General features: G+C 59.0%; 50 protein-coding genes (2 of these 50 cut by a window edge). 21 read left to right on the top strand and 29 right to left on the bottom strand.

Annotated features, from left to right (window positions below; all coding sequences use genetic code 11):
• The 3 genes in view from UR504_RS16330 to UR504_RS16320 are tightly spaced (each overlapping or abutting the next) and all read left to right on the top strand, a layout consistent with a single transcriptional unit that may run on beyond the window.
• Window positions 1–1,541: the 3' portion of a fimbria/pilus outer membrane usher protein gene (locus tag UR504_RS16330; RefSeq protein ID WP_320739905.1), read on the top strand. 985 nt of this gene lie to the left of the window's left edge; 1,541 of the gene's 2,526 nt are visible here — the last part of the coding sequence; its start codon lies beyond the left edge, outside the window; its stop codon occupies window positions 1,539–1,541.
• Window positions 1,532–2,050 (top strand): fimbrial protein, encoded by a 519-nt coding sequence (locus tag UR504_RS16325; protein ID WP_111964279.1) that lies wholly within the window; start codon window positions 1,532–1,534, stop codon window positions 2,048–2,050. Before UR504_RS16330 ends, UR504_RS16325 begins: the two co-directional genes overlap by 10 nt.
• Entirely contained in the window at window positions 2,050–3,060 is a 1,011-nt protein-coding gene (locus UR504_RS16320) for a fimbrial protein (protein ID WP_320739946.1), read from the top strand. The genes UR504_RS16325 and UR504_RS16320 overlap by 1 nt, the downstream gene beginning before the upstream one ends.
• 3 nt (window positions 3,061–3,063) lie before the next feature.
• Here UR504_RS16320 and UR504_RS16315 read toward each other — a convergent pair whose 3' ends face one another.
• The gene (locus UR504_RS16315; protein ID WP_109845916.1) at window positions 3,064–3,588 is read right to left on the bottom strand and encodes a lipocalin family protein; all 525 of its coding nucleotides are present in this window, start codon (window positions 3,586–3,588) and stop codon (window positions 3,064–3,066) included.
• A 117-nt stretch (window positions 3,589–3,705) separates the two neighbouring features.
• Between UR504_RS16315 and UR504_RS16310 the strand changes: the two genes are divergently transcribed.
• From UR504_RS16310 to UR504_RS16295, 4 genes are all read left to right on the top strand, one after another.
• The gene (locus tag UR504_RS16310; RefSeq protein ID WP_111964278.1) at window positions 3,706–4,431 is read left to right on the top strand and encodes a MerR family transcriptional regulator; all 726 of its coding nucleotides are present in this window, start codon (window positions 3,706–3,708) and stop codon (window positions 4,429–4,431) included.
• A 99-nt stretch (window positions 4,432–4,530) separates the two neighbouring features.
• Complete coding sequence (gene uraH / locus UR504_RS16305; protein ID WP_045907932.1) at window positions 4,531–4,944, top strand: hydroxyisourate hydrolase; 414 nt, start codon at window positions 4,531–4,533, stop codon at window positions 4,942–4,944.
• 102 nt (window positions 4,945–5,046) lie between these two features.
• Window positions 5,047–6,006: a YbgA family protein gene (locus UR504_RS16300; RefSeq protein ID WP_111964276.1), complete on the top strand. Its 960-nt coding sequence runs from the start codon at window positions 5,047–5,049 to the stop codon at window positions 6,004–6,006.
• A gap of 145 nt (window positions 6,007–6,151) precedes the next feature.
• Window positions 6,152–7,240 (top strand): AAA family ATPase, encoded by a 1,089-nt coding sequence (locus UR504_RS16295; RefSeq protein WP_302237162.1) that lies wholly within the window; start codon window positions 6,152–6,154, stop codon window positions 7,238–7,240.
• Window positions 7,241–7,280: 40 nt separating this feature from the next.
• On the opposite strand, the gene UR504_RS16290 is transcribed toward UR504_RS16295, so the two are convergent.
• The 7 genes from UR504_RS16290 to UR504_RS16260 form a co-directional block, all read right to left on the bottom strand.
• Complete coding sequence (locus tag UR504_RS16290) at window positions 7,281–7,511, bottom strand: hypothetical protein (RefSeq protein ID WP_047651828.1); 231 nt, start codon at window positions 7,509–7,511, stop codon at window positions 7,281–7,283.
• Complete coding sequence (locus UR504_RS16285) at window positions 7,508–19,669, bottom strand: hemagglutinin repeat-containing protein (RefSeq protein ID WP_320739903.1); 12,162 nt, start codon at window positions 19,667–19,669, stop codon at window positions 7,508–7,510. Before UR504_RS16285 ends, UR504_RS16290 begins: the two co-directional genes overlap by 4 nt.
• A 14-nt stretch (window positions 19,670–19,683) precedes the next feature.
• Window positions 19,684–21,381 (bottom strand): ShlB/FhaC/HecB family hemolysin secretion/activation protein, encoded by a 1,698-nt coding sequence (locus UR504_RS16280; protein ID WP_320739902.1) that lies wholly within the window; start codon window positions 21,379–21,381, stop codon window positions 19,684–19,686.
• 183 nt (window positions 21,382–21,564) lie between these two features.
• Entirely contained in the window at window positions 21,565–22,518 is a 954-nt protein-coding gene (locus UR504_RS16275; protein ID WP_320739901.1) for a GlxA family transcriptional regulator, read from the bottom strand.
• A 26-nt stretch (window positions 22,519–22,544) separates the two neighbouring features.
• Complete coding sequence (locus tag UR504_RS16270) at window positions 22,545–23,324, bottom strand: MBL fold metallo-hydrolase (protein WP_248175555.1); 780 nt, start codon at window positions 23,322–23,324, stop codon at window positions 22,545–22,547.
• A gap of 122 nt (window positions 23,325–23,446) precedes the next feature.
• Window positions 23,447–24,247 carry a lipoprotein NlpA gene (nlpA, locus tag UR504_RS16265; RefSeq protein ID WP_320739898.1) on the bottom strand — a complete coding sequence of 267 codons (801 nt, stop codon included), beginning with the start codon at window positions 24,245–24,247 and terminating at the stop codon, window positions 23,447–23,449.
• A 146-nt stretch (window positions 24,248–24,393) separates the two neighbouring features.
• Window positions 24,394–24,813: a GNAT family N-acetyltransferase gene (locus UR504_RS16260; RefSeq protein WP_127729050.1), complete on the bottom strand. Its 420-nt coding sequence runs from the start codon at window positions 24,811–24,813 to the stop codon at window positions 24,394–24,396.
• Between the two features lie 141 nt (window positions 24,814–24,954).
• On the opposite strand from UR504_RS16260, the gene UR504_RS16255 reads away from it, so the two are divergent.
• Window positions 24,955–25,251 carry a YicS family protein gene (locus UR504_RS16255; RefSeq protein ID WP_127729048.1) on the top strand — a complete coding sequence of 99 codons (297 nt, stop codon included), beginning with the start codon at window positions 24,955–24,957 and terminating at the stop codon, window positions 25,249–25,251.
• A 48-nt stretch (window positions 25,252–25,299) separates the two neighbouring features.
• Here the strand turns inward: UR504_RS16255 and UR504_RS16250 are convergent, their stop codons facing one another.
• Window positions 25,300–26,250: a LacI family DNA-binding transcriptional regulator gene (locus UR504_RS16250; protein ID WP_115876739.1), complete on the bottom strand. Its 951-nt coding sequence runs from the start codon at window positions 26,248–26,250 to the stop codon at window positions 25,300–25,302.
• A gap of 293 nt (window positions 26,251–26,543) precedes the next feature.
• Between UR504_RS16250 and UR504_RS16245 the strand changes: the two genes are divergently transcribed.
• From UR504_RS16245 to UR504_RS16220, 6 genes are all read left to right on the top strand, one after another.
• Window positions 26,544–26,858, top strand: a complete 315-nt coding sequence (locus UR504_RS16245) for a PTS sugar transporter subunit IIB (RefSeq protein ID WP_032644367.1) — start codon at window positions 26,544–26,546, stop codon at window positions 26,856–26,858.
• Window positions 26,859–26,869: 11 nt separating this feature from the next.
• Entirely contained in the window at window positions 26,870–28,195 is a 1,326-nt protein-coding gene (locus tag UR504_RS16240) for a PTS sugar transporter subunit IIC (RefSeq protein ID WP_023309840.1), read from the top strand.
• A 17-nt stretch (window positions 28,196–28,212) separates the two neighbouring features.
• Entirely contained in the window at window positions 28,213–29,592 is a 1,380-nt protein-coding gene (locus UR504_RS16235; protein WP_320739895.1) for a glycoside hydrolase family 1 protein, read from the top strand.
• Between the two features lie 2 nt (window positions 29,593–29,594).
• The gene (locus tag UR504_RS16230; protein ID WP_029741865.1) at window positions 29,595–29,897 is read left to right on the top strand and encodes a PTS lactose/cellobiose transporter subunit IIA; all 303 of its coding nucleotides are present in this window, start codon (window positions 29,595–29,597) and stop codon (window positions 29,895–29,897) included.
• Window positions 29,898–30,035: 138 nt separating this feature from the next.
• Window positions 30,036–31,415, top strand: coding sequence for a carbohydrate porin (locus UR504_RS16225; RefSeq protein WP_320739893.1), 1,380 nt, complete (start codon window positions 30,036–30,038; stop codon window positions 31,413–31,415).
• A 134-nt stretch (window positions 31,416–31,549) separates the two neighbouring features.
• Entirely contained in the window at window positions 31,550–32,455 is a 906-nt protein-coding gene (locus UR504_RS16220; protein WP_127729044.1) for a DMT family transporter, read from the top strand.
• Between the two features lies 1 nt (window position 32,456).
• Here the strand turns inward: UR504_RS16220 and UR504_RS16215 are convergent, their stop codons facing one another.
• From UR504_RS16215 to ivbL, 11 genes are all read right to left on the bottom strand, one after another.
• Complete coding sequence (locus UR504_RS16215; protein ID WP_041911701.1) at window positions 32,457–32,723, bottom strand: Txe/YoeB family addiction module toxin; 267 nt, start codon at window positions 32,721–32,723, stop codon at window positions 32,457–32,459.
• Window positions 32,698–32,970 (bottom strand): type II toxin-antitoxin system Phd/YefM family antitoxin, encoded by a 273-nt coding sequence (locus UR504_RS16210; protein WP_041911702.1) that lies wholly within the window; start codon window positions 32,968–32,970, stop codon window positions 32,698–32,700. The genes UR504_RS16215 and UR504_RS16210 overlap by 26 nt, the downstream gene beginning before the upstream one ends.
• 56 nt (window positions 32,971–33,026) lie before the next feature.
• Window positions 33,027–34,217, bottom strand: a complete 1,191-nt coding sequence (gene nepI, locus UR504_RS16205; RefSeq protein ID WP_302237119.1) for a purine ribonucleoside efflux pump NepI — start codon at window positions 34,215–34,217, stop codon at window positions 33,027–33,029.
• A gap of 102 nt (window positions 34,218–34,319) precedes the next feature.
• Window positions 34,320–34,772, bottom strand: a complete 453-nt coding sequence (locus UR504_RS16200) for a DUF1198 domain-containing protein (RefSeq protein ID WP_115876746.1) — start codon at window positions 34,770–34,772, stop codon at window positions 34,320–34,322.
• Between the two features lie 175 nt (window positions 34,773–34,947).
• Window positions 34,948–36,339 carry a hexose-6-phosphate:phosphate antiporter gene (uhpT, locus tag UR504_RS16195; protein WP_045895418.1) on the bottom strand — a complete coding sequence of 464 codons (1,392 nt, stop codon included), beginning with the start codon at window positions 36,337–36,339 and terminating at the stop codon, window positions 34,948–34,950.
• A gap of 140 nt (window positions 36,340–36,479) precedes the next feature.
• Entirely contained in the window at window positions 36,480–37,799 is a 1,320-nt protein-coding gene (locus UR504_RS16190; RefSeq protein WP_111964259.1) for an MFS transporter, read from the bottom strand.
• The gene (gene uhpB, locus UR504_RS16185) at window positions 37,792–39,297 is read right to left on the bottom strand and encodes a signal transduction histidine-protein kinase/phosphatase UhpB (RefSeq protein WP_302237110.1); all 1,506 of its coding nucleotides are present in this window, start codon (window positions 39,295–39,297) and stop codon (window positions 37,792–37,794) included. Before uhpB ends, UR504_RS16190 begins: the two co-directional genes overlap by 8 nt.
• Window positions 39,294–39,887 (bottom strand): transcriptional regulator UhpA, encoded by a 594-nt coding sequence (uhpA, locus tag UR504_RS16180; RefSeq protein WP_274241465.1) that lies wholly within the window; start codon window positions 39,885–39,887, stop codon window positions 39,294–39,296. Before uhpA ends, uhpB begins: the two co-directional genes overlap by 4 nt.
• 77 nt (window positions 39,888–39,964) lie before the next feature.
• Entirely contained in the window at window positions 39,965–40,252 is a 288-nt protein-coding gene (ilvN, locus tag UR504_RS16175) for an acetolactate synthase small subunit (RefSeq protein ID WP_008500144.1), read from the bottom strand.
• A 3-nt stretch (window positions 40,253–40,255) separates the two neighbouring features.
• The gene (gene ilvB, locus UR504_RS16170; RefSeq protein ID WP_115876750.1) at window positions 40,256–41,944 is read right to left on the bottom strand and encodes an acetolactate synthase large subunit; all 1,689 of its coding nucleotides are present in this window, start codon (window positions 41,942–41,944) and stop codon (window positions 40,256–40,258) included.
• Window positions 41,945–42,050: 106 nt separating this feature from the next.
• Window positions 42,051–42,149 (bottom strand): ilvB operon leader peptide IvbL, encoded by a 99-nt coding sequence (gene ivbL / locus UR504_RS16165; protein ID WP_057979964.1) that lies wholly within the window; start codon window positions 42,147–42,149, stop codon window positions 42,051–42,053.
• Between the two features lie 523 nt (window positions 42,150–42,672).
• Between ivbL and tisB the strand changes: the two genes are divergently transcribed.
• The 4 genes from tisB (at window position 42,673) to emrD (ending at window position 45,529) form a co-directional block, all read left to right on the top strand.
• Window positions 42,673–42,762, top strand: coding sequence for a type I toxin-antitoxin system toxin TisB (gene tisB, locus UR504_RS21580; RefSeq protein ID WP_008500146.1), 90 nt, complete (start codon window positions 42,673–42,675; stop codon window positions 42,760–42,762).
• Window positions 42,763–42,826: 64 nt separating this feature from the next.
• A complete protein-coding gene (locus UR504_RS16160) occupies window positions 42,827–43,273 on the top strand; it encodes a GNAT family N-acetyltransferase (RefSeq protein WP_021242692.1) in 447 nt (148 codons plus the stop codon).
• Between the two features lie 62 nt (window positions 43,274–43,335).
• Complete coding sequence (locus tag UR504_RS16155; protein WP_115876754.1) at window positions 43,336–44,169, top strand: EamA family transporter; 834 nt, start codon at window positions 43,336–43,338, stop codon at window positions 44,167–44,169.
• A 175-nt stretch (window positions 44,170–44,344) separates the two neighbouring features.
• Window positions 44,345–45,529, top strand: a complete 1,185-nt coding sequence (gene emrD / locus UR504_RS16150) for a multidrug efflux MFS transporter EmrD (RefSeq protein ID WP_115876790.1) — start codon at window positions 44,345–44,347, stop codon at window positions 45,527–45,529.
• On the opposite strand, the gene UR504_RS16145 is transcribed toward emrD, so the two are convergent.
• Together UR504_RS16145 and dsdC are read right to left on the bottom strand one after the other, a co-directional pair.
• Entirely contained in the window at window positions 45,432–46,520 is a 1,089-nt protein-coding gene (locus UR504_RS16145) for a cellulase family glycosylhydrolase (RefSeq protein ID WP_115876755.1), read from the bottom strand. The two genes, emrD and UR504_RS16145, sit on opposite strands and share 98 nt — an antisense overlap.
• An 84-nt stretch (window positions 46,521–46,604) precedes the next feature.
• Window positions 46,605–47,531, bottom strand: a complete 927-nt coding sequence (gene dsdC, locus UR504_RS16140; RefSeq protein ID WP_302237090.1) for a DNA-binding transcriptional regulator DsdC — start codon at window positions 47,529–47,531, stop codon at window positions 46,605–46,607.
• 204 nt (window positions 47,532–47,735) lie between these two features.
• On the opposite strand from dsdC, the gene dsdX reads away from it, so the two are divergent.
• Window positions 47,736–49,073 carry a D-serine transporter DsdX gene (gene dsdX / locus UR504_RS16135; protein WP_115876757.1) on the top strand — a complete coding sequence of 446 codons (1,338 nt, stop codon included), beginning with the start codon at window positions 47,736–47,738 and terminating at the stop codon, window positions 49,071–49,073.
• 17 nt (window positions 49,074–49,090) lie between these two features.
• Window positions 49,091–50,377, top strand: a complete 1,287-nt coding sequence (gene dsdA, locus UR504_RS16130) for a D-serine ammonia-lyase (protein WP_115876758.1) — start codon at window positions 49,091–49,093, stop codon at window positions 50,375–50,377.
• Window positions 50,378–50,412: 35 nt separating this feature from the next.
• On the opposite strand, the gene UR504_RS16125 is transcribed toward dsdA, so the two are convergent.
• From UR504_RS16125 to UR504_RS16110, 4 genes are all read right to left on the bottom strand, one after another.
• Entirely contained in the window at window positions 50,413–50,760 is a 348-nt protein-coding gene (locus tag UR504_RS16125) for a DUF202 domain-containing protein (RefSeq protein ID WP_302237085.1), read from the bottom strand.
• The gene (locus UR504_RS16120) at window positions 50,750–51,097 is read right to left on the bottom strand and encodes a YidH family protein (protein ID WP_302237083.1); all 348 of its coding nucleotides are present in this window, start codon (window positions 51,095–51,097) and stop codon (window positions 50,750–50,752) included. Before UR504_RS16120 ends, UR504_RS16125 begins: the two co-directional genes overlap by 11 nt.
• A gap of 92 nt (window positions 51,098–51,189) precedes the next feature.
• Window positions 51,190–52,512 carry a 6-phospho-alpha-glucosidase gene (locus UR504_RS16115; RefSeq protein WP_271369067.1) on the bottom strand — a complete coding sequence of 441 codons (1,323 nt, stop codon included), beginning with the start codon at window positions 52,510–52,512 and terminating at the stop codon, window positions 51,190–51,192.
• Window positions 52,509–54,101, bottom strand: coding sequence for an alpha-glucoside-specific PTS transporter subunit IIBC (locus UR504_RS16110; protein WP_302237080.1), 1,593 nt, complete (start codon window positions 54,099–54,101; stop codon window positions 52,509–52,511). The genes UR504_RS16115 and UR504_RS16110 overlap by 4 nt, the downstream gene beginning before the upstream one ends.
• A 221-nt stretch (window positions 54,102–54,322) precedes the next feature.
• Here UR504_RS16110 and UR504_RS16105 point away from each other — a divergent pair, with 221 nt between their 5' ends.
• Entirely contained in the window at window positions 54,323–55,069 is a 747-nt protein-coding gene (locus tag UR504_RS16105; protein WP_111964249.1) for a GntR family transcriptional regulator, read from the top strand.
• Here UR504_RS16105 and UR504_RS16100 read toward each other — a convergent pair.
• The 3 genes from UR504_RS16100 to ibpA form a co-directional block, all read right to left on the bottom strand.
• Complete coding sequence (locus UR504_RS16100) at window positions 55,037–56,698, bottom strand: putative transporter (protein ID WP_302237075.1); 1,662 nt, start codon at window positions 56,696–56,698, stop codon at window positions 55,037–55,039. The genes UR504_RS16105 and UR504_RS16100 overlap by 33 nt on opposite strands.
• A gap of 164 nt (window positions 56,699–56,862) precedes the next feature.
• Entirely contained in the window at window positions 56,863–57,291 is a 429-nt protein-coding gene (ibpB, locus tag UR504_RS16095; RefSeq protein ID WP_302237071.1) for a small heat shock chaperone IbpB, read from the bottom strand.
• Between the two features lie 136 nt (window positions 57,292–57,427).
• Window positions 57,428–57,671, bottom strand: the 3' portion of a protein-coding gene (gene ibpA, locus UR504_RS16090) for a small heat shock chaperone IbpA (protein ID WP_008500162.1). 167 nt of this gene lie beyond the right edge of the window; the window shows 244 of its 411 coding nt (coding positions 168–411); the start codon falls outside the window, past its right edge; it ends in the stop codon at window positions 57,428–57,430.

The raw sequence follows: 57,671 nt of genomic DNA, 5'->3' as shown, positions 1-57,671 counted from the left end.
CGCAATACACGCTTCCCTTTGCCAGCGTGCCGAACCTGGTGCGTAACGGACAGGTGAAATATGCCCTGGGCGCCGGGAAATACCGTCCGACGGGCAATCAGGACGCGCCCTCTTTCGCGCAGGGCGAGCTGTTCTACGGCTGGCGATACGGCCTGACGTTTTACGGTGGGGCGCAGTTTGCCGATCGCTATAACGGCCTGGCCCTCGGGTTTGGGCAAAACCTCGGCCGCTTTGGCGCCTACTCCATCGACCTGATCCACGCCCGCAGCCAGCTGGCGGACGATCGGCACTATACCGGTGATTCGGTGCGCCTGCGCTACAGCAAGCTGCTGAACGACATTGGCACGCGGGTTAACTTCTTCTCGCTGCGCTACTCCACGAAAGGGTTTTATACCCTCAGCGACACCACGTACAAAGGCATGTCGGGCGGATCGCCAAAGCAGACGGTGGAAGACGATGGCACCGTCACCACCCAATACGACACCGTGTACAACCTGCGCATGTCGCGTAAGGCAAAAAACCAGCTGCTGCTGTCGCAGCCGATGGGAGAATACGGCTCGCTGTCACTGTCGTGGGATCAGCAGACCTACTGGAACACATCAAATACCACGCAAAGCCTGCAGTTTGCGTGGAACGCCACGTTTCGCAACGTGTCGCTTGGCGTCAGCGTTCAGCGAAGCTCGAGCCTTTACGACGACAAGAAAGATAACATCCTGTCGATGTCGATGTCGGTCCCGCTGGGCAACCCGACGCTGTCGACCCGTGCGCGCTTTACCACATCCCATGCGGACTCCACCGGTACAACCGCCAGCACGGGCGTGAGCGGCTACCTGCCGGGCGAGGAGAATCTGTTCTATAGCGTCAACCAGCGCTACAGCGCGCAGCAGCACTACGGCGGCGATGCCACCCTGCAGTACGAAGGCGCGTGGGGAGACTACAACCTGGGCTACAGCTACGCCAGCGACTCCCGCAACCTCAGCTACGGCATCAGCGGCGGCGCGGTAGTGCATGAAGATGGCCTGACGCTGAGCCAGCCGCTCGGGAACACCAACATTCTGGTGAAAGCCCCGGGAGCCAGCAACGTCGCCGTGCTTAACCATAAGGGCATCAAAACGGACGGCCGTGGCTACGCGGTGATCCCGTACGCCACGCCGTACCGCGTTAACCAGGTCGCGCTGGACGTGACGACCGCTGGCAACGACGTGGAGCTGGAAAACGCCATCGCCAACAAAACGCCTACCGATGGCGCCCTGGTTCGCGCCACCTTCGCTACGCACCAGGGGGCAAAAGCGATGTTTATCGTGCGTCACGGCAACGACGTACTCCCCTTCGGCACGCTGGTCTCGCTCGATGATGACAAAACCAGCGGCATCGTCGGCGATGGCGGCAGCCTGTATCTCTCCGGTTTGTCAGAGAAGGGCACGCTGAACGCCGTGTGGGGTCGCGGCAACCGCCAGCGCTGCGCCGTTACCTATGCCTTAAACAAGCAGAACTATAGCGCCCGCACCGGTCTTTATTCTCAGGAGGTGGTATGTCAGTAACGCTTCGGATCGGCTGCATTGCGCTGCTGCTGGTTTTCACGCTCCCCGTTCGCGGCTACGACGTGCTGGTCTCCGTCACCGGCAATTTGATCGGCAACACCTGCGTGGTGGCGCAGGACTCCGGGGAGCAGAACGTGCCGCTGGGCACTATTGGTATTAAACAGTTCAGCCGTGCCGGGGCCGTCAGCAATATCAAAACGCCCTTCACGCTCAGGCTTGAAGCGTGCGGGCCAACCTTTGCTGGCGTAAAAATTCGCTTCAGCGGAACGCCGGATGATGCCAACCCGCAGCTGCTGAAAATTGCCGACGGTGGCGCTACCGGCGTGGCGGTGCAAATCCTCGATAAAGAGAGCGTACTCATTCCCCTGAATACAAAGACCACCGCATACGGAACCGCGGGGGATGACAGCGTACAGATGACCTTCTACGCGCAGCTGGTTGCCACCGCTACGCCGGTGAGCGCCGGTGATGTGTCAGCCCTCGCCACCTGGACAACGGAGTATCTATGATGCGTTTAGCGTTTCTTCTCAGCGGATTACTTTTCTGCGCCAGCGTACAGGCGCTGGACTGGAAATCGGATATTACGCTCTCCCCTCAGCCGATGACCTACAGCGGGCCAGCGGACTCCGTGGTGCCGGGCAGCATTATCGGCTCAACCTGGAGCGCCACCGCCAGCGTGCAGCAGGTGTTCTGGTGCGGGCTTATTTTTACCTGCAACAAAGGCACGCTGCAGCCCAGCAGCAGCGCCATCTCAAGCGGTGCGACGGTCACCGTCGACGGCGCGAATTACACCATTTTTGAGACCGGCGTACCGGGCGTGGGATATATCATCGGGCTGAAGGATTTTAAGAGTACACAATATATTCCCCTGCAGACCGGTATCACGCAAAGCTACCCGGCAGAGGGCACCAGTGGGTTTGCCCAGGATCTGGGATGGTCAGCAAAGGTCACCTTTATTAAAACCGGTGCCGCCCTTAAATCCGGCGTCTATCAGATCCCGACCATCAACGCCGCGGTGCTCACCGCCTATAACAACGAGACAAAAACGGCGCAGGTGATTATCAGCCCGACCACCATCACGGTGACCGCCAGCGGGTGTACGGTCGGCAGCAAAAACGCCAGCGTGGCGCTGGGCACCATTGATATTCGCACCCTGCCCACGGTAGGAAGCACGTCGCCATCAGGGACGTTTACCGTCGGCCTGACCTGCGACGCGAACGTGGCGGTTCACGCGGTGATGACCGATCAGACCACGCCGTCGAACACCTCGTCGGTGGTGACGCTGACCGGAGACTCCACGGCGTCCGGCGTTGGGGTGCAGTTTTTCTACAACGGCAGCGGGCCGCTGATGATGGGGCCGGACAGCTCGGCCGCGGGTGCGACCGGCCAGTTCTTTATCCAGAGTACCACGGCGGCACAAACGCTCACGTTACCGTTCCAGGCGCGGTACATCCGAACCGGTGAACTGGTCCCCGGCTCGGCCAACGCGCTGGCCAGCATTACGTTTTCCTACCAGTAGGGGCTACTGCTTCACCCACACCAGCTGGTCAACCCGGAAGCCCAGACTGCGCGCGGTGTTCAGGTAATCCTGCTTCACCGCATCCGGGATGGTTGGCGTGCGCGACAGGATCCACAGGTAATCGCGGTTCGGGCCGCTCACCAGCGCGTACTGGTACTTATCGTCCAGCCTGATGACGTTATAGCCACCGTAGAACGGGCCGAAGAACGACACCTTCAGCGCGGCCGTGGTCGGCTCGCCGGTGAAGTACGCTTTGCCTTCGCTCTCATTCCACTTGTTCTTCACCGGATCGTAGCCCCGATTAAGCACGCTGATGCCGCCGTCGCTGCGCTCGCCGTAGGTCGCCGTCACCTGCTCCAGCCCGCGCTCAAAGCGGTTTTCCAGACGGGCGACTTCGTACCATTTGCCGAGATAGCGGCTGGCTTCGAAGTTGGTAATAGGCTGCACGCCTTTCGGCGGCGTGGGGGATTTACAGGCGACCAGCGTCAAAGCAATCGCAACACCGGTCACAACGGGCCATAGCTTCATGAGAATTCCTTTCATTTGCGCGGTTGGATGTTAAGTGTAGTGCACCGTTTCGGCGCTTCATCCCGTTCGGGAAAATTCGTAGTATATTGAGAGTATTCCTCCACTCTGGACACGGACATGGCTTACTCCATCGGCGAATTCGCCAGACTCAGCGGCATCACCGCCACCACCCTGCGGGCGTGGCAGCGTCGCTATGGTTTACTCAAGCCACAGCGCACGGAAGGCGGCCACCGCCAGTACAGCGATGAGGACGTCCAGCAGGCGCTCAAAATCCTCGACTGGGTCAAAAAAGGCGTCCCGATCGGCCAGGTCAAACCGCTGCTGGAACGCCCGACGCCGGGACGGACCAACAACTGGCAAACCCTCCAGCAGAACATGCTGCAACGCCTGCAGGACGGCAAAGTCGAGTCCCTGCGCCAGATGATTTACGACGCCGGACGCGAGTACCCAAGGCCAGAGCTGGTCGCGAACGTGCTGCGCCCGCTGCGCAGCCAGGTCTCGGCCAACGTCGCCGCCGCCATGACCCTGCGCGCGATCCTCGACGGCATCATCATGGCCTACACCTCGTTTTGCCTCGAAGGCGATAAAAAAGCGCCGGGCGATAATATTCTGCTCAGCGGCTGGCACCTGAACGACCCGTGCGAGATCTGGCTCGAAGCCCTAACGCGCACCGGCCAGGGCCACCGCATCGACATCCTGCCGGTTCCGCCTGACGCGCTGGCACCGGAAATTTTCCCGGAGCGGAAATGGCTGCTGGTCACCAGCGGCAAGCTCACCGCCGCGCGGAAAAAGCAGGTGGAGCAGTGGCAGCAGCAGGTATCGCTTGAAGTAATTATCCTCTGATAATTTTCTCCTGCGGGAATCTTCACGAAAAGTTGAATATTTTCCCGCGCCGCAGATGCTAACGTTTTCCTGTGACCTATAACTCCACAGGAAAACACCATGAAAAAAACTGCCCCTCTGCTGATGCTGGCCGCGATGGCCTTTACCCCTGCCGCCTTTAGCGCCGCTCCTGCTGGCACCTTGAGCGTACACATCCTCGACCAGCAAACCGGCACGCCTCCACCGGGCGTCACCGTCACGCTGGAAAAGCAGCAGCAGGACAAATGGACCCCGATCGCCAGCGGTAAAACTGACCAGGACGGACGCATCAAATCACTCTATCCGCAGGACCAGGACATGCAGCCTGGCGTGTATAAAGTGACCTTCAAAACCGCAGAGTACTTCCACGGCAAAAAACTGGACTCCTTCTTCCCGGAGATCCCGGTGCTGTTTACCGTGACCCGCACCAACGAGAAGCTGCACATCCCGCTTCTGCTGAGCCAGTACGGTTACTCGACCTATAAAGGCAGCTAAGGCGCATTGATTCTAAAGGAATAAAAAAAATAGTTCCGCGAATACTTGGACAAATTAGTCATGTTGTGTAAGTTTTAATTATATGAACGGGAGGACTACACCATGACGACGAAACCAGTGCTGGGTATTAGCGGATGTTTGACCGGATCCGCCGTTCGCTTTGACGGCGGACACAAGCGTATGGGCTTCGTCATGGATGAGCTGGCCCAGTGGGTGAATTTCAGGCCCGTCTGCCCGGAGATGGCCATCGGTCTGCCGACGCCTCGCCCGGCCATACGCCTGACGCTGACGGAAAGCGGCGAAACGCAGCTCCGTTTTAGCAAGCCGCCTCATGATGACCTCACGCAGAAAATGGCCGACTTTACGGCGGACTATCTGCCAAAAATCGGCGATCTGTCGGGATTTATCGTCTGTGCAAAATCCCCAAGCTGCGGCCTGGAACGCGTGCGGCTGTACGATGAAAACGGCAACCGGGGCCGCAAGGAGGGGGTCGGACTGTTCACCGCTGCCCTCCTTGAAACCTGGCCGTGGCTGCCCGTGGAAGAGGATGGACGCCTGCACGATCCGGTGCTGCGGGAAAACTTTGTCGAACGTGTTTTTGCCCTGCACGAACTGAACACGCTGCGTAAAAATGGCCTCACGCGCCGCGCGCTGCTGGACTTCCACAGCCGTTACAAACTCCAGCTGCTGGCGCACCATCAGGCGGGTTACCGTGAAATCGGCCCGTTCGTTGCCTCGCTGCACGAGTGGGAAGACCTGGACGCCTTCTTCGTGGCGTACCGGGAAAAGCTGATGACCATCCTGAAAAAACCCGCCTCGCGGAAGAATCACACCAACGTGCTGATGCATATTCAGGGGTATTTTCGTAACCAGCTTAACACCCGCCAGCGCGGCGAGCTGCGCGACGTGATCCTGCACTATCGCAACGGACAGTTGCCAATCCTCGCCCCGATCACGCTGCTGAAGCACTACCTGGCCGAATACCCCGACCGGTATCTGATGACGCAAAACTACTTTGATCCCTATCCTGATGATTTGGGTCTGCGTCTGGCAGTCAAGTGATGAAAAAAATGCGAAGGCCCCATTGACCCATAGAGGCCCAAAGCAGTACCCCGTTTAGACGACATCCTCACTGTCGTCTCTTTTTTGCATTTCATCTCAAAGACTGTGATTATATACAGGCTTATTCTGCGAAAGGGGCCTGCCTGTGATCAACACCCTGCACATTCAAAACTACCGCTCCATCCGCGAGATGTCGCTGGAGCTGGAGCAGCTTAATATCGTCTTCGGGCCGAACGGCACCGGAAAATCAAATATCTACAAGGCGATACACCTGATGCACAGCGCCGCCCAGGGGCAGTTTTCCCAGGCGCTGGCGAACGAGGGTGGTATTCTGAAGGTGTTCTGGGCAGGTAAAACCCGCAGCGACCAGCTGCGGCGGATGAACCTCGCGGTAGAAACAGAGACCTACGAATACGAGCTGCAGGTCGGGTTTGTGGAGAAGCTGCCCTATCCCTCGCAGTTTCAGCTCGACCCGGTGATCAAAGAGGAGTCCATCTGGCTGAGCGGCCAGCACCGTCGTCCTTCGTCACAGCTGATGAAGCGTAAGAACCAGGCGGTGTTTCTGAACAACGTGCATCACGAGAAGGTGACCCACAGCGGTACGCTGTACGAGAACGAATCGGTATTCGGCCAGCTCGGCGAACCGCACCTTTACCCGGAAGTGTCGCAGATGCGCGAGTCCCTGCGTAACTGGCGCTTTTATCATGAGTTTTCTGTATCAATCGGCTCGGCGATGCGGGCCCCGCAGGTCGGTTTCCGTTCCCCGGTGCTGGCCAGCGACGGTGCAAACCTGGCGGCCGCGTTTCAGACTATCGTCGAGATTGGCGACGAGCTGCTGCTGATGCGCATCCTCGACCAGGCCTTCCCCGGCTGCGTGTTTTACAGCGACAACACCGGCGGACGTTTTCGCATGATGATGCAGCGGGAGGGGCTGAGCAGGCCGCTGGAACCGGCGGAGTTCTCCGACGGCACACTGCGCTTTCTGTGCCTGGCGGTAGCGCTGTTAAGCCCGCGCCCACCGGCGTTTATCGCGCTGAACGAACCGGAAAACAGCCTGCACCCGCAGATGCTGCCTGCCCTGGCGAGCTTAATCGCCGAGGCCAGCCGCTACTCGCAGATCTGGCTCACCAGCCACTCGCCGGAGCTGGCGCAGTTGATTGAGAAGCAGCGATCGTTTTCGCTGTATCAGCTGTCTATGGCGGAGGGGGAGACGAGGGTGGAGAGGCTGGGGTAGGCCGCATTCTCTTCTTTTAAAGCCCAGTAAAATGAAATTTTCATTTTTTCTCTTTCACCTGCAGGGACTGCCCCCCTCCAATGATGAACCCTGCGCCTACAGAGATTTTGAGCGCAGTAATCAAGTCGCTCCACTTGAAATCAAAATCATTAAGGAAGAGATACGAGGCCGCTGCAATTAGCAGACGGCCTGCAGCCATAGTGATAAAGAGACCTGACATCCAGAGTAATACCAGTAATAAGAAAAGTTTTAGTCGCGGATTAATCATCATTTATTGCTACTCTGGTTTTTTTGTAGTTTTTCAGTTAAAGCTTGGGCGTAGCTACCAATAAATTCGGAACCAACAGCTTCGGTAATAGTACTAGTATATTTTGGCAAAGAATATTGCGGGAAGTAATTTTGCAATTTCTCATATCCCTTACCTATTCCCGCCCCCGCTAAAGTTCCAAATCCTGCGCCAACAGTTGGAGCAAGCGGATCTTTCCCTTGCAACACAGCCCCCGCATAAGCACCAGCCATACTCGCACCTTCTGTAAACCAGAACCCACGACCTTGTGTTAATCCACTAACCCCTGTTGCTATAAGTGCGTCGGTTACGCTGAAGGGTTCATTAGTGTTTAATTGAGACCACACATTTGCTGTGCCACCAATCATTCCAGAAGCCACGACGGATCCTGCCGTTGCCGCTCCAGGTAATAGTGCTGGAGCAACTACACTTGACATACCCGCACCCCATGCTTTAACCAGCCCGGTAGCGGGTTGCTGATTTTCAGGCAAGTCTCCTTTTGCCAGCTTATTCATCATGGCCTGCTTTTCATCCGCAGATGCACCTTTGGCTTCCGCATAATTGTTCAATGAGCCTGCAGAAGTCATATATTTGGCCAGACCATCAGGTAGAGGGAAAGAATTGGCATTATTCTCAGCCGCATTCTTCCCGCTTTGTGCACCCGTTGCTGTCGAGACCGTCTTATTCCCCGCAATTCCTCCAGCCATCCCCGCCGATATTGATGCCAAAGTAATGACCGTCTGCTTTTGATCTTCGCTCAGTTTCGACAGGTCTTTAACATCCGGATAGAGCAGGCTGGCTATAGCATGCGCAGCTAGCTCGCCCGTTGCCGCCCCTGCAGCTCCCGCAGCGGCGCTGTTACCCTGAAGAGCCGCCACCGCGCCGCCCAGAATTGCGTGCGCAACGGTATTGACGGTTGGATCGCCTTCGGTTGCTTTAAGCAGATGCGCCAGCTCAGGCGCCGACGCGCCTGCCAAGGCACCCGCAATATTACCGCCCGCCAGTCCCTGAAGTGCCGCCGTTGCCGCCTGAATACCGCGCTGAATATCGCTGCCTGTACCGTACTTCTCCATTGCCGTCTGGCCAGCCTGATTCACGATTTGCTTATCACTTGGGTTAGCATTACCTTCCGATTTCAGCTTCTCTTTGGCCGCCTTCAGCGCCTCTGGATCGGTCATGGCATTACGTGCCGCTATCGCTCCCTGTGTCCGCGCGATATCCGCCGCCTGGCTGCCGATATCACTGATAAGCCCGACTGCTTTCAGGCGATTTTGCTCTTTCTCCTTGTCGAAGATTGGGCTGATGTTGTCATTAGCATGTTCGGTATCGCGGCTCAGGTTTGCCACATCCTGCTTCTGATTATCCCGATCGCGAACGATAATGGTGCCGTCAGCCACCGCTGCCTGGGTGGTACCTTCCGCATGACCGCTGTGGCTTGCGCCTGAAATCATGCCGCCCGGCATTTTGCCTTTAAACGTATCGCCAAAACTACCGCTCCCACTGAGGCTCACACCCGTATGGCTGACCTTATAATCCGCCTCGTTGTGAAGGTCGCTAAAGCCCAGCGTTCCCGTGTCCAACGAATTTTTGTCAGCCGTCGCCGTGGAGGCAATAACCGCGCCATCCAGCTGCGTATGACGGCCAACCGTGACGTCAAATCCACCATTACCGGCAAACAACCCCGTCTGCTCTTGAACGGAGTCGTACGTGCTCTTCATCTTGTCCTGACTGGCACTGATGTAACCGGAGCCAGTCATACTGCCGAAGGTGAAGCTGCCGCCCGCCGCTGCGCTGGTCTGCTTAGATTTGTAATCATTATTGTCCTGCTGACTACTCACCAAAAGATCGCGGCCAATATCAGCGACAATCTTCTCACCGTTGACCTGCGCCCCGTTCAGAATGGCATCTCTACCGCTGGTCATGGAGAACGTGCCGCCGCTGTCCAGCGTGGTTTCGGTCCAGGCGGTGCCGTTACCTTTTTCATTACCTTTAGACGCATTCACATTGGCGAAGACACTGATCCCCATCCCGCCGCTGCCGCCCCCAATACTTACGCCCACACCACCACCACTGCTGCTGTTTTTGCCGGTGGTTTTCTGCGTGTTGGCCGCTCCCGTCAGCAGGATGTCGTTTTCAGCATTCAGCGCGGCGTCACCGCCCGCTTTCAGCTGACTACCGCCGATCAGGATATCGCCACTATTCGCACTCTTACCTTTGCCCGTGGCGGTAATGGAAAGATCGTTTCCGGCATTGATCGTGCTGCCCGCTACCGTGTCGCTCTCGGCATGCTGCTGAGATTTCGATTTCTGGCTAGTCAGAGAGAGGCTGACACCAAATCCGTTCGCCGGATCGCCAGTCTGCTGGGCAACAACCGCTCCCTGCGCTGCCTGTACGCCCGAAAGTGTCGCTTTCGTTGCCTGTAGGGCAGCCAGACGTCCATCACTTTCTTTAGACGCCTCCTGTGCAGTGGTAACAGCGCTGTTGATTGCGCTACCCACTACGCCAGACAGAGCCACCGTCAGGCCACTGGATTTTTGTTCAAACTTCTCATCGCGGGCGCGTTTGTCATGACCCGGCTCGATCACCACGCTGTCACCGGTGAGCGCCATATTTTTGCCAGCCACCAGATCCGCGCCGCCCACATGCAGCTGATTACCGGCGGCGATATCAACGCTCCCCCCCGTCGAACCCACCGTACTGAAGCTCTGACTCTGGGTGGTGCCCTTCTCACGGAGATCGTGCGTGCTTTTGCTGCTGCCGATGGTGAAGCCAATCCCGCCCGAGCCCATCAGGCCGGATTTTTTCTCTTCCTTAAAGCGCCAGGAGGTATCGCTGTTCGTGGCCGCCACAATATCAACGTTGTTGCCCGCCTTAAGCTGCACGTCGCCATCGCCCGCCACGGCGGAGCCTGACACCAACAGGTTATTGCCCGCAACCACCTGCACGTTGTCACCGCTCAGCAATGAGCCAGATTCACGCGTCGCGCTGTTCTCCTCGATGGTGTGGGTGGTTTTCTTGCTCAGGAACCCTTTTTTGGTTTTGGTCTGCTCTTTGTAGTGATAGTCGCTTTCGGTTGCGGTATTGAGATTGACGTCACGGCCTGCCGCCACGCCGATATCGCCCTTCGCCGTCACCTGCGCGGCTTCGGTGGTGACATCGCGCCCGGCGAGGATTTGGGTATTCGCCCCGCTGGCGATCTCGGTTCCCTGCTGGCGTACCGATTCGTTGATGACGGTTTTCTTGCCTGACCTATAGCTGTCGCCCTGCGTGGTCTCTTCCGCCGCCAGATTCACGTCGCGACCCGCCTGCAGCCCGACGCTTTTCTCCGCCGCCAGCGCGGCGGCCTGAGCGTTGATATCCTGCCCGGCCTTCAGGACCAGGTTATCGCCTGCGGAAATCGTGGTGCGGTCGAGCCCGGTGCTGTGGGACTCGCTTTTCCCTTTACGGCTGCTTTCGCTGGTTTGCTCCGCGTTCAGGTTGAGATCGTTGCCCGCGCTCAGCCCCGCGCTGCCGCCCGCCTTCAGGTCGCTGGCGGTCACGTCAAGGTTGTGCCCGGCGTTCACCAGCAGGTTGCCGCCCGCGGTGACGTTACTGCCCTGATACGTGACGGACGAACGGCTGGTTTTCGCCCGGCTGGAGCTGAATGCGTCGTTGATCTGATTCGCGTTGACGGCAATATCGCCCCACGCGTTCAGCAGCATATCGCCGCCGGAGGCCAGGTTCGCCCCGGTAACGGTGATGTTTTTCCCCGCCTCAAGGGACAGACCATCCTGCGCGGTAATCGATGCCGTGTTGCCCAGCAGGGTGTCTTTCAGGCCGATGTTGCCGTACTTCCCGCCGGCGTTGATATCAATCTGCTCAACCTGGGTCAGGTTATTGATGCTGCCGTCCAGGCTCTCCAGCGCGATCGTTTTGCCGCTGATGGTGGAGCTGATGTTATTGATATCGCCGATGGCGCTCAGGTTCAGGTCGCCGCCCGCTTTCATCAGGCCGTTGCTGAGGTTGCTGATGCTGTTCTGGCTGTCGAGCGTCAGGCTGTTTTTCGCCAGCAGCGTGCTGCCGCCGTTGGTGATGCTGCCGCCCTTCAGGGTGACGTTGTTGCCTGCGATCACGCTGCCGTTGTTGACGGTGACGTCCTTCGGCGACAGGTAGAGTTTCGGTACCATCACCGTTTCGCCGTTGACGGTGGCTTTCTCCCACCACAGCAGGCTGTGGTCGAGCGCGGCAATCTGATCGGCGGTCAGCGAGACGCCAAACTGCAGGCCCAGCGACTGCTGCGCCGCCGCGGCGTTGTCCATCAGGTAGCGCATCTGATCCAGATCGGAGCCGATACCGTTCAGGTAACGGTTACCGGTCTGGTTGAGCACCACGTTGGAAACGTAGCGGGTATCGAACGCCGCATCGCCGAGGAAGCGGTAATCGTAGTCCGGGTTCAGGTTGAGGCGGCCCAGCATGTAAGACGAGCCGAGGAACTGCTTCTCGTCCGTAAACGCCAGCCGCGTCTCCTGCGGCGCAGTGGACGACGGTTTGATCCCGAGCATCGCGTTCAGGTCGGCAAACAGGGCGGGATCAAGCTGTCCGAGACCGTTCAGTTTCGGGTTGATGCTGATCAGGTACGGGCTTTTCGGGTTGTCGGAGAAGACAAAATAGCCGTTGTTGCCCGACGGCAGCGGGTAAGCGCTGGTATCGACGCGCTGGCCCTGATAATGCCCGACGGCGCCGCCCTGAGCGGTTCGGAGATCGGCGGTGGTGACCCCGGCGTTCGCCAGCGCGCCCAGTTGGCCGAGGTTCGCGTTGCCTTTCTGCGTGGTGGCAATGTTGCTGAGAAGCGTGCCGGACGCGCCGCCGTTTTCCAGCGCGCCGCCGCCGTTAAGCTGCTGCAGCGCGCCCTGGAGCCGATCGTTCCACTGCGGCGAGTTCACCGCCACGGTGCCGGTAGCGTTCAGCCCCTGTTTTTGCACGCCGCTGCCGATGGTCTGGTTGCTGAGGGTGTTCAGCGACGGGGTGGAGATAACGTTGCTGACGCCGCCCGCGTTAGCGGTGGTATTAGTGTTGCTGATGTTGCTGGTGAAGTTTGCGGTGACGTTGCCGCCCGCCTGGATGACGGCGCGTAAGGTTTCGCCCTCCACAGATTCAGTCGTCAGACCTTGTAACTCATAAATAAAGGTCGAGTTAGCTTTTGGTCCAGGATATCCCGATTCCGAAGATGAACCCCCAGTAGAACTGAGATACTTATAATTATAAAAAGTCCCCGTTGTTCCCGATTGATAGCTCTCATTGTTCAGCTGCGAGCCTGAAAGAGATGCGTTACGTTCACTCAGTATTTGACTTGATTTATTTTCCAGAGTACCAGCATTGATAACCAAATCGCGCCCGGAAGCGATGCGCCCCGCGCCACCGCTCGCACTTACATCAAGATGTACCACTGAGCCAGCAAAGCGCATTTGGCTGCTCTCTGCGGTAGGAACAAAAGATGAACTGTAAATATCGTACTCAATTGCACAAGTACAGTTGCGATATCCTTTGGTTTTCGTATTGCTGATTCTGTAAGACGTTGAAGGGAGACTCAGGACAAGCAGTTCAATCGTTGCATCACCGACGTTTTCAGCCAGTTGTGAAGTCTCCGTCCAGCTATTTACCGAAAGTCCATCACGGGTATTCAGCAAATGCCCCGTTCTGATCGCAATATCACCCCCCTGCGTCTCAATATTCCCCGACGTGTTCACCACCTGGCTGTTCGCATTCCCCGCCGCATCCCGCTGCATCCACAGGTTGTTCCCCGCCATGATGTCGCCGCGCTGGTTAGTGATGCTGTCGGCAAACAGCGCCAGATTATTCGCCGCGTACAGCAGCGCGGTATTAACGATGGAGCCCGGCGCGCTGAGGGTCAGCGAGCCGCGCGTGCCGGTGAAGCCGTCGACGGTAATATTGCCCCTACTGGCAATGGTGATGTCGCCCCCGCCCTGCACCGAGCCCGCGGCGTTCAGCGCCACATTGCTGCCGGAGAGCGTGCTGGTGCCGCCGCCGGTGGTGATTTGTCCGTTGTTGCTGAGCTGCCCGCCCGCGCTGAGGTTAACCGCCTGCCCCTGCAGCACGCTGCGGTTATCGATGTCGCCGCCGCTGCTGATGGTCAGGGTTCGGCCTGCCGCCACGGCGGTCCGGCTGGTAAACGCGTTCGTCAGCTGCAGCGTTAAGTCCCCCAGGGACACCAGCTGGCCGGTCAGGTCCAGCCCCCGGCTCTGCAGCCACAGGTTGCCGCCGCTCAGCAGCCTGCCGCCCGCGCTCTGGATTACCTGGTCGGCATTGATGTTCAGCTGCGCGTTGCCGAGCAGCGTGCCGCTGTTGTTCAGCTGGCCGTAGTTAACCGTCAGCTGTCCCGCCTGGGTGGTGCCCTGGCTGGCAAACGCGGTGCCGGTCAGCGTGGCCCGGTCGGCCACCCACGTGCCGCCGTTGGTGGCGTTTGCCGCATTGAGTATCAGGTCGGTGGCCTGCAGCCAGCCGGTGCCGGTGAACTGCGGCGTGCCGAGCGTCAGGCGCGCGCCGGAGAGCAGCCTGCCGTCGTTACGCGCCTGCGAGGAGGCTGTCACGCGCGTCTCGCCGCCGCCCTGAATCAGGCCGTAGTTAAACAGCGCGGGCGTGGTCAGCGTCAGCGCATCGCGGCTGACGATTTCGCCTCCGCTGCTGTTGGTGAGCGTCCCGCTGAGGGCCAGCGTCGCGCCGTTATCGCCCTGCAGACGTCCGCCGTTGGTGAGCGCCCCGGTGGTGATGCCGAGCGTGCCCCCCTGCATTTTGCCGTCGCTGGTGACGGAGGCCGCCGTGACGTTCAGCGCCCCGCCGGACAGCAGGGTGCCGCCAGACTGCTGGCTGACCGCGCCGGTCTGGCTGAGGGTCAGGCCATTCACGCCGCTGATGGCGCCGCTGTTGCTGAGCGTGCCGCCCGTCAGCGTCAGGTTTTTCGCCGCCCACTGCCCCTGGTTCGCCAGCGTCGCGGCCTGCAGCGTCGCCGCACCCAGCGCGGTGATCTTACTGCCCGCGGTTCCGGTGAGCGTGTCGGCCAGCGTCATCTGCAGCCCGTCGGCGCTCTGCACCGTGCCGCTGTTGGTGAGCGACTGCGCGTTAAGCAGAATGTTCTGCGCCTGCCAGCTCCCGGCGTTGGTCACCGTGCCGGATGCCATGGTCAGCACGCCCTGAGTGAGAAGCCTGCCGCCTGCGCCGTTAATCAGCGCCTGCTGCGGCGCGGCCATCGCCATGCGCGCCATCAGCCGCTGCTCCCCCTGAACGGTCAGGCTCTGCAGGCCGGTCAGCGTGCCCTGGTTGTTAATGCTGTTCTGATGCAGCGTGAGGGTGTTCCCCTGCACGGTGCCGCTGTTTTTAAGCGTGCTGCCGCCGAGCGTCACATCCCCCTCGCTGAGGAGCTGCCCGCGGTTGTCCAGCGTCTGTGCGGTGATATCCGCCCGCCCCTGGCTCATCAGCGAGCCGGCTGAGGTCAGCGTGCCGCCGGTCGTGGCCGTCAGCGCTCCCTGGCTGAGCAGGGACCCGCCGTGCGTCCAGTCGCCGGTGGCGCGGATGTCCGCGCCGTTCCCCTGCAGCGTGCCCTGCGTAACCAACTGGCCTGCGTCCAGCGTCAGCATGCCGCCGGAGAGGGTGCGCGAGGCCGCGCCCGTGGTCAGCGTGGTCCCGGTGAGCGCCAGGCCATTCGTTCCCTGCATCAGCCCGCCGTTGTTCATCTCGCGGGCGGTGAGGGACAGCGTACCGCCTGTGATGCGCCCCGGGTTCGCCAGGGTATCCGCAGTGAAGGCAGTCGTGCCGCCGCTCTGCAGCAGCCCGGTATTCGTTAACGCCCCGCCGAGCGTGCCGCTGAGTCCCGTCTGCCCGTTCACCGTGCCGCTGTTGGTGAGGGTGGTGCCGGTCATGCCCAGCGTCGCGCCCTGCAGCGTACCGGCGTTCGTCAGCTCTCCCCCCGTCAGCGTGAAGCCGCCGCCGGAGAGCCATTTGCCGTTCAGCTCGTTGATAAAGCGGTCGGCGGCGGCGTTAACCGCGCTGCTGCCCTGCATCAGGCCGCTGTTGCGCAGCTCCGTCGCGCCAGCTGTCAGCGTTTTGCCCGCCACCGTGCCGCTGCTGGTCAGCGTTGTCGCGTGAAGCGCGGCATCTCCGGTGGCAACGATGTTCCCCGTGCTGGTCAGGGCACTGCTCAGGCCCAAATCCAGGTCCTGCGCCTGAATATCGCCCCGGTTCGTCAGGTCGCTGCCCCGCAGGGTAAACCCGCCGTTCACCAGCAGCAGGCCGGCGTTATCGAGCATGTCGAGGGACAGGTCCAGAGAACTGCCGCTAATCAGCTGCCCGGTGGCGCCGTTGCTCAGCGCGCGGGTGGTCAGCGCCAGCGTGTCGTTGCCCTGCAGCATGCCGGTGTTGGTCAGCTGCGCGGCGTTCACCGTCAGCGCCTTCCCGGCCAGCTGGCCGTCGTTGAACAGCTGGGCCGCCGTCAGCGTGAACAGGTTCTGGCTGAGCAGGGCGCCGGTGTTATCCAGCCTGCCGGTCGCGGAAAGCGTCAGGGCGTCCAGCGCCTGAACGCTGCCCTGGTTATTCAGGCTCGCGGCGTCCAGCGTCGCGCGGCGCCCCTGCAGGCTGCCCGCGTTGCTCAGCGTTTGTCCGCTGAGCGTCAGGGTCTCGCCGCCCGTCACCTGGCCCTGAGGCTGGTTCGTGAAGGTGTTGCCGGACCAGGCCAGCGTGCTGCTGCCCTGAAGCAGGCCGCTGTTCTGCAGGTCGCCCCGCAGGGTCAGCACTTTCGCCAGCAGCTGGCCCCGGTTATCGGTCCTGCCGGCCTGGACGTCCAGCGCCTGCTGGCTGAGCACCTTGCCGCTGTTGGTCAGCGTGCCGGTCACCGCCGCCGTCACGCCCGCTTCCCCCAGCGCGTTGCCGGTATTCATCCACTCGCCGGTGGCCAGGTTCAGGGTGTTGCCCTGCAGCAGCCCGGCGTTGGTCAGGGTGGTGTGGCGCAGGCCGAGCGCGCCGCCGGAGAGCAGCATGCCCGCCTGCAGGTTGCTGAGCTGTGCCCCGGTCGCCGTCAGGGAACGGGTCCCCTGCAGCGTGCCGCCGTTGGTCACCGACGCGCTGTTAAACTGCGCGTCAGTACCGGCCATCAGGCCGCCGTTCGTCAGGCTGGCGGCGGTCAGCGTCAGGCCGTCCCGGGCAATCACCCGCCCGTCGGCATCGTTGCTGGCCTGGCGGGTCAGGTTCAGCAGCAGCGCGGTGGCGCTGAGCTCGCCGCTGTTGGCCAGCGTTTCACCGTTAAGCGTGAGCGTTCCGCCGCTGCGCAGCGCGCCCCGGTTAGTGAGGTCTGCCACGCCGAGCGTCAGCGCCGAGTCCCCCCCGACGGTGCCCTGGTTCTGCAGGCTGTCCGCCGTGATGTGCAGGTCGCCGGCCGCAATATTGCCCGCGTTAGTAAACGCAGTGCCGTTCAGGGTGAGCCGGTCGTCCGCCAGCAGGCGTCCGCTGTTGGTCAGGCTGAGGTAGTCGCTGCTCAGGCTGACGCCGTTAATTTCACCCTGGTTTGTCAGTGTGTCGCCTTTAATGCGCAGCGTGCCGTCGGTGGTGATAAGCCCGCTGTTGGCCAGCACCGGAACGTTCAGCGTTAAATCCTGCGCGCTGTAGACAGACCCGCCGGCGAGGTTCGTGAGCGACCCGGTCTTCAGGTCGAGCTGGGTGGTCCCCTGCAGCAGCCCGCCGTTCTCCACCGAGGCACCGTCCAGCGCCAGCGTACCGGCAACCAGCGTACCGCTGCTGGTGATGCGCCCGGGGGCCGTCAGGGTCATGCGGTCCGCTTTTGCGACGCCGGACTGGAGGATGTTCTGTCCACTGAGGCTGAGGGTGTCGGCGGTGAGCTCGCCGCCGCTGGTCAGGTCGCTGGTTGCGTTAAAACTCAGCGCGTTACCGGTGGATTTCCCGGCGTGCGCAAGGGTGCCCGCCGTCACCGACAGAGCCCCTTTCGCCGCCTGCGTGCCGTTCAGCGCGGCATTCTTCGCCTGCAGGGTAAGCCCCTGCCCGCTCTGCAGATGCGCATCCTGGCCGGTGGTCAGGTCGCCGGTGCTGACGGTTAATGCCCCCGCCGCGTCCGTCTGCCCGTTCAGGCTGGCGCTGCGGGTCGCGGTAATCTGAACATTGCCCTGACTGGTGGTGCGGGACGCCTGACCGCTGGTCAGGGTACCGGCCTGCGCCGTCAGCGCCGTCGCGCCGGACAGGGTGCCGTTCTGCTCAAGCGCGTCTGCCGTCACGCGCATCGCGCCGTCAGCCAGCAGGCTGCCGCTGTTACGCAGGGTCTGCTGCGCCGTGACGTTCGCGTTGCCTTTCGCGCTGAGCGTGCCCCGCTGCTCCAGGGTACCGGCGCTCAGCGCCAGGTTGCCGGCGCTCTGCAGGGTACCGCTGTTAGTGACCGTCTGCCCCTTCAGGGTGACGTCGTTACCCTGCGCCGTGCCGCCGTTCGTCAGCTCTCCCGCGTTCACGTCAAGGCGGCCTTTCGCCGCCAGCTGGCCGCTGCTGGACACCCTGTCGCCGGAGAGCGCAATGTCACGCCCCGCATTCACCTGCCCCTGGTTACTGACGGCGCTGCCCGTCAGGCGGACGTCGCCCGCGGCATCGGCCCGGCTCTGGCCGTCCAGGACTATTTGCCCGCCGCTCAGGGCCAGATTTTCTCCTGCCGAGACCGCGCTGGCCGTGGAGGACAGCGTGCCGCCGCTGCTGAGCGTCGCGCGGGTATCGCTCCCGCTGCGGGTATTCGTCAGGGTGATATCCTTCCCGGCCGCCACGCTGAGCGCGCCTTTGCTGGTGACGCTGCCGCCGCGCTGCGTCAGGCTGCCGCCGGTGGACAGCGTGGTGTCGGCCTGGCCTGTCAGAGTCGCATCCGCAAGCGCCATTCCCTGTTTGCTCGTGACGGTTAGCGCCCCGCCCTGTGCCGACACGCCGCCGCCGTTTACGGTCAGGGTATCTTTACTGTCCAGAGTCGCCGCACCGCGGGAGACCAGGGAGGTATTGCTGAGCGTCATCCCCTGCCCGCTGCTCACCGATAGCGCGCCCGCGCTGTTTGTCCCGCCGCCCGTCGTCTGCACTTTCCCCGCAGCGGAAAGGCGCATATCGGCCTGGCTGGCGAGCGTGCTGTTACTGAGCTCCACATCCCGCGAGCTGGCCACGTTCAGCGCCCCCCCGGCCTGATGGCTGCCGCTGAGGGCCACCCCCGCGCCGTTCGCGCTAATCGAGCCGCTGGCCAGGCTGTTCGTGACCGTCAGTTTCCCGCCCGCGTCCAGCTGAATGTCGCCCTGGCGCGCGGTGAGGTTGCCGAGGTTCACCCCCACGCCCGTCTCGCTGGAGACCAGGCGAATACGGTTCGCATACATCCCGCCGAGCGCGCCGGTATCCACGGCCACCACGGGCGCGGCGCCCTCACCGGCAATCGGCCTGACGCTGCCGTCTGCCCCCACGCGGTTCGCCCCTGCGGTCACCGTCAGGTCGTTCGCGTGGATCGCGGCGTTCACTTCCGTTGCGCGCGCAATAATCGACAGCGCGTCGCTTTTACTGGCGTCCAGCCCCTGGCCTTCAACCGTGATGGCCCCTTTCGTCACCTCCAGCGCCAGCAGGTTACCGCTGACGTCGAACTGCGGTTTCCCCGTGGTCAGGGTGACGTTCGGGGTGTTGATAAATCCGCACCCGTTACAGGTAATGCCGTACGGGTTGGCCACCATAACGTTTGCTGCTTTACCGGCGACTTCCGTGTAGCCCTGCAGCTGCGAGCGGCTGGCGCCCGTGACTTCGTTGATAATGCCTTTCGCTTCCCGCCCGGCCTGCAGGTTGGGGTTGTTCTGGATAAGCCCGCCCAGTTGGGTCTGGGTTAAACGGTCCGTGCCGTTATTGAGGATAAGCCCCTCTTTGCCGACGTTATACTCACCGAACTGGTTATGCGAGATACCCGCCCCGTTGGGCGTGGCGATGTTGACGACCGGCACCCCGTTCCCCGCCCGATCGACCGTGGCCTGTCCGGCCGGCGTGAGCGCCGCCGCGACGGCAGGTGCCATCGGCTGCCAGACCATCAGGCCGCAGACAATCCAGCTGATCAGACGCTGCGAGAAACGAACGGGTGGGTGACGGGTATCCATAGTCGTAGAGTCTCTTAAAGCATGAAGGCAATGCGCCAGTTAACGCTCACATGATCCGGGCCGAGCCAGTCGGGGTAGTGCAGGGGCGTGCCGACCGAAATCTGGCTGCTGTACCAGCGCCCTGCGCTGCTCAGCCCCACCGAGCCTCCCCATAACGTGCCGGAGGCAAAGCGGTCCTGACGGTCTTTTTCCAGCCAGCCGCCGTCAACGGCGACCGTTGCGCTCACCGCGCCAATCACCGGAAGGGTGAAGAGGGAGTAGCCCAGCTCGTTACGCCAGTAGCCGCCGTTGTCCCCGGACAGGTACTGCTCCTTAAAACCGCGCACGGAGCTTTCGCCGCCGAGCGTCAGGCGCTCAGAGCCGTACAGCCGGTCGGGCGACCACTGGCCGTAGGCGCTGGTCAGCCACCAGGCGTTACGGGCGACAGGACGCTGGAAGCTGGCGTTCAGGCTCCATTTACGGAATTCCGCGCGCGGCATATCCCCGGACTTATCTTCGTCGGTTTCGGCACTGAACCACGGCATGCCGTGGCTCCAGGTCGGGTTGAAGGTCGCCACGCCGCCCAGCATTTTTTGCGTGTGCGTAATGCCCAGAACCAGGCTGGAGAGGTTGCGCGTGCTGCTCTGAAGCGGCGCGTCGTTGAGCCAGTTGCGGCTGGAGCGCTGAACCACGCCAGCCGCAATGCCGGTTTTCACCTCCCCGTTGCGGAAGACCACCCAGGACGCGTTAACGCGGTGGGTTTTGGTATCGCCCGTGGAGAGCCAGTTGAAGCCCTGGTTACTGATGGTGGTCCGGTAGTTACTCCAGGCGTAGCTGTAGTCCAGTAATCCGTAGCCAAACGGCACGCTGACGCCCACCTGGAAGTTCTGCGCATCGTACGCGCTGGCAAAATCGCTGCTGCGCCCGCCGCTGACAAACCATTTATCCGCCAGCCCCAGCATATTATTCGCGGTGAGCACGCCATTCAGCTGGTTTTCACCGGTGCTCTTCTGCCCGCTATTATCCAGGCTTACCGATGCACTTAAGGGAAATTCCGGTTTTGCCGTGAGGTTAACGATGGAATATCCGGCCTGCGTTCCCGGAAGAATTTCAATCTGAACCGGGTCGGCACGCAAACGGTTAATTTGCTCCATGCCCTGTTCGATGTCGCGTAAATTAAGGATGCCGCCGACCCGTCCCGGAAACGCCATTTTCAGCATGTGCGGCGTTTCGCCTTCCAGACGGATCGCTTCCAGCCGTCCTTCCAGCACCACAATATTCAGCTGACCGCCGGAGAGATCCTGCTCGGTAAGAAAAGCGCGGCTGGTGATATATCCCCGGCTGATATACCAGTCAGAAATATGGGCGAGAAGCTCCGTTATTTTTGCCATATCCAGACACCGGCCCTGCCACGGCGCGACAAGGGCCTGCCGGGTTTTCGGGGAGATTAGGGTCGCACCGGAAAGGGTAATGGTATTAATGGTGAAGCAGGGCCCGGCGCCGGTAGCAGGCAGCGGTCTGGCGGGCGCGGGACGAGGAATACTGCGCTCCAGCTCCTCACGCTGTTGCTGGTTTTGTAATAAAAGCTGCTGCTGTTGCTGCTGGATGGAATCGCGATCGGCTGGAGACAACGGAGCAGCGTTAACGCTCGCTGAAAAAAGCGTAACCGATAAGATAAAAATAATATAATTTGCTAATGAAATTATTCTCTTTTTTATTTTATTGCTATTCATCCATGCCACAAAATTTATTCGCAATTAATATTTTCGAAATATAAGAGCATTCTTAATGCGAGTATATCTAATTTGCGTTAGGGCTCATCAAATAAAATAATTTTTTAGAAAAATGAGAGGTCGATTAAGAAAAAATAATAAATTATTTAACTAAGCCTTAAATCTTGAGTTAGCCCAAATAAACTAGCTGTGAAGACGAAAGGTTTTTCTCCATTCCGCAGGGCTCACCCCAAAACGCGCCTTAAACTGCTGTCGCCAGGTGACGGCGGAATTAAATCCCACCAGCTCAGCCACGCGCTCAATCGGCATATTTCCGGCTTCCAGCAGGATCTGGCTGCGCCGCAGGCGTTCGGTGGTCAGCCAGTCGGCGACGCTCATCCCCGTAGCGTTAACAAAATGGCGGGTCAGGGTGCGGCGGCTCATCGAGACGACCTCCGCCAGCGAGTCCAGACTATGTGGTTCGGTGATGTGCTGCTGAAGATAGTCGATCAGGCAGTTAATGCGTCCGTCGCGGGTATCTTTGGGTACCGGCTGGGCGATGAACTGCGCCTGACCGCCCTCGCGGTGGGGCGGTACAATCATCCGGCGGGCAATCTGGTTGGCGACCACGCTGCCAAAGCGCTGGCGAATGATATACAGGCAGCAGTCCAGCGCGGCGGCAGTCCCGGCAGAGGTAATGATATTGCCGTCATCCACGTAAAGGGCATTAATATCCAGCCGAACGTTCGGGAAGAGGGACTGAAACTGACGTTCGAACTCCCAGTGGGTGGCCGCACGCTTACCGTCGAGAAGCCCCGCCCAGGCCAACACAAACGACCCCAGACACAGCCCGACGATTTCCGCGCCGTTGTCTCTCGCCTGCACCAGGCTATCGAGCAGCGACTGTGGCGGGCGTTCAAGAACGTGCTGCCAGTAGGGAACGACAACAATATCGGCCTGCCCAATGGCGGTAAAATCCTGCGTGGCGTTGAGGGCAAATCCGTCTTTTGAGGTGAGGAATCCCGGCGTTTCGGCGCAGATCGTCACGTTAAAGCGCTTTTCTCCGGAGACCGAGTCGCCAAACAGAATGCAGGGAACGGAGTAGTGGAACGGGCTGAACCCGTCTACCGCGACAATCGCGACGTTGGCTAGCGGCATTTGTCTCTCCTTTCCCTTTTAGATACTCAGAATATAACGGTTTCGCCATCCTGGGGAATGCTCACTGCGTCACTCACCTGGTTGGCTTCAACGTACTCACGCAGCGCGCTGCGGGTTAACAGGCAGTGGTTAATGGCTTCCATATGGCTCGCCACAATTTTGGCCTGCGGCAGCAGGAAATGGACGTTGAGCACGTCCTCCTGCCCCATAATGATAGGCCCAAAGCCAATGACGTGAGCATAGCCGGCGTTCAGCACCACCACGTCCGGCTGATGCTTTTGCAGATCGGCCGCCACCTCGTCACGCCAGACGGTATCCCCGGCAATATAGAGCGTCTTCTCATCAGGATGGCGGAGCACCACGCCACAGGCCTCGCCCAGCCGCTCCGCCAGTTCGGGCACTGCATATGCGCGATCGGTCCCGTGCTGCCCACCGTGGGTTTTCGTAATCAGAATATCGCCGAAGAAGGTCGCGTCGGTCATGACCGTCAGGTTGCTAAACCCCTGGCTGCGCAGCAGCGCGGCGTCACGCTCGTTTTGCACGTAGATCGGCTTATCTTTGGCGATCAGCTCTGCCGCGGCGCGATCCCAGTGATCGTCATGAGTATGGGTGACGATCACCGCGTCGGCGTCCAGCAGCGTGTTGACGTCAACGGGGAGTTCGACCGTCGGGTTACGACGTTCGGCATACGCCGTGCCGGGAAAGCCCGGATAAGCGCCCTTAGGGGCCAGCATCGGGTCGATTAAAAGACGTTTTCCGGCGTAGGTAATCAGCTGGGTGGCGTTGCGAATGTGGGTAATGTTCATGGGCTATCCTCCGGTTGGTGTGATAAGGAGGATAGCCAGCCGTCGCCGGTAACGCTGTGGGTTAAAGGGCGATTACCGATGGAATCGGGCCAATTTAATCACCGCGTTTTCTGCCGGTTCCTTTACCAGCCCGGCACCGCCCCGCCGTTAAAGATCGTCTCCGCCGCTTTCGCCACTTCAGGCGACTGATACGACTGGATAAATTCCTTCACGTTCTCGGCGTTTTTGTTGTCTTCGCGCGTCACAACGATGTTCACGTACGGCGAGTTTTTGTCTTCGATAAAGACGCTGTCATGCACCGGCGACAGCCCGGTTTGCTGGATATAGGTAGTACTGATGATGGCGACATCGACTTTAGGGTCGTCCAGCACGCGCGGCAGCTGCGCCCCTTCGAGCTCCATGATTTTCAGCTGTTTAGGGTTGGCGGTAATATCCAGCGCCGTTGGCAGCAACCCGGTGTCCGGCTTCAGGGTGATGAGCTTCTCTTTTTGCAACAGCAGCAGCGCGCGGCCCAGGTTGGTCGGGTCGTTTGGAATGGCAATGGTTGCGCCGTCCTTCAGGTCAGAGACGGATTTGATTTTGCGGGAATAGCCGGCCATCGGGAAAACAAAGGTGTTCGCCACGGCCACCAGCTTGTAGCCATGCGCCTTGTTATCCTCTGCAAGGAACGGGCGATGCTGGAAGACGTTGGCATCCAGTTCCCCCTGGTTGGTGGCATCGTTAGGCAACAGCGAGCCGCTGAAGCCCACCAGCTCCACGTCGAGGCCATATTTCTCTTTCGCCACCTTTTTGGCGACTTCCGCCACGTCCTGCTCGGCGCCGTTGATGACGCCGACTTTAATGTGTTTGGCATCGCTGCCACTTTGATCGCACCCTGCCAGCAACAGGCCAGCCAGTACCAGAGCACCCAATCGACGTTTCACAAGACAGTTCCTTTTGCTGAATGTTGTAATGACTATATCGACAACGAGGCGGTGAAATAAAAACCGAAAAAGAATCAATAAGAAGGATAAGTTATATGCGGGTATAGCCGGGTGGCGCTGCGCTTACCCGGCCTGCGGATTCAGAGCTAAAGGGCTTTCGCCAGGTAATGTCGCTGCATGCCCGGATAAGGATAATCCTGCAAAGACATTTGCAACTGGTACCCCTGTTTTTCATAGAACGGCCGCGCCTGGAAGCTGGCGGTATCGACCAGCGCGTGCTTGCAGCCTTTGCGTCTGGCTTCCTCTTCGGCCGTTCTGATGAGCTGGCTGCCAACGCCGGATCCGCGCACGGTCTCGCTCACCCAGAGATAGTCGATATTCAGCCAGTCGCCTTTTCGCACACCGATTAACCCGCCCAGCATGGCGCCATTATCGTCACGCATGTAAACGCCAACGTCGCCGCTAAAGGTCGCCATATCCAAAAATTGCGCGTTGTAGGCACGCAGCCCCACGAATAACTCTTCTTTTTCCTGCTGCGTAACCGTATTGGTAATGCTCAGTTGCATGACGTTCTCCCTGTTTTTGTGTGCTGTTTGACTATCTCACAGATACTTTACGGAGAAAATTCATACTTTCGGCTGGCGTCGCTACACTGAATGTAACGATATATTTCATGGGAAGCCTGTGACGTCAAAAGGGGGTTGTTGATGAAAGCTGCACACCTTGTCTGCCTGCTGGTTTGTCTGCTCTTCGCCGCGTTTGTCCATGCTCAGGAAAAGGACGATCCCATGAAAGAGGCGCAAATAAAGCAGCAGGTCCTTAAAGATATTAAGAAAACCTGTACGCCACAGAAAAAGCAGAGCGATAAAGCCTGGCAGGAGATGATTTTGTCGTCCGAGGCCAATCAGCTGCTAATCAAAAATGCCATTACCGCCGTGAAGCGCGACAACCTGGATGCCTACTGGGGGGCGATTGGTCAAGTGGATTGTATGGAAGATTATTGAATGCTGCTTGCCGGGTGGCGCTACGCTTACCCGGCCTGGAAAACATGTTTAACGCTTACGCACATCCGGAATAATTAAATCTCCGCGCAGCACATACGAGCCCAGCATCTGCGTTTTCTCCGTCAGCCAGCCCACAATACGCGCCGCCATGGCATCCATGGAATATTCAATCGCCGGGATCACCGGAATACCCGGCAGGTGCAGCGATCCGGCAAGGCTAAAGACCATGATGTCGTCCGGTACCGATTTATTAAACGCCTGCAGCTGCGGGATCACCCGCTGGGCTTCCTGCTCGTCCGCCACCAGCAGCGCGTTGAAGTTCAGCGTGCTGGCGTTATTCAGCAGCTCCTGCAGCGCAACGGACGAAGACGTCGCGTCCATAAAGACCAGGTTGCGATTAAAGGGCAGGAAATTTTTCTCCAGCGCGTGCTTGTAGCCGAGCAGCACCTGGTCGGCAAAACCGCTGCCGTGGGGGTGGATCAGCGCAATCTGGCGACGCCCCTGGCTGGTGAGATAATTACAGGCAGTTTCTGCGGCAAAAGCGTGATCGAACTGGATGCTGTTGGAATTATCAGACTCCATGCAGTCGACCAGGATGACGTTGTCCATGTCGACGTCCAGCGGGAAACGGGCGCCGATCACCAGGATGTCATCACAAAGCCCGCAGGAAAGTTCTTCAAGGGCGTTCATCACTTCCGCTTTACCGTGCGCGAAACGCAGCAGCAGGTGTTTTTGATGCTGGCTGAGCTGTTTTTCCAGCGCGTACAGATAACCGGTGGTCTGGTTAATGTTTTCCTGGGCGCAAATGACCCCAATGCAGCCCGTCGACTGGCTCAGCAGCGACTGGGCAATCACGTTGGGACGATAGTTCAGCTCATCCACAGCTTTCAGAACGGCCTGACGGCTGGCTTCCTTAACGCCACGCGACCCACTCAACACTCGCGAAACCGTGGCTTTAGACACCCCGGCAAGACGTGATACATCATTGATTGTCGACATCTTTTTCCCCTGGCAGGCTTACCTCGCGCCTGCAAATTCCATCACCGCTTCGGCTCACATTATAGCCAGAACGGAGTATATCCGTTTCCGTTTTCCATGGAAACCGATTTTCCGTTTCCACTCAAAATGATGTCAAACCAGCCAAATTATGTGACGCACATCCGGTTAATTAGCCTCATAAGTATTGGATCTTGATGGCTATCACAGTTCTGCTTTTTATAAATGGAAACCGGTTTCCGTATAATGTCCAATCATCCTCGCAATAACTTTTTACATTTAGAGGATGGTTGTCGATGTTCAAGATTATGCTGTGCTGCTCTGCCGGGATGTCCACCAGCCTGCTGGTCAGCAAAATGGTCGATGTCGCGAAAGAACGTGGTTTGCCGGTGAAGATTGATGCGTACGGTGTTTCCGAATTTGATACGCAGTTTCCGCAATACCAGGTTGTCCTTCTCGGACCGCAAGTGAAATACATGTTACAGACACTCTCAGACAAGGCGGCGACGCATGGCATTCCGGTGCAGCCCATCGATATGATGGACTATGGCATGCAGCGTGGCGATAAAGTACTGGACTATGCTCTGTCGCTCATCGAAGCGGCACACTAAAAGGTGTTCACATGAGTTCGTTATATCAATCCATGGTCGCGGTGATTGAGCAGTCAATTACCCCGCTGGCCGCGAAGCTCGGCCAGCAAAAGTATGTGATTGCCATCCGCGACGGCTTTACCGCCGCGCTGCCGTTCATGATCATCGGCTCGTTTATGCTGGTGTTCATCTTCCCGCCGTTCTCGGCGGATACCACCAACAGCTTCGCCCGCGGCTGGCTGGATTTCTCCCAGACCTACCGCGAGCAGCTGATGCTGCCGTTTAACCTCAGCATGGGCGTGATGACCTTCTTCATCTCGGTGGGGATTGGGGCGAGCCTGGGGCGTCAGTTTAACCTCGACCCGGTGATGTCCGGCCTGCTGGCCTTTATGGCCTTCCTGCTGGTCGCCGCGCCGTATGCCGACGGCAAAATCTCGACCCAGTATCTCTCCGGTCAGGGCATCTTCACCGCGCTGATTACCGCGATCTACGCCACCCGCGTTTACGCGTGGCTGAAGCAGAACAACGTGACCATTCGTCTGCCGAAGGAAGTCCCGACCGGCGTGGCGCGCTCGTTTGAGATCCTGATCCCGGTGATGGTGGTGATCGGTACGCTGCACCCGCTGAACCTGTTCATTGAAGCGCAGACCGGGATGATTATCCCGCAGGCGATTATGCACCTGCTGGAGCCGCTAGTGTCCGCCTCTGACTCCCTGCCCGCCATTCTGCTCTCCGTGCTGCTGTGCCAGATCTTCTGGTTCGCCGGTATCCACGGTTCGCTGATTGTCACCGGCATCATGAACCCGTTCTGGATGGCCAACCTCTCGGCAAACCAGGCGGCACTGGCCGCAGGCGCGGCGCTGCCGCACGTCTACCTGCAGGGCTTCTGGGATCACTACCTGCTGATTGGCGGCGTCGGCTCCACCCTGCCGCTGGCGTTCCTGCTGCTGCGCAGCCGCGTTACCCACCTGCGCACCATCGGCAAAATGGGCGTGGTGCCAAGCTTCTTTAACATCAACGAACCGATTCTGTTCGGCGCGCCGATCATCATGAACCCGATGCTGTTTATCCCGTTCGTGTTCGTTCCGCTGGTCAACGCCTGTCTGGCGTACGCGGCAACCAAGCTCGGCTGGCTGGCACAGGTTGTGTCATTGACCCCATGGACTACCCCTGCACCGATCGGCGCCTCGTGGGCGGCGAACTGGGCGTTGAGCCCGGTGGTGATGTGCCTGGTCTGTATGGTGATGTCCGCGCTGATGTACCTGCCGTTCCTGCGCGCCTATGAGCGTACGCTCATCAAAAACGAAGAGCAGAAGGCCCAGGCAACCGTCGGTGCCGCTGAGACCGCCAGCAATTAAGTCAAAGAGGAAGAGTCATGAAATACGCATTTCCCGATAACTTCTGGTGGGGCAGCGCAAGCTCCGCTCTCCAGACGGAAGGGGCAAGAGAGGGGGAAACCACGTGGGACTACTGGTTTGCCCGCGAGCCGAACCGTTTTCACAACGGCGTGGGGCCACAGCAGACCTCCACGTTTTATCAGCACTGGAAAACGGACATTCAGCTGTTGAAGCAGCTGAACCACAACAGCTTTCGCACCTCGATTAGCTGGGCGCGCCTGATCCCCGACGGTATCGGTGAAGTGAATCCGGAGGCGGTTGATTTTTATAATCAGGTCATTGATGAGCTGAATGAACAGGGCATCACGCCGTTTATCACTCTGTTCCATTTCGACATGCCGATGGCGATGCAGGAAATAGGCGGCTGGGAAAACCGCAACGTGGTGGACGCGTACGCACGTTACGCGCAGATTTGCTTCGAGCTGTTCGGCGATCGCGTGCTGCACTGGTTTACCTTCAACGAACCGATCGTGCCGGTGGAAGGCGGTTATCTGTACGACTTCCACTACCCCAACGTAGTGGATTTCCGCAGGGCGGCCACCGTGGCGTATCACACGGTGCTGGCCCATGCGAAGGCGGTGCAGGCCTACCGCGCCGGGCACTACGCGGGGGAGATCGGCATCGTGTTGAACCTGACGCCGTCGTATCCGCGCTCGCAGAACCCGGCAGACGTGAAGGCGGCGCACGTTGCGGATCTGATGTTTAACCGCAGCTTCCTTGACCCGGTCCTGCGCGGCGAATACCCGGCGGATCTGGTGGCGCTCCTGAAATCTTACGACCAGCTGCCCGCCTGCAAGCCGGAAGACGGTTTCCTGATTGCGGAAGGGAAAATCGACCTGCTCGGCATTAACTACTATCAGCCGCGTCGCGTGAAGTGTCGCGACAGCGCGGTGAACCCGCAGGCGCCGTTTATGCCGGAGTGGTTCTTTGATAATTACGAGATGCCGGGCCGCAAGATGAATCCGCACCGCGGCTGGGAAATCTACGAGCCGGGTATCTACGATATTCTGATTAACCTCCGCGACAATTACGGCAACCCTCGCTGCTTTATTTCCGAAAACGGCATGGGCGTCGAAAATGAGCAGCGTTTTATTGAAAATGGTCAGATTAACGATCAATACCGCATCGAGTTTATTTCCGAACATTTAGCCTGGCTGCATAAAGGGATTAGCGAAGGGTGTAATTGTCTTGGCTACCATATGTGGACGTTTATAGATAACTGGTCGTGGTGCAACGCGTATAAAAATCGCTACGGATTTATCCAGCTCGATTTAGAGACGCAGAAACGCACCATTAAGAAAAGCGGGGAGTGGTTTGCCGCCACCGCGTTAAATAATAGTTTTGAAAAAGAGACATGATTATGATCGCATTAGAAGAAGCCGTAATGGAAATTATCGTCAATGCCGGGCAGTCCCGCAGCCTGTGCTTTGAAGCCCTGCACGCCGCGCGCCAGGGCAACATTGACGAGGCCAAAAGCCTGCTGCGCGAAGCCGATGGCTACGCGCGCCAGGCGCACAAGATGCAGACCAAACTGATCGAGCAGGATGCGGGCGAAGGCCGCCAGCCGATGACGTTAATTATGGTGCACGCGCAGGATCACTTAATGAATTCCTTATTAGCACGTGAATTGTCCGAAGAAATTATTCATTTATATCAGAGATAGCCTATGTCGAAATAAATTAATGTAATACCTCTGTACCTAAAACTAGAAATCCACTTGTTCTGATGATAGCGACATATTCTGTCAGATCGGAGCGGGATGGTTATTGTCTGAATAAAATTAAACTATATTGAGATAACCATGAATACGATTAAAAAACTTCCATTAACCATGGCGGTTATCGCCGCGCTTTGCCCAATTTCCGTGCTCGCACAGGAATTCACGCAGGAACAAATCGACGCCATTGTGGCGAAAGCGGTGGATAAAGCCCTGGCTGAACGTCAGGCCAAAATGGATGCTGCCGTCGCGAAAAAAGCGGACGTGGTGACCGAGCCGCAAAGCGCGGCGCAATCTCCGGATATGGCGATTCCGTTTGGGGTTAAATTTACCGGCTACGCCCGATACGGCGCGCACTACCAGGCCGCCGATCAGAAATACGTGGCGGTGGACGGTTCATATAACGGCGCGTCCGCCATTGGTCGTCTGGGCAACGAAGGCAACGGCGGGGAATTCCAGCTTTCCAAGGCCTTTAAAGGCGAAAACGGCGCCATCTGGGACATCAACGTGATGATCGACCACTGGGGCGACGAAGTTAACCTGAAAAAAGCCTACGCCGGGGTGACCAATATTATGGCCTCCAACCCGAACGCCTATTTCTGGGCCGGTCGTGACTTCCACCAGCGTCCGCAGCAGGGCATCAACGATTACTTCTGGATGAACCACGACGGCCAGGGCGCCGGGGTGAAGAACTTCGACATCGGCGGCGTGCAGTTTGACGTCGCCGCCGTGGCGGCGGTGGAATCCTGTAGCCCGGAAGTGATGGAAGATGAAGCCAACCCGTCGCGCATCACCTGTACCGGCGGGTCCGGCACGGGCGACAAAGGTAACTACGCGGCCACCTCTAAAATCCACGGCATGAAGCTCGGACCGATCGACATGGAGCTTTACGCCAACTACGGCTTTGACTCCAAAGCGGTGGAGAGCGACGAACGTCTGAACGCGTGGCAGGGCGGCGTGGTGCTGAGCCACACCAACGACAGCGGCGTGAACAAGGTGATCGCCCGCTACTCCGATAATTCGGACAACAGCGTGTTCAATAAAACCGAAGACCTGACCACGGTCTACGCCAGTTTCGAAGGGCTGTACAAATTCACCCAGGCCACCCAGGTGGAGTACATCCTCGCCTTCCACGACTACGACAACAGCCGCGATAAGACCGATAACCGTAAGAACTACAACGCTATCGTGCGTCCGATGCACTGGTGGAACGACGTTCACTCCACCTGGCTGGAAGCAGGCTGGCAGCACGTTGACTACGACAACGGCGGCGACAACAAGGGCTGGAAGCTGACCCTGTCGCAGAACATGTCTATCGCCATGGGGCCAGAGTTCCGTCCGATGCTGCGCTTCTACGTGACCGGCGGCAAAGTGGATAACGCACGCACCGCGCGCGTGAACAACACCAAAGACGAAACGCTCGACGACTTCAACGTCGGCGCGATGTGGGAGGCGTGGTTCTAGTACAGCGCCGTTTGTTTCGCCCGGCGGCGCTGCGCTTGCACGGGCCTACAAGGTTTTGTAGGCCGGGTAAGCGTAGCGCCACCCGGCAAGCTCCCATGTTATGCTAGAAAAAAACCAACATCGCAGGGGAGAACATGGGTTCCACACGTAAAGGGATGCTGAACGTCCTGATCGCCGCCGTTTTATGGGGCAGTTCCGGCGTTTGCGCGCAGTACATCATGGAGAAAAGCCACATTTCTTCGCCTTACCTGACCATGGTTCGCCTGCTGTTTACCGGCGTGATCCTGCTGACGCTCTCCTTCGTTCACGGCGACAAGATTTTCTCGGTCATCAAACATCGCAAAGACGCCCTCAGCCTGTTGTTTTTCTCGCTGGTCGGCGCGCTCACCGTGCAGCTCACCTTCCTGCTGACGATTGAAAAATCCAACGCCGCGACCGCTACCGTTCTGCAGTTTCTGTCACCAACCATTATCGTGGCGTGGTTCGCGCTGGCGCGGAAAAAGCGCCCCGGCGTGTTTGTTTTATCCGCGATTGTGACCTCGCTGGTCGGGACGTTCCTGCTGGTGACCCACGGCGATCCAACCTCGCTCTCCATCTCGCCAGCCGCGCTGTTCTTCGGCATCGCTTCGGCGTTTGCCGCCGCGTTTTACACTACCTATCCGTCAACGCTAATTGCCCGCTATGGCACATTGCCGATTGTCGGCTGGAGTATGTTGATTGCCGGGTTAATGCTGACGCCGTTCTACGCCGGGCGCGGGACGACCTTCGTCATTGACGGCAGCCTGCTGCTGGCGTTTTTCTACCTGGTCGTGATCGGCACAGCGCTGACGTTCAGCCTGTATCTGAAAGGCGCGCAGACGATCGGCGGGCCGAAAGCGAGCATTCTGAGCTGCGCCGAGCCGCTGAGCAGCGCGCTGCTGTCGGTGATATTGCTGGGCGTGGCGTTCACCCTGCCGGACTGGCTGGGGACGCTGCTGATCGTGTCGTCGGTTGTACTGATTTCGATGGATTCAAGAAGACGGGTGAGGACATCGGCGTGATCTACGAATAATAGTGATAGCGGCACATTAAAATAGTAAGAGCGCTATCTGACACCCCGTAAACCAGACGATCGGTATCATTGATTCGACGGGACCAGTATCCGGAAAGGTTACCTTTAAGGGGTTCCGGCTTACCCAGGCCATCGAAAGGTTGACGCTTCGCATCTTCAATCAATTTATTGATTCTGCGAAGCGTTTTCTTGTCCTGCTCCTGCCACCACAGGTAATCATCCCAGCCGTTATCAGTCCAAATCAGTAGCCTGGTCATCTATCAGATCCCTCTGCGTGGTTTTTCCGGTATTTGCCTGTGCGATTGACTCCATCAGTCGGCTGGCGTTAGCAGGCGAACTCATCAGATGGATGGTTTCCATCATCGAGTTGTAGTGCTGCAGAGACATAACCACCGCGTCACCCCCGTTTCGGCGGCTGATGATGGTTGTCTCCACGTTGTCATTCACGTCGTCCAACACATCTTTGAGTCGGCTTCGTGCTTCGGTAAACGTCACAACCTGCATATTCCCTCCTGTACAAGTTACGGTACAAGTATATCGATGAAGTGACTATTTATCAATCAACGTGCTTTAACCTTGCCCGCCACCAGCAGCGCGGTCAAAAGCATCAGCGCGCCTGAAATCACCAGCGGTGACGTCAGCCCCAGGTGGTCGAGCGCCACGCCGCCAATCGCCGCGCCGCAGGTGTTTGCCAGCTGGATCACCGCCACCTGAATCGACCCGGCTTTTTCCGCCTGATCGGCAAGTGAGCGGGTGATCCACGTCGACCAGCCCACCGGCACCAGCGCAAAGGCAAAGCCCCAGATAATCGCAATGGCAGACGCGACCCACTTATCGCTACCCCACAGCACCAGCACCGCGGCGCTTGCAGCCAGCACCAGCGGCGCACCCGCCAGCGCCACTTTCAGGGAGCGCTTCAGGAACTGGGACGAAAGCGAGGTACCGACAAAGCTGGCGATACCGAAGCTCAGCAGCACCAGCGTCAGGCCGTCTACGTCAAAGCCCGCCATGGTCATAAACACCGGGCGGATATAGGTAAAGAAGGCAAACTGCCCGGCAAAGGACATAAAGATCGCGGTCATCCCCGCCAGCACGCCGGGACGCTTCAGCAGGCTAAACATGTTCTGTTTGTGGTGCGCCGCTTCGCCAGGCAGGGACGGCAGCGCCTTCCACACCCAGATAACGCAAAGCACGCCCATAACCGCCGCCGCATTAAAGACGTTACGCCAGCCGATAATCCCGCCCAGGAAGCTGCCCAGCGGCGCGGCAATCACCAGCGCGATGGAGACCGCGCCAAAGATGACGGACAGCGCTTTCGGCACGGTGCGCGCAGGCACCAGGCGCATGGTCAGCGAGGCGGACATCGCCCAGAAGCCGCCGAGCCCCAGTCCCAGACAGGCGCGGCCCAGCAGCAGCAGGGTGAAGCTTTCTGCGAAGGAGACCAGCAGGCAGGAGAGCGTCAGCAGCACGCTGAACAGAATGATCACTTTGCGACGGTCGATGGTGCCAATCACCTGGGTGATAAACAGGCTGGCAAACATCGCCACAAACGCGGTGACGGTAACGGACTGCCCCGCCACGCCTTCGGAAATGCCCAGGTCCTGCGCCATCGGTGTCAGCAGGCTCACCGGCAGAAACTCAACGGTAATCAGGCAGGCGACGCAGAACGCCACGGAGAAAACCGCCGACCAGTTGGGGCGTGAAACCTCTTTGGTCTGCGGTCTGGTCGTGGGCTGGATATGTTCTGTCATGGCGTCACCTGAAGATAAAAACGTGCGGAAAAGTCGCGCAGTTTATCATCAAAAGTGTGACGGATTTAACGATTTGACAACTTTTGTGGTTTTTAGAGGGGATCAGTGCAGATAAAACACACCCTCTTCCGGCAGGAAGAGCTGGTTGTAGCGTAGCTGGAAGGCGTTCAGCTCCTGCGGATCGGGCTCCATCTCCCGCATGAAGCCAAGCGCCAGACGAATTTGCGCATCGGTAATGGGTGCGGCAAGGCGGGCTTTTCGCAGCATGCGGTGCCAGGCGTGCAGGTTCTCCTCGCTGGCGTCGACAATGCAGACCTGCCAGATCAGCAGCACCTGCGCGGCGTTTTGCAGATGCGCTTCGTCCGGGCGCTCAAGGTAGCGGATAAACTCATTGCCCGGCATTTTGCCGAACTGATCGATCATCGACTCAACCGGCATCGGGGTGATGCCCAGACGCTCACTTAAACGTTTGATGGCGCGGCGGGAGTCTGAGGTCAGGACGCGAAATCCCACCACAAACACCACGGCAAGCGTTGCCAGCATTATCCAGACCATGCGTTCTCCTTTGACTAGCCGCTCATCATAGCGGGAAACGCACGGCGTCAACAGCGGGCAGAACCAGAATAGTGCACTGAAAAGACGTTGCGGGACGGGGGATAAGGTATTAATGCCGTCGGCGGAAATAAAAAAGCCCGGCATCACACACCGGGCAAAGACGTTACCTGCACACTCAGGCTGTTTTTAATTTCTGCGCACGATTCTCACGGCGAATTTTACGTTCCTCCAGCACCGCGACCATCGCCATCAGGACGATACAGCCGATCGCTGCCGCATCCAGCGCCGCGAAGGTGCCCGCCCAGCCGGTGAGGCCGAAAATTGGCGTACCGTCAGCGATCATCCCCAGACCCAGCTTGGCGAAGCTGTCGCCGATCAGATAGGCGAAGGTGCCTTTAATCCCATCGGCAGCGCCGATCGCTTTTTTCGGTACGAAGCCCACTGCCGCCACGCCGATCAGCAGCTGCGGACCAAACACCAGGAAGCCAAGCGCGAACAGGGATGCGAGGTAAACGTACTGGTTGCTGGCATGCTGGTAGACGCCAAGTGTGGCGATAATCAGCGCCAGCGCGACGCAGGCCACCAGCGCACGACGGCCGTTGGCGAGGTCAGAGAGCCAGCCCCACAGCAGGGTGCCGACAAGCGCGCCCACTTCGAACAGGGTGAAGCCCTGAATCGCCACCTCTTTAGAGAGCTTCAGCTCCTGGAAGGCGTACACGGTGGACCACTGGTCGATGCCGATGCGCACCACGTACAGGAAGATGTTTGAGAAGCACAGCAGCCAGATCACTTTGTTTTTCAGCACGTACTCAACAAAGATCTGCCATTTGGTCATCTCGTTCTCTTCGGTCTCTTTGTCCTCTTCGCTGATCTCCTCGCCGAACAGCTCTTCGGCTTTGCCGAGGCCGTACGATTCCGGGGAGTCGCTGCCGTAGCGCAGGCCGATAAAGCCGACAATCAGGGCGATAATCGACGGGAAGATAAACATGCCGATCACATGGCCGTCGAACAGATAGTTTGCGCCAAACAGCGCCACGCCTGCCGCACCCGCTCCGCCGAGGTTGTGGGAGATGTTCCACATGCCGAGGTACGAACCACGCTTGCGGCGCGGGGTCCACTTGGTGATGGTGGAGTAGCTGCACGACCCCCCGGTACTCTGGAAGAAGCCGCTCAGGGCGTAGAAGGCGATCATCAGGAACAGGCTGACAGACCCTGCGCCCATGCTGGCGCTGAAGCCGAGCATACAGATGGCGGAGAGGATCAGCATAAACGGCAGGAACTGCTTGGTGTTTTTGCCGTCCGCGTAGTAGGACACAACCGTTTTCCCCACGCCGTAGGTAATGGAGAAGCCCAGGCCAATCATCCCCAGCTGCGTCATGCTCAACCCGTAGGTGGAGATCATGTCGTTCTGCGCGATGTTAAAGTTTTTGCGGATCAGGTACATGGTCAGGTAGCCGATAAAGACCACCAGATAGGACTGCATGAACGGTTTGAACCACATTTTGCGCCGCACGTCGAGCGGCAGATCCAGGGTCGGTTTGCGCACCTGGTTGAGGAAGGCCAGCATGGTTTGCTCCTGAGCTGATTTTTACCTGCGAATGGCAGGCATTGTAAAAATCAGCCAGGAGAGATGCCTGAGACAGCGTCCAGGTAAAACCGGGAAAATTTCTTAGTTTTACGCCACTCGGGCCAGAAAGGTGAGGCGCATCACGCTTCACCCATCTCGCGCGGGGCCTGCGCGTGCAGGAAAGGCAGCAGCAGCAGGGCGGAAATTCCCGCCGCGATGGCGATCACCGCGAAGAAACCGCTCCAGTGCCAGATATCGATCACCCGCGCCAGCGGCCAGCCGGAGAGCGATGCGCCAAGGTAGGCAAACAGCCCCACAAAGCCCGTCGCCGCGCCTGCCGCCTCTTTGTGGGAACACTCCGCCGCTGCCATGCCGATGAGCATCTGCGGGCCAAAGACGAAGAAGCCGGTGGTAAAAAAGCACGCTGCCTGCATCACGTAGCTGGCGAACGGCATCAGCCACAGCGAGCCGACGGAGAGCAAAATCCCGGCGGCAAAAATCAGGTTCATCGGGCCGCGGTTGCCGTTGAACAGCTTATCCGAACCCCAGCCCGCTACCAGCGCGCCGATAAACCCGCCCAGTTCGAACATCGTCACCGCCGAGTTAGCGGTGACCAGGTCAACGCCGAGCGTCTCGGACATGTACAGATTGCCCCAGTCGTTAATGGCCGCGCGCACCACGTAGACCAGCACGTAGCAGAGCGACAGCAGCCAGATGTACGGGTTTTTCAGCACGTATTTGGTGAGGATCTCCTTACGGGTCAGCCCCGCCCCCTCCTGCTGCTGGGCAATCTCCATTTCGTCGTGCCGCCAGTCGCCCACCGCAGGCAGGCCAACGGTTTGCGGCCTGTCGCGCAGGCGCCAGCAGAGGAACAGCCCGGCGAGAATGGCGAGGCCACCTGCAATCATCATCCCCGCGCGCCAGCCGTAGTGCAGCGCCGCGGCGCCGACCACCATCGGGATCAGCGCCCCGCCGACGTTGTGCGCGGTGTTCCAGACGGCCCACCAGCCGCCGCGCTCGTTGCGCGAGTACCACGCCGTGAGCAGGCGGGCGCAGACCGGCGCGCCCCAGCCCTGGAAGAAGGCGTTCAGCGCCCACAGCAGGGCGAAGGCCCAAAGCGATGTGGAGAAACCAAACAGGATGTTCACCACCCCGGTAGCGATCAGCCCAACGCCCATGAAATAGCGGGCGTTAGAGCGGTCGCTAACAATACCGGAGAAGAACTTCGACAGGCCGTAGGTGATGTAAAACAGCGTCGCCAGCAGGCCGATATCGGTGCGCGTCATCACGCCGCTGGCGAGGATCTCCGGCGCGGCGGCGTTGAAGCTTTTGCGGGTGAAGTAGAACAGCGCGTAGCCGAGCCAGATAGTAATCAGAATATGACGTCGCCAGTAGCGGTATCGGGCGTCGATTTCCGCTTTGTTGCTTAATGGGGCTGCGCTGGCTGGGGTTTTAAACATGATGCGTCCTTAACGGCAAACTGACGCTGACGCGCGTCCCGTGGGTACAGGAAAGGTTCAGCGTGCCGCCCAGCGCCTTGACGCGCTCGCGCATGCCCGCCAGGCCAAAGCCCTGCTGGCCGGAGCCCGGCGGCAGGCCGCAGCCGTCGTCTTCAATCACCAGCATCAGGCGCTCGTCCTGCTGCCAGCCCTGTATCGTGACCGCGCTGGCACTGGCGTGTTTGACGATATTGTTCAGCCCCTCCTGACAGACGCGGAACAGCGTCACGCGCTGGCCTTCGCTCAGGGCAGATTCGTTAATTCGCCAGTCGAGATGGCTGACAATGCCGCGGCTTTCCAGCTCCATCTCGCGCATCAGGGAGCGTACCGCCTGCTCCAGCGACAGGTCGTCAAGCTGGCGCGGGCGCAGCCTGCCGAGCAGGCGTCGCACCGAGTCATATACGCCAAGTGAAAGCTGCTCGATATGCGCCCCGCCCTGCTTCACGCCCGCATTTTCCGCCGCAAGACGCTGGACAATGCCCGCCTGGGTGCGGATGGCGGTGATCGTCTGGCCGATATCATCGTGCAGCTCGCGGGCCACCTCCTGCCGCACGCTCTCTTCCGTCTCCAGCAGGCGTTCAGCCAGACGGCGATTGCGCGCCAGCTCGGTCTGCAGGGACTGGTTCAGCTCGCGCAGGCGCTGAATGCCCGCGCCGAGCAGCAGCCCGGTCAGACTCTGGGCCAGCAGCGAGAGCAGCAAATCCACCGGATGGTCGTGCCAGGTCTGGCTGGCGATCAGCGCGATGGCGTTCATCAGGGTGGCGATCAGCGCCCCCTGCCAGCCATAGTGCCAGGCCAGAGCAATAATCGGCAGCGCAAGGCAAAACGGCGTGAAGCGTGAAAGCTCGGCGGGCAAACCCAGCTGAAGCCAGAGGCTCACCACGAACAGCAGCAGATACCAGATGAGATGCCGGGCGCGCCAGTTCACCGGTTGGGACACCAGCCCCGGACCAAGCGGCTGCCAGACGGTGCTGGTGAGGTAGTGCCAGATCACGAGGCAGGTGGGTGCCAGCGTCAGGCCACCGGTGAGGGTCAGCAGCAGGGCGTTGAGCATCTCTTTCTCGCCAATCCACGGCAGGGACTGCAGCAGTGCGGCGGCAATCAGCGCCGCCCCCTGCCGCAGCAGGGTGCGCCAGTCGCGCTGGTGACGATAGCGGGAAATGAGGGCAACAGGGAGAAGCGTGAGCAGGCTTCCGGTCATCAATAAGGGAAGATGCGCGAGGGCAACCTCCTGAGCCAGCCAGACCAGCATCAGCCACTCTGCCCCGAGCAAAACGGGCCAGTAGCCGCGCGGGCATTGCAGCATCAGCCCCAGACGCAGGCCGAATGGAAACAGCAGCACCGCCAGCTCCGGGCGCTCCACCAGATGCAGACTAATGCTCCACAGGCAGAACCACGCGGCGGAGAAGATAAAAAAGCTGGCGACGACGGCGATCAGCCGTGAAAAAGCGGAACTCATTGCCAGCTGTCGAACATGCGGCGCGCCAGCTCGACGTCGTTGCTGACGTTAAGTTTTTCCATCAGGTTGGCGCGATGGACATGCACGGTTTTTGGCGACAAATCCAGCTCAGCCGCAATCTCTTTCACCGACATCCCCTGCGCGAGCTTCTCAGCCACCTGACGCTCGCGTCTGGTGAGCGGATCCTGCCTGCCGGCCGCCAGCTTGATGGCGATATCCGGCGTCAGGTAGCAGCCGCCGGTGGAGACGGTGCGCACGGCGGCAATCAGCTCGTCCGGGCTACAGCGTTTGGAAAGGAAGCCGCGCGCGCCCGCGTTAAGGGCCTGCTCGACCAGCGCCGGGCTGTCGTGAACCGACAGCATGATCGTCGCCATCCCTTTCGGCAGCTGGCTTAACAGCTCCAGCCCGGAGAGATCCGGCATCGAGATATCGCAGATACAGACCTGCACCCCGCGTCCCGGCAGGCCCGCCAGCGCCTCGCGACCGGAGCCAAACTCGACCACCACCTGAAAATCCGGTTCGAGGTTCAGAAGCTGGGCAAATCCGGAGCGGACGATAAGGTGGTCGTCGATAAGGGCGATGGTGGTCATGGCGCGTTCCTGGCGGGCGGATAAAAAAACGCGCCTACCTTAACGATAAGCGCGCGGGTGTTCAAGCAATGAGCGATCTATTCGAAAAACACCGCAATTTTGTTAAACATGGTGGGATCGGACTGGTTGCGCGCCACGTTGGTGACGTCCTCCAGCTTGTCAATCTGCGCCATCATCTGCTCCAGACGCTGGTCATCGTTGACCAGTAGCCAGATGCGGCTGTGCTCGCTGCCCTGAATCGGCAGACAGAGAATGCCTTCCACGTTAAACGCCCGACGGGCAAACAGCCCGCAGACGTGGGTCATGACGCCGGGATGGTTGCGGACGGTGAGTTCCAGAATGACGTTATCATGTTGTTTCTGCATGGCTTATTCTCCCACCATCTCAGTATTTGCCGCACCCGGCGGCACCATCGGGTACACTTTTTGTTCAGGGTCGATACGGACGTGGATCAGCGCCGGGCCCGGACGAGAAATCGCCGCCTGCAGCGCCGCATGGGCATCCTCTTCCGCGTTCAGATCGCAGGTGTGCAGGCCAAAGCCGGCGGCAATCTGCATAAAGTTAATCATCCCCGGATAGGTCGCCGCAAACACGCCCTGCTTGTAGAACAGGCTCTGCTGCTGGTGCACCAGCCCCAGCGCCTCGTTATTCATCAGGATGATTTTCACGTCTAACTGGTTTTCGGCCGCGGTCGCCATTTCCTGAATGTTCATCATCAGGCTGCCGTCACCGGAGAAGCAGATGACCTTGCGGTCCGGGTTGGCGAGCGCTGCACCGACCGCCGCAGGCAGGCCGAAGCCCATGGTTCCCAGACCGCCGGAGGTCAGCCACTGGCGCGGACGGTTCAGCGGGTAGGCCTGCGCGGTCCACATCTGATGCTGGCCGACGTCGGTGGTGATAATCGCGCTGTCGTCCACGCAGGCGGCCACGGCGTTGATAAGACCATAGTGGCTCAGCGGGTCGCCTTCGGTTGGGATGGCACCCGGGAACTCGCGCTGCAGATCGGCCACCAGCTGACGCCAGTCGGCGCGGTCGGTTGCGTCGGTTTGCGGGATCAGCTGCGTCAGTACTTCCGCCACATCCCCCTGAATCGCCACGTGCGGCTGCTTGATTTTGCCGAGCTCGGCGCGATCGATATCCACGTGAATGATTTTCGCATTCGGGCAGAACTGCTCGGTTTTGCCAATCGCCCGGTCATCAAAACGCGCGCCCATAACAATCAGCAAATCCGCCTCCTGCAGGATGTAGTTGGTGCTGCGCGCGCCGTGCATCCCCAGCATGCCCAGGGACAGCGGGTGCGCTTTTGGCAGCATGCCGAGCGCCATCAGGGTCATGGTAGTCGGCAGGTTGGCTTTTTCTGCAAACTCGCGGATTTCATCTGCGGCGTTAATCGCCCCGCCACCCAGATAGAGCACCGGGCGTTTGGCGGCGTTAATCATGGCGGCAGCGTCGCGCACGCTCTCAGCGCTGAATTCCGGCGCGGGGGCTCGCTCACCCGGCTCCGGCAGAACGTCGATCTCAATTTCTGCGGTCTGGACATCCTTAGGAATGTCTATCCACACCGGGCCCGGGCGGCCGGACTGCGCAATGCGGAACGCATCGCTGATAACCTGAGGAAGCTCGCTGATATCGCGAACTAAATAGTTATGTTTGGTGATGGGGATAGAGATGCCGTAGGTATCCACTTCCTGGAACGCATCGGTGCCGATCATCGAGGACGGCACCTGGCCGGTGATGCAGATCAGCGGAATGGAGTCGAGGCGCGCGTCGGCGATGGCGGTCACCAGGTTGGTTGCGCCCGGCCCGCTGCAGGCCATACAGACCGCCGGTTTACCCTGGGTACGCGCCATGCCCTGAGCGATAAAGCCTGCCCCCTGCTCGTGACGCGCCAGCACGTGGCGGATCTGCGTGCTTTGGCTTAACGCATCGTACAGCGGCAGCACCGTGCCGCCGGGGATGCCCGCAACCGTGGTGATGCCCTGTCGCTCCAGCAGATGAACGATCAGCTGCGCGCCGGTAAAACGCGTCTTGGTGGATGTTGTGCCCGAACTTGCCATGCTCCAGTCCTTTTCTTCTGGGCCGACTTTCCGGGGAGGGTCCTAAACGAAAAACCCCGCCCGGTTTGCGCCGGCGGGGTTTTGGATTCGTGTGTTGATCCAGTCCCTACGGCGCATTGCCGACGACCACCACCACACGCACGACGACCACTGCGGCTGGTTGCGCAGTTTTTAGTAGGGTCGAAGTGAAGATGGATGAAGTCATTGGGGACCTGTGTTTGGATTCATTGATTGAATTTATACAAACACAGGTTTTCGGGCGTGACAATGGAAAAATTTTCATCTGCGCAAAAATGCGTCAGGGATCACGTTTCGTTTGTTGGGTGATGAAAACAAAAAACCCCGCCTAAGCGAGGTTTTTATCAGGGTTTTGCGGTTGGTCGCCGCAGAACACACTGTGTTACGTCAACGCAAAAAAGTATACGCGATCGAAGACGAACGCGCAATTGAGGCACGGATTTTGACGTTTTTGAGTATGGATCGCCATCCAGATTTTGTCCACAAAATACTGTTCATACGTACAGTATTTATCTATACTGAGGGTGTTCGCAGTGAGCGAGGGGGCCGCAGTTCTACCGGCGCAACGAAGTCCTGGCTGAAACGGGTGGTGCCGTCAGTGCCTTAACCCTCTGAAGTGAGCACACTGTGTTACGTCAATCCAGGTGCTGGCAACAGGCGGCGGAAAGGTACGCCAGCATCGTGCTCCTTTTAACCAAAAGGAGACGCGTATGAGCGTAGTGGATATGGTGATACTTATCCTCAAACTCATTGTTGCTGTACTGCAACTGCTTGATGCTGTCCTGAAATTCGTTCGGTAATTCAGGTTCAAGTCGCACCTGAGAGGGGCGGGCAACCGCCCCTCTTTAATAACGAGGGAATGCTATGTCGCGTCTGTTAATTGAGCCTGTCACGCCAGACGAGCCGGGGTATATCGCCCTGAAGGCGGAAAGTATTGCACTGAATTTCAATATGCTGCGCAGGCTCGAAGAGAGCTGGCAGCGGGGTGAGAACCGCTTTAACGCGCCGGGCGAAAAGCTGTTAGGCGCGTTTCTCAACGGCAAGCTGGTCGGCGTGTGCGGTCTGAATCGCGATCCGTTCAGCCAGCAGCCGCGCGCCGGACGTATTCGCCATCTCTACGTCAGCGAAAAGTGCCGCGGGCTGGGAATTGGCAAGCAGCTTTTGACCGTGGTGATGGCCGATGCCAGCATCTGGTTTGATTTCCTCAATACCCATGCGCCGGACGCTGCCTACGGGTTTTATCGCCAGGCAGGATTTACGCTGGTCTCGGACGAACCGCGGGTGACGCACCGCCTTTTTTGTGCGGTGTAAGCGGCTGGCAGCTTCAGGGCGTGAATGTTACAGTTGAGTGACAATTCACCACCCGATACGCCATGACCATCACCGTATTCTGCATTTTGCTCTTCGCCGCGCTGCTGCATGCCAGCTGGAACGCCATCGTTAAGGCCGGAACGGACAAGCTCTATTCCGCAATAAGCGTCAGCGGATCCGCCACGGTTATCGCTCTGGTCTTACTGCCGTTTTCCCCACAACCTTCAGCAGAAAGCTGGCCGTTTTTGATTGTCTCCTGCGCCCTACAGGTGGTGTACACCGTGCTGGTTGCGAAGACCTATCAGGTTTCCGATATGAGCCAGACCTATCCGCTGATGCGCGGCACCGCCCCGCTGCTGGTGGCGCTGATCAGCGTGCTGGCGCTCGGCGATCGTCTCTCCTGGCTCGCCTGGTCCGGCATCGGGGTAATTTGCCTGTCGATTCTGGCGATGGCGATGAACGGGCGCATGCAGTCACGCAAAGGGATCTGGCTGGCGCTGCTGAATGCCTGCTTTATTGCCGGGTATACGCTGGTGGACGGCACCGGCGTGCGGCTGTCGGACACCGCGCTGGGCTATACGCTATGGACCTTCTTTATGAACGGCTTCTGCCTGCTCGGCTGGGCGATGGTGGCGCGTCGGCGCGAGGCGTCCGGCTACCTGCGCCTGCACTGGAAAAAGGGGCTGCTCGGCGGGGTTGGCACCATGGGCTCTTACGGTCTGGCGCTGTGGGCAATGACGCAGGCGCCGCTGGCGGTAGTCGCGGCGCTGCGTGAAACCTCCATACTCTTTGGCGTGCTGATCGCTTTTATCCTTTTAAAAGAGAAGGTTGCGGGCCTGCGCATCGCGGCGGCACTGGGTATCGCCGGCGGCGCCATTCTGCTGCGCCTGGCGTAAATCACTGGCAACATTAGTTGCCGTTATTGTTTACAAATCCTGCCTTTCACGTTTTTTTCATTCACCACGACAATGCTTAATTTGTCATCTCTCTGTGGTAGATTCCTCGCGCATTTATGGGAATGCGCAGTTACTTATTCTACATTTTTCTCTTTTGGCAAAAGTATTCAGCGACATGAAAAAACAAAGGAACGTTAACTTATTGTTGATGCTGGTGTTACTGGTGGCCGTCGGTCAGATGGCGCAAACCATCTACATTCCGGCGATTGCCGACATGGCAAAGGAATTAAACGTCCGCGAGGGCGCAGTACAAAGCGTGATGGCAGCCTACCTGCTGACCTATGGCGTTTCGCAGCTGTTCTATGGACCGCTCTCCGACCGTATCGGACGCCGTCCGGTGATTTTAGTCGGTATGTGCATTTTCATGGTGGCGACCGTGATTGCGATGACCACCCACAGCCTGACCGTATTGATTGCCGCCAGCGCCCTGCAGGGCGTCGGGACCGGCGTCGGCGGGGTAATGGCGCGAACCCTACCGCGCGATATGTATCAGGGCACTCAGCTTCGTCATGCCAACAGCCTGTTGAATATGGGGATTCTGGTGAGCCCACTGCTGGCCCCGCTGATTGGCGGCCTGCTGGACACTATGTGGTCCTGGCGCGCCTGCTACGCCTTCCTGCTGGTGCTCTGCATGATTGTCACCTTCAGCATGGCGCGCTGGATGCCGGAAACGCGGCCGCAGGACGCGCCGCGCACGAAGCTTATCGCCAGCTATAAAACGCTGTTCGGCAACGGCGCGTTTACCTGCTACCTGCTGATGCTCATCGGCGGCCTGGCAGGCATCGCGGTGTTTGAAGCCTGCTCCGGCGTGCTGCTGGGCGCGGGTCTTGGCCTGAGCAGTATGGTCGTGAGCATTCTGTTTATTCTGCCGATCCCGGCGGCGTTCTTCGGCGCGTGGTTTGCCGGGCGACCAAACAAGCGCTTCTCCACCCTGATGTGGCAGTCGGTGATCAGCTGTATGCTGGCGGGTCTGATGATGTGGATCCCGGGGCTGTTTGGCGTGATGACCGTCTGGACGCTGCTCATCCCGGCGGCGCTGTTCTTCTTCGGCGCGGGGATGCTGTTCCCGCTCGCCACCAGCGGCGCGATGGAGCCGTTCCCGTTCCTCGCAGGTACGGCGGGCGCGCTGGTGGGCGGTTTGCAGAACATCGGTTCCGGCGCGCTGGCCTGGCTGTCGGCGATGATGCCGCAGACCGGGCAGGCTAGTCTGGGGTTGTTGATGACGCTGATGGGGCTGCTGATTTTACTGTGCTGGCTGCCGCTGGCGTCGCGTGTCCCGCATCACGAGCAGCCGGTTTAACCGCATGATGGCCCGGCTTCTCGCCGGGCTTTTCACAGACAGGGGCGATCATCGCCTGCAATAACGGCTCTGGCGCAGGCCGCCAGGCGCCCTCTTCCCCGTCGTAAAACTGGAAATCCGCGTTAAGCGCATACGGGATTTTCGCCTTTTGCAGCTCGCAGGCCATAAAGGTAGCGAACGCTATTTGCGAGGCGGTTGGCGTAAAGCGGCTTGATTCTCCCACGCCCCAGCCCCCGACCCAGCTAACGTGCCCGGTTTTTTGCTGCCAGTGCAGCGCGGCATTGATGCGGTTACGGATAGCCGCTTTCTCCGCCGCCGTGCCGGACGTCCACGGGTATTTACCACCATTTTTCAGCGGCCCCCACGGGAAAATATGCCACTCCGCCAGCAGGTAGTTTTGACTATGCGCAGGCAGCTTCAGGCTGGATAAATCCTCCGGTGCGGCACGCAGGCGCGGCGCAATAAAGATCATGCGCTGGGGGTCGATGTCGTGGATCGCTTTAATAGATTTTTCATACACGCGGTTTAGCGACGCCAGGCTGTGGTTAAGCTTGTCGGCCGGCTCATAGATGAGATCAAAACCCAGCTGCGGATAGCTTTGGCCGAAATAGTGTGCCACGGCAATCCACCAGTTGACCGTCTCTTTCTCGTTATCGGCTTTCGGGTCGTTTTTATATTCATCAGCCTGATAAGCAATTATCGGGATCACGCCATACTGCTCGCAGGCTTCTACCAGCTTGCGCAGGTGAATTAACCGCGCTTCCGTCGGCTCATCGGCCACGCGGATGCGCACGTGGGTAATGCCTTTTGCACGAAAATCGCGGACCACCAGCGGGTCGAATTCACGTATGCCGCGCTCGGTGCGCGCCCAGTCCACATCCATCCCGACGCCCAGCTGCTGCGCATAACGGGCAGCCGTCAGCGGCGGCTCAGCGGCCATCGCCCAGCCGGAAGAGATCAGTAATGCAGAGGCAATAAAAGGCTTTAACACGGTTTACCCTGGATAAATCGAAAGCATTACCTGTATTTAGCACGCTTTTTCACATTTGGTGTAGAGCGAAAGCGTAATAATTCTTCAACCTGCCAGTTCTTTCAGCCAGCCGATAAAGGCGTCTATTTTCGGCCACTGCCGGCCAGAAAGCGTCGAAATATAGTAGTGCTGATGACATTTCAGGGTCTTGTCACCAAACGGAGCGATCAGTTCGCCCCGTTCAAGCCGTTTTTGCACCAGCCGCTTTCTGCCCATCGCGACGCCGACGTGATTAATGGCCGCAATGATCGCCAAATCGGAACGATCGAAACCAATTCCCGATGATGGCGGCATATTCACCGCAAAGTGCTGCGCCCAGCTCAGCCACTCATCCGTACCGGAATCATTACTCCAGGCCTGACGGTCATGCAGCAGCGTGCAGTGGCTGAGGTTATCGGGGTTTTTCAACAGCTCATGCTCGCGGGCATACTGCGGCGAGCAGACGGGCAAAATCTCTTCGTCCATCAGGAAGTGATGAGACAGATGGTTTGGCGGCGTATCGTCGAAATAGAGCGCCAGATCGACACCCGTTCGCTGCATATTGACGTAATCATTACCGGTCAGGACGGTGAGCGATATTGACGGATAGCGGCGGGTAAAGTCGCCCAGCATGGGTACCAGCCAGCACTGGGCGATCGACGGCCGGGAGTAGACCGTCAGCGTGCCGGACAGCGCCTGGTTTTTGATATCCAGGATCTCCTGATTCAGGGTGTCGAGGGACGATTTTAGCGTCCAGTAAACGCGCTTTCCCTCCTGCGTCAGCTCGACTTTACGGTGCGAACGGACAAACAGCTGAATACCCAGCTCTTCTTCCAGCAGGTTGATGCGGTGGCTTACCGCGCTGGGGCTTAGCGACAGTTCCTCCGCCGCCAGCGCGAAGGATTCATTCCGGGCCGCGACTTCAAAGGTGTACATTTTCGACAGCTGCCAGCCGTTTAATGGCCGGTTTCTGGCTTCATTTGCATCGGTCATCACAATTCTCGCGCGTGTTTTCTGCGCTCAGCATACCGTTCCTGGGTGAATTTATGTGACCCTAATTCAAATTAAGTACGTTTTTTAGAGCATAGTCACTCAGTTGATTCAATCTGGCTCACCTGAACGCCAATTTATATCGTTTGTCAGCCCACGCCGCTTTTTCGTCCAATACCCCCAGATGACATAAGGATGAGGTGAGATATGGGATCTCAGGTCTGGGTTGTGGCAACGCTGCTTGTCAGCATCGTGTTGATTGTTTTAACCATCGTAAAACTGAAGTTTCACCCATTCCTCGCGCTGCTGCTGGCGAGCTTTTTCGTCGGTGCAATGATGGGAATGAGCCCGCTGGATATGGTAAACGCCATCGAGAGCGGGATTGGCGGCACGCTGGGCTTCCTGGCGGCGGTTATTGGCCTTGGAACCATTCTCGGCAAGATGATGGAGGTTTCCGGCGCGGCCGAGCGCATCGGGATCGCGCTGCAGCGCTGCCGCTGGCTGTCGGCGGACGTGATTATGGTGCTGGTGGGCCTGATCTGCGGCATTACGCTGTTTGTGGAAGTGGGCGTGGTACTGCTGATCCCGCTGGCGTTTTCCATCGCCAAAAAGACCAACACGTCGCTGCTCAAGCTGGCCATTCCGCTCTGTACCGCGCTGATGGCGGTGCACTGCGTGGTGCCGCCGCATCCGGCCGCGCTGTTTGTGACCAATAAATTAGGCGCGGACGTCGGAACGGTCATTGTCTACGGTTTGATGGTAGGCCTGATGGCCTCGCTGGTCGGCGGCCCGCTGTTCCTGAAACTGCTCGGCAACCGTCTGCCGTTTAAACCGGTTCCGGCGGAATTTTCAGACCTGAAGGTGCGGGAAGAGCACACCCTGCCGTCGCTGGGCGCCACGCTGTTCACGGTGCTGCTGCCGATTGCCCTGATGCTGGTGAAAACCATTGCCGAGCTGAATATGGCAAAAGAAGGCACGCTGTATACGCTGCTGGAGTTTATCGGCAACCCGATCACCGCGATGTTTATCGCCGTGTTTGTCGCCTACTACCTGCTGGGCATCCGCCAGCATATGGGCATGGGCGCGATGCTAACCCATACAGAGCATGGCTTCGGCTCTATCGCCAACATTTTGCTGATTATCGGCGCGGGGGGCGCGTTTAACGCCATCCTGAAAACCAGCGGGCTGGCGGACTCGCTGGCGCATATTCTATCGAACCTGCACATGCACCCTATCCTGCTCGCCTGGCTAGTGGCGCTGGTGCTGCATGCCGCCGTAGGCTCCGCCACGGTCGCGATGATGGGCGCCACGGCGATAGTCGCGCCGATGCTGCCGCTCTACCCGAACGTGAGCCCGGAGATCATCACCATTGCCATCGGTTCCGGCGCCATTGGCTGCACAATCGTAACCGATTCCCTCTTCTGGCTGGTGAAGCAATACTGCGGCGCGACCCTGAATGAGACCTTCAAATACTATACGACGGCGACGTTTATCGCCTCGGTGCTTGCACTTGGCGGCACATTCCTGCTTTCTTTCATTATCTGAGCGCGAAGAGACGTATTATGGAAAACGCAACTATCACTACTTTAACCGCACAGTTTCCTCTGGTTGAGGATCTGATTGCCCTGAAAGAAACCACCTGGCTTAACCCGCGTACCACCACGCTGGCTAAAGGGCTGCCCTATGTTGGGCTGACCAAAGCCGACGTGGACGACGCCCATGCTCGCCTGAAACGCTTCGCGCCTTATCTGGCGAAAGCCTTCCCGGAGACGGCGGCAACGGGCGGGATTATTGAATCCGAACTGGTCGCGATTCCGGCAATGCAGGCGCGGCTGGAGAAAGAGTCCGGCAAGGCCATTCCCGGCACCCTGCTGCTGAAAAAAGACAGCCATTTGCCGATCTCCGGCTCGATTAAAGCGCGCGGCGGTATCTATGAGGTGCTGACCCACGCGGAAAAACTGGCGCTGGAAGCCGGGTTGCTGAGCGTTGAAGACGACTACAGCGTTCTGCTGGAGCCGCGCTTTAAGGACTTCTTCAGCCAGTACAGCATCGCCGTGGGCTCAACCGGCAACCTGGGTATGTCCATCGGCATTATGAGCGCCCGCATCGGCTTTAAGGTGACGGTGCATATGTCCGCCGACGCCCGCGAGTGGAAGAAAGCCAAACTGCGTAGCCACGGCGTGATCGTCGTGGAATACGAGCAGGATTACGGCGTGGCGGTGGAGCAGGGACGCAAAGCGGCGGAAAGCGATCCTAACTGTTTCTTCATTGACGATGAAAACTCCCGCACCCTGTTCCTGGGCTATGCGGTGGCGGGCGAGCGGCTGAAGGCGCAGTTTGCCGCACAGGGCCGCGTGGTGGATGCGGAGCATCCGCTATACGTCTACCTGCCGTGCGGCGTCGGCGGCGGCCCCGGCGGCGTGGCGTTTGGCCTGAAGCTGGCCTTTGGCGACAACGTCCACTGCTTCTTCGCGGAGCCCACGCACTCCCCGTGCATGCTGCTGGGGGTTTACACCGGCCTGCACGACGAGATTGCCGTACAGGACCTGGGCATTGATAACGTGACGGCGGCGGACGGGCTGGCGGTAGGGCGTGCCTCCGGCTTCGTGGGTCGCGCGATGGAGCGCCTGCTCGACGGGTTCTATACGCTTTCCGATCGGAGCATGTACGACATGCTCGGCTGGCTGGCGCAGGAGGAAGGCATTCGTCTGGAACCGTCGGCGCTGGCGGGGATGGCCGGGCCGCTGCGCGTCAGTGCCGGTGCGAACGTTACCCACCTGGTGTGGGCGACCGGCGGCGGGATGGTGCCGGAAGACGAGATGGCGAAGTATTTAGCAAAAGGCCGCTAATCGTAGGCCCGGTAAGGCGTAGCTGCCACCGGGCTTTAAAAGCCCACAATTTGCTGAATGTGAGTCACTGCGAAGAGTAAAGACAGAGACAGCACGGCCAGCGCAATCAGGAACTTATCCCGCACCGCCTTCGGCTGCACAAAGTCGTTCTGCGCCACGTCCATCAGCTTACGGCTGCGGGTATAGCGCCATAAAACGATCGCCACCAGCGCCAGCACAACAAGCGAGATCCAGAACGGCACCCCGGTGCGGTGCCAGTTGTGCTTAATCGCCAGGGCAATCAGCGCGCCATACCCCAGCAGCGTGCGCAGCCAGGCGAGCGACGTCCGCTCCGGCTGCAGGCCGGGGTCCGCTTCCCGTCGCGCTTTGCGGCTATCCGCCATAGAACACCAGCACCATCACCACGCCCGCCACCGCCAGCAAAACCGCGCTGATGATGAATAACCCGTGCGTATAGGGCAGATCCTGCTTCAGACGCATCGCCTTCTCATTGCGCAGCCAGCGCAGGTAGCCGTAAACCGCCAGCACGCCCGCGAACAGGCACAGGAGCAGCGCAAGCACCTCGCGAATCAGCGGCGTGGCAAAATCAGGCGCGAGCTGGTCGAGACCCACCCCTGCGGCAAGGAATCCCAGCGCGGTGCGGATCCACGCTAAAAACGTGCGTTCATTAGCCAGCGAGAAGCGGTAGTCCGGCGCTTCGCCGAGGCGGGAAATTTTCATGAAGGTTCCTTGTCGAGCTACGGGCAGGCTTCAGCATAGCGTAAATCGACAAGGACAAGGAGACCGACATCGGGCGATGTCGGTCAGGACGATCAGTGCAGCTCTGGCCAGTAATCCTTGTTGGCCTCGATCAGGTCATCCAGAATCGCTTTCGCGACGGACGCGCTCGGCACGGTTTTCGACAGGGTAATCGCCTGCCAGAGTTTCTGGTACGAGCGCTGCTCCCAGGCATCCACCACCAGTTTTTCCACCGCTACCTGCTGGCTCATCAGCCCTTTCTGGAAGTGTGGAATATCGCCCACCGTAAGCGGCTCAGGACCGTTATGGCCCACCAGGCACGGTATCTCAACCATCGCGTCGGCATCGAAGTTATGGATGGCCCCGTTGTTTGGCACAATCAGAAGCATCCGCTCCTGGGTGTTAAAGGCAATGGCGGTCGCCAGATCGACGATGTACGACGCGTGTTCATCAATTTCCAGCTCACCGGCGGAGGATTTGCCCGCCTCGATAATCGCCCGGCAGGAACTGAACACATGCTTTTCACGGTGATCCATGACCTCATTGGCGCGGGTGCGTTCCGGGTTGGAATGCGCGACCACGTAGTCCGGGAACAGGTAATACTTCAGGTAGGTGTTCGGCATGGTGTCCGGATCCAGCGCCTGCACGTCTTTGGCTTTGGCGAACGTATCGTTCCAGCTCGCTTCGGTGTGCGCATCTTCCGAAGGCGGAACATAGCCGTTTTTCGCCACGTATTCGCGCAGCTTCGGCATCAGATCGTTGCCGTTCAGGTCTTCAATCGACGTCCACCAGCCGAAGTGATTCAGGCCGTAGTAGCGCACGCGCATCTCTTTGCGGTCCTTCAGGCCGACTATCTGCGCCATGCGCCCTTCAATGCCGATCGGCATATCGCAGATGTTGAGGATTTTGGCGTTCGGACGCAGGCGGCGCGTGGCTTCCGCGACAATCGCCGCCGGGTTGGAGTAGTTCAGCATCCACGCGTTTGGGGAGTACTGCTCCATGTAATCCACCAGCTCCAGCACGCCGCCGATAGAGCGCATGCCGTAGGAGATGCCGCCCGGGCCGCAGGTTTCCTGGCCCAGCACGCCGTGGCGCAACGGGATTTTTTCATCTTTTTCACGCATTGGGTATTTGCCCACGCGGATATGCGCCATTACGAAATCGACATCGGTAAACGCCGCTTTCGGATTGGTGGTGTAGCTGAATTCAATCTCCGGAGCCTGCTCCTTAAGGATGATTTTGCACGCTTCGGCGATGGTCTCCTGACGCGCGCCGTCGTTGTCATAAAACTTCAGGGCGCGCAGCGGGAAACGGTCACGGTTGGCTAACAGCATCAGGACGATACCAGGCGTAAAGGTGCTGCCGCCGCCTGCAATGACAACTGAGAATTTTTTCATGATATAGCCTCTGTCAGGGTGGTTTGTTCATTCGTTAAAGGGGTTTTCATCAGCGATTCCAGCTGGTCGCGCACCTGAGGAACGTGCAGGCCGACAATCACCTGAATACCGTTGCCGCGTCGCACCACGCCGTGGGCGCCGAGGGCTTTGAAGACGTCATCGCTTTGCGTTTTCGCCATATCGACCAGGGCGATACGCAGGCGGGTGGCGCAGTTGTTGATGCTTTCGATGTTGGCCGCGCCGCCAAGCGCCTGCAGGAACCCGGCGGCCTGTCCGACCTGCTGGCTGGCCGCCTTATAGTCGGCCTTGCTGTAGAGTTTGATTTCGCTCTCTTCCCGGCCCGGCGTTTTCAGGTTCAGACGCGCAATCAGCGTTTTGAAGACCACGAAGTAAATTCCGGTGAAGCAGACGCCAATGCCGATCTGGGTGAACACCGTCGAGGCGTGGTTGTGGAACATCGGGATCCAGTTTTGCGGCAGGAACTGGTCCAGCAGGCCGCCGCCCATGTTCCCGACCACGCCGAAGGCGTACATCACCGTCGCCATGGTCGCCGCCAGCACGGCGTGAACGGCAAACAGCAGCGGCGAGATAAACAGGAAGGTGAATTCGAGAGGTTCGGTAATGCCCACCAGCACCGCGGTAAGCGTGGCCGGAACCAGCAGCCCCGCGACCTTGACGCGGTTTTCCGGCGACGCGGTGTACCAGATCGCCAGCGCAATCCCGATCGAACCGAACACTTTTGAGTTGCCGTGCAGCGCGAAGCCGCCTTCCGGGAAGAGGGTTTTCAGCGGCAGGGTGCTCTGGCTGAATTCCTGCAGATGCTGCGCCCAGTAGACCTGAATCCCGCCCTCAACCGCCGCCGGGCCGAAGATGAACGGACCGTAGACGAAGTGGTGCAATCCGGTTGGGATCAGAATGCGTTCCAGGAAGGTATAGACCCACACGCCCAGCGCCCCGGCAGAGCGCAGGAACGCCTGCAGGGACTCAATGCCCATCTGCACTTTCGGCCAGCCCAGCAGCGTCAGCCAGGCGCAGGGGATCATGACGAAGAACGCGAGGATAACGACAAACGAGCTGCCCTGGAAAATCCCCAGAAACACCGGCAGCGGCTTGTCAAAATAGCGGTTGTGGATGGAGGTGACGATGCCTGAAATCACGATTGCACCGATGATGCTGGTATCGAGCGTTTTGATGCCGGCAATCATCGCCAGCCCGCTACCGGCCGTCGGTTCGGCGGAGAAGTCGACGCCAAAGAAGTGGCCCCAGGTCATCCCCATCGCGTTGATGAAGTAGTTCCAGGTCAGGAAGCTAATCAGCACCGCCAGACAGGCACGGCCCTGGGCCTGCTTCGCCAGGCCAATCGGCAGGCCGACGGCAAAAATCAGCGGCATATTGCGGAACACCGCCCAGCCGCCCTCTTCAATGATGTGAACAATCTGCGCGAAAAGATGATCGGGGGCCGTTAAGGCTTCGCCGACAAACAGCGGGTTGCGAAGCATGATGGCGATTCCCACCACGATCCCGGCGAACGGAAACAGCAACACCGGGGTAAACATGGCACCGCCAAAACGTTGTATTTGACTGAGCATTTTTAAATCCTCATGAAACAACCTGTAGGGGTAGAGGCCTTTATGGTTTTTTGCTGGCCTGAGGTGAGCATAAGAACTTACTGATGCGCGAACATGGCGTGCCGCTGCGATTCGTGATCGCATTCATGGTTTTATTTTGACCAATCAGGTCTACTTTTTACGGTAAATATGGACATGTCAGGACGCCATCCACGCCCTGATAAGGGCAGAGAGGTCTATTGGTGATCTACAAATCCATTGCTGACAGATTGCGGCTGCGGCTGAATTCGTCGGACTACAACATCGGCAGCCCGCTGCCGGGCGAGAAAGCGCTGGCGCAGGAGTTTGGCGTGGCGCGAATGACCATCCGCAAGGCGCTGGATCTGCTGGTGAGCTGGGGGCTGGTTGAGCGCCGACACGGCAGCGGAACGTTTGTGTCACGCAAAGACGTTCACCACGAAACTACCAACCTGACCGGGCTGGTGGAGGTGTTGCGTCAGCAGGGAAAAGAGGTGCAGAGTAAGGTCTTACAATTCGAAGTGATGCCCGCCCCGCCCGCCATCGCCAGCCAGCTGCGGATTCAGGTGGATGAGCGGATCTACTTTTCCAGACGGGTGCGCTACGTGGACGGAAAACCGCTGATGCTGGAGGACAGCTTTATGCCGGTGAAGCTGTTTCGCAACCTGTCGCTGGCGCATCTTGAAGGGTCAAAGTTTGATTACATCGAGAAGGAGTGCGGGATCACCATCAGCGGCAACTACGAGAGCCTGACGCCCGTGCTGGCCGATAAACAGCTGGCCGGTTATATGAACCTGCCGGAACAGACGCCGCTGCTGCGTATCACCTCGCTTTCCTACAGCGACAGCGGCGAGTTCCTTAATTATTCCGTGATGTTCCGAAATACCAGTGATTACCAGGTGGACTACCATTTGCGGCGCATCCACCAGGAAGATTTACTAGCTCATCCCCCAGAACAGCACCGCCAGTAGCTGTGGAGTGATGATGCGCAGGAACATCACCAGCGGGTAGACGGTGGCATAGGAGAGCGCTGCCGCGCCGCTGGTGGCGTGCAGGTTGTTGGCAAAGGCCAGCGCGGGCGGATCGGTCATGGAACCCGCCAGCATGCCGCACAGCGTCAGGTAGTTCATTTTGGCGAACATCCGCGCCAGTATGCCCACCGTCAGCAAAGGAATAGCCGTGATAAATATGCCGTAACCGACCCAGCTCATCCCTTCGCCCTTGATCAGGGTGTCGACGAAATCCCCGCCGGACTTCAGCCCGACCACCGCAAGGAACAGCACGATGCCCAGCTCGCGCAGCGCCAGGTTAGCGCTTGGCGGCATAAACCAGTAGAGCTTGCCGATGCAGCCGATACGCCCGAGGATCAACGCCATAATCAGCGGCCCGCCCGCCAGGCCCAGCTTGAGCGCCACCGGGAAGCCCGGCACGTACACAGGGATAGAACCGAGCAGCACGCCGAGCCCGATACCGATAAACACCGGCAGCATCTGCACCTGCTGCAGTTTCTGCTGGGCGTTACCCACCATATCCGCCACGGCGTCAATGGACGAGGGGCGACCGACCAGGTTGAGGATATCCCCGAACTGCAGGCTGGCCTCCGGGCTGGCGACCAGTTCAACACCCGCACGGTTGAGGCGGGAGATCACCACGTCATAGCGCTCTTTTACCTGCAGATCGCGTATTTTCTTGCTCAGTACGTGCTCGTTGGTCACCACAACGCGTTCCACCCGCATATCGGTGCCGCGGGTTGAGAGCGAGGTATCCACTTCCTGACCAATCACCAGCCGCGCGTTATTTAAATCCCCGGGCTGACCGACAAGGTGCAGCAGATCGCCTTGCTGAATGACGGTGCCGGGCGCGGGCACCATCAGCATATCGTCGCGCTTAAGGCGGGAGCAGATGATATTGGCGCTGTTCAGGATCGGCACGTCCTGAATCGCCATATTATTCAGATTAGGGTTATCGACCCGAATATTGATGGTTTTGATCGGCATATGGCCGTTGGTTAGCGTGGTTTCATGGTCCTTCGCCTCTTTATCGACGTTAATGCGAAACAGGACGCGGACCAGCCACATGGAGAGCAGAATGCCGCAAATGCCAAACGGATAGGCCATGGCGTAGCTCATCCCCATCTGGTCGACAATGCCGGGTTCGATACCCAAATCGCGAAGGATCTGCTGCCCCGCGCCGAGCGCAGGCGTGTTGGTGACCGCCCCGGAGAAAATGCCCAGCACCACGGGCAGAGGGATAGCAAAGATCTTATGCAGAATGGCGGTGACCAGCCCGCCCATCACCACAATGCCAAGGGCAAACAGGTTGAGCCGTAAGCCGGAGACCCGAAGAGACGCGAAAAACCCCGGTCCCACCTGAATACCGATAGTATAAACGAAGAGGATCAGGCCGAACTCCTGGGTAAAGTGGAGCATTTCGGCGCTCAGCACCAGCCCGAGCTGGTCAGCAAAGTGCCCGACAAAAATGCCGCCAAACAGCACCCCGCCTATCCCAAACCCGACGCCGCGGATTTTGATATTCCCTATCCACAGGCCAACAACAGCGACCAGGGCCAACACGCTTACGGTTAACGCGATATCACTCATGATCCACTTCCTTGGCATAACCTTAGTTATGCTAAGGATTCTCTCAGAGCCGTGGGCGGTTGTATGGGCGATGGCGCACAAAAAAGCCCTGCCGGGGCAGGGCTTTATCTTTTCACCCTCTCCCTGTGGGAGAGGGTCGGGTGAGGGCACCAGCCCGCGCACAATTAACTGTTTAACGCCGGCCGGTCGCTAATGGCGATACGCTGTGGCGCGATGGCTTCCGGCACGTTACGGGTCAGGTCAATATGCAGCAGCCCGTTGGTAAACGTTGCGCCGGAGACGTCCATATGGTCTGCCAGAGTAAAGCTCAGGCTAAACGGCTGATTAACCAGCCCCTGATGCAGCCATTTGGTCTCGGTCTCTTGTTTCTCCGGCGTACCTTTCACGGTCAGACGCGTGCCTTCAAGCTGGATGTCCAGATCGTCCTGGCGGAAACCGGCCAGCGCAAGGGTAATGCGATAATGGTTATCGTCGCTTTTTTCGATGTTGTAAGGCGGAAACGTCTGTTGTTCAGCGTTGTTTTGCAGGGCGTTAGCCAGTTTGTCAAAACCAATCCACTGACGAAGCAAGGGGGATAAATCGTAGTTACGCATACTAAATCTCCTTCTGAGAAGCGAGTTCGGCACAGTTTAATTTTGTGCACAATTGTTCCTGCAAATCCTCATGGATTCGCATATGCTCCCGTTACGGCAAGCAAGTCCGGGTGGGCCGCTCGCGCGACCCGCATAATTAGTTAATTTCGATACGACGCGGTTTTTTCTCTTCCGGAATCACACGTTCCAGTTCGATAAACAGCAGGCCGTTGACCAGGTTCGCGCCTTTCACGTGAATGTTCTCGGCTAACTGGAACTTGCGTTCAAAGTTGCGCTCGGCGATGCCCTGATAAAGGTAGGTACGTTCTTTCTGCTCGGCCGTATGGGAACCTTTCACCACCAGCAGGTTGTCCTGAGCGGTGATTTCCAGTTCGTTTTCT

It is taken from the genome of Enterobacter sp. 241F3 (assembly GCF_034106785.1).
GTDB classification, from domain to species: domain Bacteria; phylum Pseudomonadota; class Gammaproteobacteria; order Enterobacterales; family Enterobacteriaceae; genus Enterobacter; species Enterobacter vonholyi.
Note: the sequence above shows the minus strand (reverse complement) of the source record. Positions and strands in the feature narration are given on the sequence as shown.

Coding starts and splice junctions, on each gene's coding strand:
- UR504_RS16325 (WP_111964279.1), top strand. CDS start 1,532: ATGTCAGTAACGCTTCGGATCGGCTGCATTGCGCTGCTGCTGGTTTTC.
- UR504_RS16320 (WP_320739946.1), top strand. CDS start 2,050: ATGCGTTTAGCGTTTCTTCTCAGCGGATTACTTTTCTGCGCCAGCGTA.
- UR504_RS16315 (WP_109845916.1), bottom strand. CDS start 3,588: ATGAAGCTATGGCCCGTTGTGACCGGTGTTGCGATTGCTTTGACGCTG.
- UR504_RS16310 (WP_111964278.1), top strand. CDS start 3,706: ATGGCTTACTCCATCGGCGAATTCGCCAGACTCAGCGGCATCACCGCC.
- uraH (WP_045907932.1), top strand. CDS start 4,531: ATGAAAAAAACTGCCCCTCTGCTGATGCTGGCCGCGATGGCCTTTACC.
- UR504_RS16300 (WP_111964276.1), top strand. CDS start 5,047: ATGACGACGAAACCAGTGCTGGGTATTAGCGGATGTTTGACCGGATCC.
- UR504_RS16290 (WP_047651828.1), bottom strand. CDS start 7,511: ATGATGATTAATCCGCGACTAAAACTTTTCTTATTACTGGTATTACTC.
- UR504_RS16285 (WP_320739903.1), bottom strand. CDS start 19,669: ATGGATACCCGTCACCCACCCGTTCGTTTCTCGCAGCGTCTGATCAGC.
- UR504_RS16280 (WP_320739902.1), bottom strand. CDS start 21,381: ATGAATAGCAATAAAATAAAAAAGAGAATAATTTCATTAGCAAATTAT.
- UR504_RS16275 (WP_320739901.1), bottom strand. CDS start 22,518: ATGCCGCTAGCCAACGTCGCGATTGTCGCGGTAGACGGGTTCAGCCCG.
- UR504_RS16270 (WP_248175555.1), bottom strand. CDS start 23,324: ATGAACATTACCCACATTCGCAACGCCACCCAGCTGATTACCTACGCC.
- UR504_RS16260 (WP_127729050.1), bottom strand. CDS start 24,813: ATGCAACTGAGCATTACCAATACGGTTACGCAGCAGGAAAAAGAAGAG.
- UR504_RS16255 (WP_127729048.1), top strand. CDS start 24,955: ATGAAAGCTGCACACCTTGTCTGCCTGCTGGTTTGTCTGCTCTTCGCC.
- UR504_RS16250 (WP_115876739.1), bottom strand. CDS start 26,250: ATGTCGACAATCAATGATGTATCACGTCTTGCCGGGGTGTCTAAAGCC.
- UR504_RS16245 (WP_032644367.1), top strand. CDS start 26,544: ATGTTCAAGATTATGCTGTGCTGCTCTGCCGGGATGTCCACCAGCCTG.
- UR504_RS16240 (WP_023309840.1), top strand. CDS start 26,870: ATGAGTTCGTTATATCAATCCATGGTCGCGGTGATTGAGCAGTCAATT.
- UR504_RS16235 (WP_320739895.1), top strand. CDS start 28,213: ATGAAATACGCATTTCCCGATAACTTCTGGTGGGGCAGCGCAAGCTCC.
- UR504_RS16230 (WP_029741865.1), top strand. CDS start 29,595: ATGATCGCATTAGAAGAAGCCGTAATGGAAATTATCGTCAATGCCGGG.
- UR504_RS16225 (WP_320739893.1), top strand. CDS start 30,036: ATGAATACGATTAAAAAACTTCCATTAACCATGGCGGTTATCGCCGCG.
- UR504_RS16220 (WP_127729044.1), top strand. CDS start 31,550: ATGGGTTCCACACGTAAAGGGATGCTGAACGTCCTGATCGCCGCCGTT.
- UR504_RS16215 (WP_041911701.1), bottom strand. CDS start 32,723: ATGACCAGGCTACTGATTTGGACTGATAACGGCTGGGATGATTACCTG.
- UR504_RS16210 (WP_041911702.1), bottom strand. CDS start 32,970: ATGCAGGTTGTGACGTTTACCGAAGCACGAAGCCGACTCAAAGATGTG.
- nepI (WP_302237119.1), bottom strand. CDS start 34,217: ATGACAGAACATATCCAGCCCACGACCAGACCGCAGACCAAAGAGGTT.
- UR504_RS16200 (WP_115876746.1), bottom strand. CDS start 34,772: ATGGTCTGGATAATGCTGGCAACGCTTGCCGTGGTGTTTGTGGTGGGA.
- uhpT (WP_045895418.1), bottom strand. CDS start 36,339: ATGCTGGCCTTCCTCAACCAGGTGCGCAAACCGACCCTGGATCTGCCG.
- UR504_RS16190 (WP_111964259.1), bottom strand. CDS start 37,799: ATGTTTAAAACCCCAGCCAGCGCAGCCCCATTAAGCAACAAAGCGGAA.
- uhpB (WP_302237110.1), bottom strand. CDS start 39,297: ATGAGTTCCGCTTTTTCACGGCTGATCGCCGTCGTCGCCAGCTTTTTT.
- uhpA (WP_274241465.1), bottom strand. CDS start 39,887: ATGACCACCATCGCCCTTATCGACGACCACCTTATCGTCCGCTCCGGA.
- ilvN (WP_008500144.1), bottom strand. CDS start 40,252: ATGCAGAAACAACATGATAACGTCATTCTGGAACTCACCGTCCGCAAC.
- ilvB (WP_115876750.1), bottom strand. CDS start 41,944: ATGGCAAGTTCGGGCACAACATCCACCAAGACGCGTTTTACCGGCGCG.
- ivbL (WP_057979964.1), bottom strand. CDS start 42,149: ATGACTTCATCCATCTTCACTTCGACCCTACTAAAAACTGCGCAACCA.
- tisB (WP_008500146.1), top strand. CDS start 42,673: ATGAGCGTAGTGGATATGGTGATACTTATCCTCAAACTCATTGTTGCT.
- UR504_RS16160 (WP_021242692.1), top strand. CDS start 42,827: ATGTCGCGTCTGTTAATTGAGCCTGTCACGCCAGACGAGCCGGGGTAT.
- UR504_RS16155 (WP_115876754.1), top strand. CDS start 43,336: ATGACCATCACCGTATTCTGCATTTTGCTCTTCGCCGCGCTGCTGCAT.
- emrD (WP_115876790.1), top strand. CDS start 44,345: ATGAAAAAACAAAGGAACGTTAACTTATTGTTGATGCTGGTGTTACTG.
- dsdC (WP_302237090.1), bottom strand. CDS start 47,531: ATGACCGATGCAAATGAAGCCAGAAACCGGCCATTAAACGGCTGGCAG.
- dsdX (WP_115876757.1), top strand. CDS start 47,736: ATGGGATCTCAGGTCTGGGTTGTGGCAACGCTGCTTGTCAGCATCGTG.
- dsdA (WP_115876758.1), top strand. CDS start 49,091: ATGGAAAACGCAACTATCACTACTTTAACCGCACAGTTTCCTCTGGTT.
- UR504_RS16125 (WP_302237085.1), bottom strand. CDS start 50,760: ATGGCGGATAGCCGCAAAGCGCGACGGGAAGCGGACCCCGGCCTGCAG.
- UR504_RS16120 (WP_302237083.1), bottom strand. CDS start 51,097: ATGAAAATTTCCCGCCTCGGCGAAGCGCCGGACTACCGCTTCTCGCTG.
- UR504_RS16115 (WP_271369067.1), bottom strand. CDS start 52,512: ATGAAAAAATTCTCAGTTGTCATTGCAGGCGGCGGCAGCACCTTTACG.
- UR504_RS16110 (WP_302237080.1), bottom strand. CDS start 54,101: ATGCTCAGTCAAATACAACGTTTTGGCGGTGCCATGTTTACCCCGGTG.
- UR504_RS16100 (WP_302237075.1), bottom strand. CDS start 56,698: ATGAGTGATATCGCGTTAACCGTAAGCGTGTTGGCCCTGGTCGCTGTT.
- ibpB (WP_302237071.1), bottom strand. CDS start 57,291: ATGCGTAACTACGATTTATCCCCCTTGCTTCGTCAGTGGATTGGTTTT.